This window comes from Phaeodactylibacter xiamenensis (assembly GCF_000759025.1).
Lineage (GTDB): Bacteria > Bacteroidota > Bacteroidia > Chitinophagales > Saprospiraceae > Phaeodactylibacter > Phaeodactylibacter xiamenensis.
Genome location: NZ_JPOS01000081.1, coordinates 57,672 through 115,342 on the forward strand (window position 1 = coordinate 57,672; position 57,671 = coordinate 115,342).

A 57,671-nucleotide genomic window follows, 5' to 3' on the forward strand; every position below is an offset into this window, starting at 1 on the left:
TTAGCCATGGCTTAAACGTTATTTCTCCGTTAATCATACCTTCGATGGTCAGTGCTGCCAGGTAGGTGAGCGGGAAATAACACATAGAGGAATAGTGCACGATCTTGGACTTCACGATAGTGAAGAGTATCAGGACGGTCCAGAATAGAAACTTCATCCAGCGGCGGAAGTCAACCTGAAAAACGTGCACTTCACCAGGGAGTTTGAAAAAAGCCCGAAGTGCAAAGATGGACGCCGGAAAGCAGCCTAACAGCAAAACTATAAAATGATAACCCGGGAAACCACGGTGCCCGGCATCCGGCGTACTAAATAAACGGTACTGGTACACATTGAATTCGATCATGAATTCCGGGCCGTTCTTCAGGGTCTCCAGCCCGAACCAAATCAGGCTGACAAGCATAGCGGAAAGGGTGAAGAACAGAAATTGAGGCACATTCACATAAAAGCGGAAACGCTGATAAACCCAGTAGACCCCCATAGTCAGTACTGCTATCAGGTAGGCCACCGGGCCCTTAGTGAGCATGCCCATCCCGATCCAGAACCCCGCAAGGAAAAGATACCACCATGCATTCTTGCTCAGGAGCACCCCTTCAAAGCGGCTGCGTTTCCAGTAGGCCAGAATGAAGTAGTAAACGCCGAGGAAAATGAACAAATTGAACCAGGGGTCGATAATACCGGATTTGAAATATAAAAAAGGCAGGACGGACCCGAAGTAAGCGCCTGCCCAGATCAGGCCAAAGCGGGTACCCTTGAGCTTCTGGCCGATGCGGAACAACAGCGGTAGCGTGATCATCCCACAAACCGCATTTGGGAACCGTGCGGCAAATTCCCCAACCCCGAAAACAGCCATAGCTGCCGCCTGCAGCCAAAGGAAAAACGGCGGCTTCTGAAAAAACGGCTCAAAATTGACGTAAACCCGCGTGTATTCACGGGTGATCAGCATCTCCCGGCTGATTTCTGCAAAGTTCACCTCGTCCCAGTCAAAAAGATGTACTCCGCCCAGAAAGGGCAGGAAAAACAAGGCCCCAAGCAGGGCAAAACCTAGTGCATAATTCCGGTTGGACGATGGCTCCACAGATTGAATTTTTCGGTTGAGGTAGTTGGGCTGTTGGGGTATGCGCAAATATAAGCTATAGCCTTGGCTTGGTGCGTACGGGATACCCAAAATCAGGATTTGCCGGGTAGACTGTCCGGGTGGTGGCCGGCTGCCCGGCGCCTGTTTTGGGTAATTTCAGCCGGTAATAAAACTTAGCTGACAAAAAACATCCCGATTTTCGGAATCGCAGATGGCCTGAAGTTCTTAACTTGTGCGACAAAATGGATTAAAACTCTCCAAAGTGCGACGACTGCTGCCCTTCCTTTTGCTATTGTACTATGCCTGGCTACCGGGGCAGGAACAGCCTCCTGTCGACGCATTTGAGCCGGATGTATACGATGCCGGCAACCAAAACTGGATGCTGAGCCAAAGTGAACGGCAGTTCATCTATGTCGCTAATAATGAAGGGCTGCTGGAGTACAACGGCATGCAGTGGACCCTCTTCCCATCGCCCAACGAAACGATTATCCGGGCGGTGAAGGTGATAGAGGGTAAAGTTTATACCGGCTGTTATCAGGAGTTTGGTGTTTGGGCACCTAATGCACACGGAGGGATGGAGTATCAGTCTCTTTCTCAGTCCGTAGCCGGTCAGATGGTCGCGGATGAACATTTCTGGAATATTCTGTCCCATGAAGGGCAATTGATTTTTCAGTCGCTTGACCAGCTCTTTATCTATGATCTGGAAACTGAAGCCATTGAGGTCTTCCGGCCAGCTGACGGCGTGGACAAGCTCTTTGAAGTTCGGCAGGATCTGATTTTCTCCGATGCCCGGGCGATGCTTTATCGTTTGGAAGGAGGAAAAGCTCTGCCGCTCCTGAAGTCTGCCCTGCCTTCCAGGATTATCTATGCCTGGGATACCCGGGAAGGCATCGGTGTGGTCACGGACCGGCATGGCAGGTGGCTGGTCCGTCCGGATGGTACTACTGAAAAACTACAGGACCCTCTCCGTATGCAGAATACCCGGGTGTACAGCGCACTTCGTCTGGAAAACGGGCAGCTTGCACTAGGCACTATTTCTAATGGCATTTTTATCCTGAACGCCTCCGGACAGGTGGCTTACCAAATTATTCAGACTGACGGCCTGACCAATAACACGGTGCTTTCGCTTTACGAAGATGCCTCCAACAACCTTTGGGCCGGCACCGATAATGGCATCAGTTGCGTGAACCTGAGCTCTCCCTTCCGAAAATACACTGACCAAAATGGGGTGTTAGGTACAGTATATACTGCGGTGGAGTACAATGGCCGGCTTTACTTTGGTACCAATCAGGGGTTGTTTACCCAGGTGCCAGGGCGTACCGAATTTGCGCTGGTGGAGGGTACTACCGGGCAGGTATGGTCATTGTTCCAATACGAAGGTACTTTGTTTTGCGGGCACGATCAGGGCACTTTCATCATCAATGGGCTTACATCGAAACAGGTGTTTGGGCAAAGCGGCACCTGGCAGTTTGTCCGTGTGCCAGGCAGGCCCGACCTCATTTTGCAGGGCAATTACTACGGGCTGTCTCTGCTTGAACAATCAGGGGGAGAGTGGTCATTTCGAAATAAAGTGGAAGGGTTTAATCTGTCCAGCCGGTTTATCGCGCTACCCAAAGAACAGGAGGCTTACATCAGCCACGAGTACAAAGGGGTCTTTGGCCTTATGCTGGATAAAGACTACCGTCAGGTGGTTGCCCGAATGGATTACCCGGAGCCTGTAAAAGGCAAGAATGCGGGCCTGGCGACTTTTGACGAAAAAGTATTTTACTATTCCCGGGAAGGGCTCTTTGCGCTGAAGGGGTTTGAAGCGGGGTTCGAACGCTACGAAGCTCTTAGTGAGGAACTCGCCGGCGAGGCTTTTGAATCCGGGAAGATGTCGGTTGATCCGGAAGGGCGCCTGTGGCTCTTCACAGACAATGCGCTCATCTACTACACCAAAGGGACCTTGTCTGAAGATTGGGAATTGCATTCTGTGCCGGTACAGGCCGACCTGATCAATGCCATGTCCGGCTATGAAAATATCACCTGGCTCAAACCCGACCATTACCTTATCGGTACTGCAGATGGCTATCTGGTCTTCAATTTTGAAGATTTGCCAGTGTTGGATCATCAGGTGTATATTACCCATGTGCTTAGCCATAAGGTCGACCGCATGGAACAGGCATTGCCGGTAAGTGGCAGCCCCACAGTGCCTTTTTCCTACAATAACCTCTCTTTTGAGTTTGCGGTGCCAACCTACAGCCGTTACTTTATACCAGAATTCCAGTATCGATTGCTGGGGCTGTATGATTCCTGGAGTGAATGGTCGCATGACGCCACCTTATCGTTCCGCAACTTGCCTTTTGGCCACTATACACTCGAAATTCAGTCGCGTATAGGGCAGCAGCATAGCAGCAATGTTCTAACCTATGACTTCGTGATCAGCCGTCCCTGGTATTGGTCGGTAGGGGCGATGATCATTTACACGGTGCTCGGACTGCTACTGATTTACTTTACCCACAGGGCCTACACGAGGTACTATCAGAGGCAGAAAGAGGAATTACAAGCCGAAAGCCAACTACGTTTGGAGGCTCAGCAAAAACAAGCGGAACTGGAGCTGTTTCAGGTGCGCAATGAACAACTGCAAAAAGATATTGACAGCAAAAACAGGGAATTGGCTATTTCGACCATGAGCCTGGTCAAAAAGAATGAGCTGCTGCACCAAATCAAGAGCGCTCTGAAACAGGAAGGCTCCCCGGATGAAAACATCCGGCGGGTAGTCCGCACCATTGATAAAAACACCGATGAGGCTGAAACCTGGAATTTTTTCAAAGAAGCTTTCGAAAACGCGGACCAGGATTTCTTTAAGAAAGTACAGGACAAACACCCTAAGCTCACCCACAATGACCTTAAATTATGCGCTTACCTCCGGCTTAATTTATCTTCCAAGGAGATTGCCCCTCTACTCAATATCTCCGTGCGCAGTGTGGAAGTAAAGCGGTACAGGTTGCGTAAGAAGATGGCGCTGGAGCACGATGAAGGCTTGGTGGAATACATTCTTAGTATTTGAAACCGCTCCCGGAAAAGCCTTAATTTACCACAACACCACCTATACATAGGCCGCATCCGGGCAGTTTGGCAGGAGTGGTTTCGTTTTGTCAAACCGCCTTCAAATGTAGGGGATACAGTAGGATTCCAACTTTATAGAGCCTTTATTGCATTTAGGGGAAAAATAATTTGGTGTTGTATGCTTTTTGTTGTGGTCTCTTTTTTTTCAACCACCTATACATGACCTAGTTTTGATGAGAATCAATAAGTCCTGTCCTGACTTTAATTCAGGGAGGAAAAAACTAGTGTTATGAAACAAAATTGCCTAACCATTTTTCTGCTGTTGCTTGGTGGATTCCTGTACGCTCAGGAAGTCACCGTTAAGGGCACAGTACAGGATGCCGAATCAGGAGAGCCTTTGATCGGCGTGAACGTTTTAATGCTTGGTGGTGGTGACTCTGGTGGTGCTAAAGGCACTATCACCGATTTCAATGGGGATTTTGAACTGCAAAATGTACCGGTCGGTACGGTCTTGCAGTTCTCTTACACGGGCTTTGAGTCGCTCACCAAAACAGTAGAGGGGGACACGCCGATGATCATAGAGATGGGCACCAATGCCGAGGTGCTGGAAGAAGTCGTAGTCATTGGCTACGGTACCCAAAAGAAAAGAGATGTAACCGGGGCGGTTGCTATTGTCGATTCCAAAACCATTGACGAGCTGAAGCCTATTAAAATTGAGCAAGCCCTGCAAGGTACCACCCCTGGTGTGAATGTAACTCAGCAGTCCGGTTCGCCCGGTGCAGGCCTCGATATCCGTATCCGGGGGGTATCCACCAACGGGCAGAACGCGCCACTGGTCATTATTGACGGATATCAGGGTGATTTGAATACCCTGAACCCAAGTGATATTGAGTCCATTACAGTACTCAAAGATGCGCAGGCGGCGGTATACGGTACAATTGGTGCGAATGGCGTTATTTTGGTGACTACCAAGACCGGCCGTAAAAACAAGCCCCCTCAGCTGAGCTACAATACCTATTACGGTCTGCAGGAAACATCCCGTACACTGCCGCTGCTCAACGCTACTGAGTACGCTCTGCTGCTCAACGAATCCTATGCGGCTGGCGGGCAGGCTTTGCCTTATCCCAATGCAAGCGGGCTGAATGCCGGCACCAACTGGCAGGACGAAGTTTTCGATCAGGCACCTATGATGAGCCACGACGTTACCGTTTCCGGTGGCTCAGACCGCGTGACCTACTCCCTTAGCGGTTCTCACCTGGAACAGCAGGGTATTGTTGGTGGGAATAAATCCAGCTTCCGGCGGAGTACGGCACGCCTGTCTCTCGGTATTGATCTGGCTGATAACATCAAGCTGACCACCAACGCCATCTACTCTTACGTAGACCGCGATGCCCTCAACGAGAATGGCCTTGGCGCTGTCTTATTTAATGCCCTGAATACACCGCCCACACAGGCTGTGTTTGATGATGCGGGCGATTTCACCCTCGTGCCCAACACCCCTGGCCTGGGTATTGAGGTCATCAACCCGCTGGCGCAAATCGCCAATACTTTTAATGATTACGATCTGAACAAGCTGAATGGACAGACGACTCTGGACTGGACGGTGCTGGAAGGCCTGACGCTTACCGGCCGGGTAGGTTTCAATACGAGTAACAGTGAGGGGCGGACTTTCAATAAGCTCATCAGTTATGGCGGTAAAGTGTTTGATGTTACACGGAGCAGTGTGAATCAAAACGCCATCAATGATAACAACTACTCGATTGATCTTTACGCTACTTACGAGCGGTCTTTCGGTAGTGCCCACAACCTGACCCTGACCGGTGGTTCCACCATCTTCAGGGAAATAGGCAACGGGCTGTTTGCCACGGGATTCGATGTGCCGAATAACGCCTGGAATTTTGCCGATATCGCATTGGCCCTGGGCACAAGCCCGGATGGTGGACGTGACGTGGGCTCTTACGCCTACGATGAGCGCCGCTTATCCTACTTCGGCCGTGCACAGTACGATTTTGATGGGAAATACCTGCTGAGTGCGATGCTCCGCCGGGATGCATCCACCAAATTTGGCCCGGAGAACCGGGTGGGGATTTTCCCATCCTTTACCGCAGGCTGGGTGTTGTCTGATGAAGACTTTTTCAATCCGGTTGGCAAAGTCGACCTGGCTAAACTTCGCGTAAGCTACGGTATTCTGGGTAATGATCAGATCGTCAATAATGGCTACATCGGCACCCTGAGTGGCGAGGCAACTTACGTTTTCGACGGCGCGCTGGTTAACGGCACCGCGATTGGTGCTTTGCCCAACCCGGAACTACAGTGGGAGGAAGCTGAGAAATTCAACGCCGGCATCGATCTGGCTCTTTTCGATTATAAAATTAATATCACGGCTGATTACTTCATCAATACCCGGGATAATCTGCTGATTTCCAATATTCCTGTTTCCGGTATTACTGGCACCTCCGCTCCCGGAGCGGCCTCTCCAACGGTTAATGCCGGTTCGGTGCGCAACCAGGGGCTGGAATTTTCCATTGGTTACCAGCAGCGGTACGACAATGAGCTGAAGGTGAACTTTAACTACAATTTTACCACCCTCCGCAACGAAGTGCTGGAAGTTAACAACGGGACCGGCTTTATCGAAGGTGGCGCCTTCGGCGTTGGGCAGTTGGCCCCATCCCGTATGGAAGTAGGGCAGCCGATTGGCTACTTCTTTGGCTATCAGACGGACGGGATTTTTCAAAACGCAGCAGAAGTGGAAGCCCATCCTTCCCAAATTGCGTTGGGCGCAGAGGCGCAGCCGGGTGACCTTCGCTTTGTGGATATCAACGGAGACGGCGTGATCGATGCCGATGACCGCACTAATCTCGGTGACCCGATCCCGGATTTTACCATGGGCCTCAACTTGGGCTTTGAATACAAGCGGCTGGACTTCCGGGCATATATTTTCTCTTCCATTGGCAACGATATGGTCCGCAATTACGAGCGGGCGCTGTCTGATGTGAACCGCCTGGACTACTATCTGGACCGCTGGACAGGGGAGGGCACGAGCACAGAGGTGCCGCGGGTAACAACTGCTGCGACCTCCAATCTGGTCTTCTCTGATTTTTATGTGGAAGACGCTTCATTTGTGCGCTTGCAGAATGTACAGTTGGGCTACACCCTGCCGCTTTCCTTCCTGCGCAATGACTTGTCTACGCTGCGCCTTTACGTCAGTGCGAACAACCTGCTGACGCTCACGCAGTACCGCGGCTTTGACCCCGCAGCCTCATCCGGTGCACCGATTGGCGGCGGTATCGACTACGGATTTTACCCCATTCCCCGCATCTTCATGTTCGGGGCAAACCTTAACCTGTAAAATCGACCAACATGAAATCTTTCCTTCAAAAAATAGGGATTGTCCTGCTGGTACTGACACTCAGTACAGCCTGTGAAAAGGAATTCATAGACCGGGCACCCGTTTACTCTATCGACTCGGAAAACTATTTCAACTCCGGGGACGACTATAATAATGCATTGATTGCGGCCTACGATATCCTGCAGTCCACTTATGTGAATGTATTGCTGGGCGAGATCGCTTCCGATAACACCCTTTGTGGTGGCGAAAGTGCTACCGACGTGGTGGGCTTTCAGCAGATCGACGATATGATCCATACTCCAGTCAATAGCAACCTCCGGGATGTATGGAACTGGATGTTTGCCGGGGTTAGCCGCGCCAGCTATATTCTGGAATTCCAGGATAAGACAGATTTTCCCGGCAAAGCGCAGATTTTGGCGGAAGCCCGCTTCCTGCGTGCCTACTACCATTTTGAATTGGTCAAATGGTTTGGTCCGATTCCGCTGAAAGGGAATGAGCGCTTTGCGATCGGGGATGAGACCCGAATCCCACGCGCTCCAGTATCAGAAGTCTATGCTGCCATTGAGGAAGACCTGCAGTTTGCAGTAGAAAACCTGGCAGAGGCAGCTCCTCAGACCGGGCGGGTAACCAAAAGCGCTGCTCAGGCGCTGCTGGGTAAGGCCTACCTCTATCAGGACAAGTTTGCTGAAGCCGCAACCGTACTTCAGGAGGTGATCAACTCTGGCTTGTACGAGCTGGAACCGGACTACAGCGTCATTTTCGAGCCGCAGGGCGAGAATGGCGTAGGCTCTGTTTTTGAAGTGCAGTACTCTGATGCTGAAGGTGCCGGTTTTGGCTGCCTGCAGTGCAGTGAAGGCAACGTAGCTGTAGGCTTCAATGGCATTCGTAACTATGTGGGTCCTGAGTTTGACAGCGGCTTTAGTTTCAACGTGCCGGTACAGGAAGCCTATGATGCTTACGAGCCGGGCGACAGCCGCCGCGACAACGCCATTCTAAATATTAATGCCTGGGCGGAAGAGACCGGAGCGACTTTCGGAACAGGGTATGAGCACACGGGCTTTTTCAACCGCAAATACCTGCCGCGCAAGGGCGATTCCAATATCGGTGATCAGAACCTGACCAACCCCAACAACTACCGGGCGATCCGCTACGCAGATGTTTTGCTGATGGCGGCTGAAGCCCTGAACCGGGGCAATATCGACGATGAGCTGGCACGCGAATACCTGAACCGGGTGCGCCGCCGCGCATTTGGTGATATGGACCACGAGATCAGTGCCAGTGGTGGTGCGCTTACCGATTTCATCCTGGCAGAGCGCCGGCTGGAACTGGTAGGAGAGGGGCACCGCTTCTTTGACCTGGTCCGTACGGGCCGGGCTGCTGAAGCGATCGATGGTTTCCAGGAGGGCAAGCACGAGCTGTTCCCTGTCCCCTTTGAGGAAATCCAATTTTCGAATGGAAACTGGGAGCAAAACCCAGGCTACTAAAATTGACAACCATGCGTATTTTAAAATATCAGCTATTTCTGTTCCTCCTCATCGGCTTGTTCAGCTGCACGGAGGAAGATACGGTGCCTGAGCTGGAGGGCATACCGGCACCATCAAATATTTCCGCCCTATTCACCATCGCTTCTGACAATTCCGGCGATGTGACGATCTTGCCGGATGGGCAGGGCGTTACCCAATACACTGTTTTCTTTGGAGACGGCAGTGACGAAAGTGCCGAGCTGCAGCCCGGCGAAAGCGCTGAGCACACCTACACCGAAGGCACCTACACCGTAGCCATTGACGCCATGGGCATAAATGGCAAAGTAACCAGCTACACCCAGGACCTGACCGTAGCCTTTGAGGCGCCTCAGAACCTGGAGGTGACCATCGTGCCTGTGCCTGGGGATCCATTTTCCATAGATGTAGCGGCTACCGCTGAGCTAGAGACCTTTTTTGAAGTTTTCTTCGGAGAAACCCCTGAGGAAGAACCAGTTGCCTTTATGGAAGGAGAAACGATACGGCATACCTACAGCGCCACTGGCGAGTATGTGGTCAGGGTTGTGGCCCGCAGTGGCGGAACAGGCAGTGCAGAAGCTACAGATACGGTGACCATTGCCAATCCACTACTGTTGCCGATTGACTTTGAGGACCCGACTCAGGAGTATGTTTTCTCCAATTTTGGCGGCGCAACCTCCACCGTAATAGATAATCCGGATATGTCGGCTGCGAACCCAAGCAGCCGGGTGGGGCAGTTGAATAAAATGGATGGCTCAGAAGTCTGGGCGGGTTCCTTCCTGGAGCTGGGCGAGCCTATTGATTTTGCTTCCGCACAAAAAATTGCGATCAAGACCTGGGCACCTGAGGCCGGTATAGATATTCTGCTCAAGGTGGAGAATGCCGCTAACCCCGACTTATTCCATGAGGTGACCATGCAAAACACCGTTGCCAATGAGTGGGAAGAACTGGTCTTTGATTTCAGCGAGGCTGACTTCGCCAATGACTACAACCGCGTAGTGGTTTTCTTCAAGTTTGGTACCCCCGGCGCGGGCGAAAATTACTACTTCGACGATATTGAAGTGACCGACGGCAGCGCCGAGCTGACTTTTCCGGTAGACTTTGAAAATCCAAATATCAACTACAGCTTCGAAGGGTTTGGCAGTGCTGGCGCTTCGGTGGTGGCTAACCCCGACATGACTGCCCCAAATGAGAGTGCCAATGTGGTGGAATTCATCAAAGCCGAAGGTTCACAGACCTGGGGCGGTGTATTCTTCGACATGAGCAACCCGATCGACTTTTCTACCCAAAAGAAAGTCCGTATGAAGGTTTGGGCACCCGCTGCTGATGTACAGGTCCTACTCAAGTTTGAGAACCTGGGCAACGGCGATATTTTCATTGAGCGTCCGGTACAAAATACAGTCGCGAACCAATGGGAAGAGCTGGAATTTGACTTCACCGATGCTGATTTCTCCAATGAATATCAGCGCGTGGTGCTCTTCTTTGACTTTGGTAATGCCGGTACCGGTGAAGCCTACTATTTTGATGACATTCAACTTGTTGAGTAAAAAAATCAGACGATGAAATTTTTTCCCATATCAATAATATTGCTCAGTGCGCTGGTCTTCTTTGGGTGTGAAAAAGAGGACTACGAGTTTGGTGAGATCACGGCTCCTTCCGGGCTGGAAGTAGCGGTGAACATTGCCGGAGCAGATGATGCCAACCCCTATGGTGACGGCAGCGGGCTGGTGACCTTTACGGCTACAGCGAGTGATGCCATCACCTACAAATACGTATTCAGCGATGGTACCGAGCAGGTATCGCCAACCGGTAAATTTGCCAAGCGTTTTACTCAGGTTGGTGTGAATACCTATACCGTCACGACCATTGCATCCGGTAAAGCCGGCGTGTCCACTTCCTTTACACAGGAGGTAACAGTGCTCAGCAATTTCAACGATAATGAAGCCATGGAGCTCCTCACCGGTGGAAGCTCCAAAACCTGGTACTGGGCCGCAGATGAGCCGGGGCACCTGGGCGTAGGCCAGAATGATGACAACGCCGAACTGAACTACTTTGCCAATTACTATCAGGCTGCACCCTTTGAGAAAGACGGTGCGGATGAAAGCACCTGCCTCTATCAGGATGAAATGACCTTCTCTATGGATGGCAATCAGATGCTGTACCAGCTAAACAACAAGGGGCAAACCTACTTCAATTTTAATTTCGAAGGTGTGGCGGGTGGCTCGAATGGCTTTGACTACTGCTACGACTTTGAAGTAAATGATGAGCCTCAGGTGGTGTCCCTTAGCCCTTCGGAGTCCGTTGTGGCTATGAATGGTATCCCCGGGCTGACCCGCGGAACCGTCATGAACTTCACCGATGGTGGTTTTATGAGCTACTACGTGGGTTCCTCCACCTATGAGATCCTGTCCGTCACTGAGAACCGCCTGGTAGTCCGGGTCGTACAGGGCAACGATCCTGGCCTGGCCTGGTACCATATATTTACCTCCACCAAGCCAGGAGCTGACGAGCCTGCGTTCGACAACCTGGTCTGGTCAGATGAGTTTGATACCAATGGTGCACCGGACGATGCCAACTGGAGCTACAATACCGGTACTGGCAGTAATGGCTGGGGCAACGGCGAGGCACAGTTTTACACCGACAGCCCGGATAACGTGATCGTAGAAGACGGCTTGCTGAAGATAACCGCCCGCCGCGAAGAATTTGGCGGATCGCAGTTCACTTCTGCCCGTATTGTTTCAGAAGACAAATTCGAATTCACCTATGGCAGGGTGGACGTACGGGCAAAGCTGCCAACCGGTGGCGGTACCTGGCCGGCGATCTGGCTTTTAGGCGAAGACTATCAGACCAATACCTGGCCAGCCTGTGGCGAAATTGATATCATGGAGCACGTGGGCAACGAACAGGACCGTATTTTCTCTTCCCTGCACTTCCCCGGCAACTTTGCCGGTGATGCGGTAACACAGGCTACCGATCTGCCCGGTGCCTCTGAAGACTTCCACACTTACTCCGTGACCTGGACCGAAGACTTCATCCGCTTCCTGATTGATGATGAGGTGTACCACACCTTCGCCAATAATCCGGATTTGCCTTTCAATAGCGATTTCTTTCTGATCCTTAATGTCGCCATGGGCGGCAATTTTGGCGGAACAATCGACCCGGCTTTCATGGAATCCACCATGGAAATCGACTGGGTGCGGGTATACCAATAAGCTAATCAGCTGCTGCGGGCTGCCTAACCAATGGCCCGCAGCAACTTCTTTTCCTTAACTAAACTTTCCAATTGGACTTAAAAAACGTATGAGACTATGAAAAAATTTACTTTCCTCCTGTTGTGCCTGATCCCGTTTTGGGGCATGGCGCAATCTGAGCCCACAGTGGCTGCCCCTACGCCTACACAGGATGCAGGGGATGTGATTTCTTTGTTTAGCGATGCCTATACAGATGTTCCTGTGAATACGTACGCAGCCCCCTGGAGTGCCGGTATGGTATCAGATGTACAGGTCGATGGCAATGCGGCCAAGCTCTACACAAATCTGGACTTCGCGGGTATCGAAATGCTTGACGATAACGCATTAGACCTGGTTGCAACTGGCATGACACACCTACACGTTGATGTATGGACACCGAATGCCACGACTTTCCGCATCAACATGGTCGACTTTGGTGGAGACGGCTTTGGTGGTGGTAATGACACCAACTTCAACCTGCCGTTTGAGAACTTCACGCAGGGCGAGTGGGTCAGTCTGGATATCCCACTGACTGACTTTATGGGTATGAATCAGACGGATGTTTCTCAGTTGGTCCTATCTGCGGTACCGGCTGGCGAGGCTACCATTTACCTGGACAATCTGTTCTTTTACGCGGGCGTGCTGCCCCCGGCTCAGATGGACCTGCCGGTGACATTCGATGAAGACAACGTGTTGTACAGTACGATTGACTTTGGCGGCACCACTTCTATGCTGGTTGAAGATCCTGAAAATGCAGGCAATACCGTAGTGCAGACCGTAAAAATGGCTGGCGCTGAAATCTGGGCAGGTACAACCCTGTCTGAAAACCTCGGCGGTACGCCCAACGATCCCGGTTTCGCAAGTGCGATCCCTTTCTCCTTTGCGGAAAGCGTAATTTCTGTACGCGTTTGGTCGCCCGTAGCTGATGTTCCGGTCCGCCTGAAGGTAGAGAACTCCATGGACGCCGGTATTTTTGTGGAAACCGAAGACACCACTACAGTTGCCGGCGCCTGGCAGACGCTGGAGTTTGAGTTTAAGAATCAGGTAGACGGTACTCCCGCTATCGACTACGCCGCGATGTATGACAAGTTGTCCATCTTCTTCGACTTTGGTACTTCTCCGGCTGCAGATGCAACCTACTACTGGGACGATGTCATCTTTACCGGCACGACTACTGTTGGCGGTACGACTCCTATGACCGCTGCGCCAACCCCAACTGAAGATCCTGCCAATGTAATTTCCCTGTTCAGTGATGCCTACACAGACGTACCAGTAAATACCTTCCTGGCGGTGTGGAGCAATGCCGGTTTGGAAGACATCGAAATCGAAGGCAATCCTACCAAACTGTACACCAACCTGGACTTTGCGGGTATTGAAATGCTGGATGACAATGCCCTTGACCTCGTTGCAGCCGGCATGACCCATCTGCATGTGGATGTTTGGACACCCAATGCGACGACTTTCCGTGTCAATATGGTCGATTTCGGTGGCGACGGCTTCGGTGGTGGCAATGATACCAACTTCAACCTGCCGTTTGAGAACTTCACCCCTGGCCAATGGGTCAGCCTGGATATTCCGCTGACGGACTTTATGGGGATGAATCAGACCGATGTTTCTCAGCTTGTGCTTTCAGCAGTGCCAGCCGGGGCGAGCACCATTTATCTGGATAACCTGTATTTCTACCAGGGCGTTACGCCCCCTGCGCAGATGGATCTGCCGGTGACATTCGATGAAGACAACGTGCTCTACAGCACAATCGATTTTGGTGGCACTTCCTCTATGCTGGTGGAAGACCCTGAGAACGCAGGCAATACCGTTGTACAGACCGTAAAAATGGCTGGCGCAGAAATCTGGGCAGGAACGACCCTGTCTGAGAACCTCGGCGGCACGCCAAATGACCCTGGTTTTGCCAGCGCCATCCCATTCTCCTTCGCAGAAAGTATAATTTCCGTTCGGGTTTGGTCACCGGCAGCTGGTATTCCCGTTCGACTGAAGGTGGAGTCTTCACTGGACGCCGGCATATTTGTAGAAACCGAAGCCAATACCACCGCAGCCGGAGCATGGCAGACGCTGGAGTTTGAATTTAAGAATCAAGTGGATGGCACACCAGCCATTGATTATGCAGCGATGTACGACAAGCTGTCCATCTTCTTCGACTTCGGCACGTCCCCCATGGAGGATGTGACCTACTACTGGGACGATGTCATCTTTACCGGTACGACTACCGGAAGTCAGGAGCCGATGGTAGCTGCACCAACGCCAACCGAAGACGCTACCAACGTGATTTCCCTGTTCAGCGATGCTTATACGGATGTGCCTGTGAATACTTTCCTGGCCGTTTGGAGTAATGCAGGACTGGAAGATATCGAAATCGAAGGCAATCCAACGAAACTGTACACCAACCTGGACTTTGCCGGCATTGAGATGCTGGATGACAACGCCATTGACCTGGTCGCAGCCGAGATGACCCACCTGCACGTGGATGTGTGGACACCAAATGCCACGACTTTCCGGATCAACATGGTCGATTTCGGTGGAGACGGCTTCGGTGGTGGTAATGACACCAACTTCGAGATTCCATTTGAGAACTTCACGCTCGGATCATGGGTAAGCCTGGACATTCCTCTAACAGACTTTGAGGGCATGAACCAGGATGATGTTTCTCAGCTTGTGCTTTCAGCAGTGCCAGCCGGGGCGAGCACCATTTATCTGGACAACCTGTATTTCTACAAGCAGGAAGTACAGACTGGCAACCAAATGGACTTGCCTGTAACCTTTGATGACCCTGAAGTACTGTACAACACTATTGACTTCGGCGGCACATCCTCTACCATTGTAGAAGATCCGGAAGCTGCAGGCAATATGGTGGTGGAGACCGTGAAGATGGCAGGCGCGGAAACCTGGGCCGGCACTACACTTTCCGAAAACCTGGGCGGCACGCCCAACGATCCTGGTTTTGCCTCCGCCATCCCTTTCACGGATGAAGCGACTATCATTTCTGTGCGGGTGTGGTCACCTGCTGCCGATATTCCGGTCCGCCTGAAGGTGGAGAATTCTATGGATGCAGCAGTATCCGTAGAGACAGAGACGCCAACCACAGAGGCTGGTGCATGGCAAACACTGGAGTTTGAATTCAAGAACAACGCGGGGGGGACACCGGCGCTCGATTATGAGGCTGTTTATAACAAGCTGTCCATTTTCTTCGACTTTGGTACTTCTCCGGCAGAAGACGTTACCTATTACTGGGATGATATCATCTTCACCGGAACCACCACCACAGGAGAGGATCCTACGCCAATGGAGCCTGCTCCAACACCTACTGTTGACCCCGCATTTGTGATTTCTATGTTCAGCGACGCCTATGCCGATGTACCGGTAGATACCTGGCTGACAACCTGGAGCGCAGCGAACCTGGAGGATATCGAGATCGAAGGCAACCCAACTAAATTGTATACCGCGCTTGATTTTGCCGGTATAGAAACGGTTGGCCCCAACGCCATCGATTTGGTGTCTACAGAAATGACGCACCTGCACGTGGATTTCTGGTCGCCTAACAGCACCACTTTCCGAATAAAGCTGGTCGACTTCGGTGGAGACGGCTTCGGTGGCGGCAACGATACCGAGTTTGAAATCCCGTTTGAACTGGCGCAGGAAGAATGGGTCAGCCTGGATATTCCACTGGTCGACTTTGAGGGCATGAATCAGGATGATGTCTCACAGTTTATCATTTCTTCTCTGCCGGCAGGAGGGTCCACGGTTTACCTGGACAACGTCTATTACTACGATGCTGATCCTAGCAGTACGAATGCCCCTGAACTCGGTGTGGCTAAGGCCTTCCCGAACCCGGGCCACGATAACTTTACCATTACTGCACCAGCTATTATGGACGAGGTGATCCTTTATAATGCTTCCGGTCAGGTTGTTAGGACCTGGCAGCCACTGAGCACGCAGTTGAATGTGGATGCTTCTAATTTGAACCCCGGCGTTTACGTCGCTATGGTTCAGTCTGGCAGCCGCCTGATGGTGGTACGCCTGATCAAGCAGTAAACCAAAAATCAGGTTTCATACTACGTATTTTTTGAGCTACAATTGGATGGAACCCTGTCTCTTCGGAGGCAGGGTTTCTTGTTGTAGGAAGCTATGCGACTTCTGATCCGGTGGAAGCCTGCAACAGTTCAAACCATTCCTCCCGGCTTAGCATGATATGTGTTGCATCGGCTGCTGCCTTGAGGCGTTCTATACGAGCAGTGCCCACCACGGGCAGTATACCGGAAGGGTGCCGCATCAGCCAGGCCAGCAGCAGCTGATCTACTCTGATATCTTGTTCCCGTCTTTCGATGATCGCCTGTGCAGTGCTAAGAATGCGTTGCGCTTGCTCATCCGGCGAAGCGCTGAAGATGCTACCTCCACCCAGTGGCGACCATGCCATAGGTCGGATCCGGTGCTGCTGGCACTGATCGAGGGTGCCATCGGTGAAGGGGGGCAGGTGGAATAGGGAGGCTTCTACCTGATTGGTGACGAGTGGAAAACGGCTGTTGAGCAAGTCAAACTGCGCGCGCGTGAAATTAGATACCCCAAAATAGCGCACCTTCCCTTCCTTCTTCAGATATTCGAACTCCCCGGCAATCAAATCAGCGTCCATCAAGGGGCTGGGCCGGTGGATGAGCAGGAGGTCAATGTAGTCTGTGTTCAAATTGCGCAGAGACCGGTCTACGGAGGCGCGGATGTGCTCCGGGCTGGTATCGTACGACTTGATGCGGTGGTGGGGCCGCTGTGGCACCTGCATTTTGATGCCGCATTTGGTCACCAGCTGTATTTTGTCCCGAAGGCTTGGCTGAAGCTTCAGCGCCTCACCAAATTCCGCTTCGGTGGTGTAGTTGCCATAGATATCCGCGTGGTCGAAAGTGGTCACTCCATAAGCCACACTTTCTTCAATCAGGCGCAGCATGTCCCGGGTGTTGAGCTGATGCCCCCAAAGCCCCCATTTCATAACGCCAAAAACGATACGGGAAAATCGGGGGCCGTGCTCAGAAAGGGAAGTGGTCATAAGTCTGTGGTTTTACGTTGGGCTAAAGGTAGCAAGCTCTTGGGGATTCCTATCGAACTATGTTTTACTTTAATTTTTGCTTTTACTCAGTTAGAATTTTCTGACTTTTTGATTTTTAAAATGGAATGCAGGGGTTTCTATGTGGCCAAAGGTTTAAGCCATGGGCTGAGGCTCCCGTGTTGCTTTGGGTCGCCTGATTGGCTCAAGCCTTGATGGGCAGGCCATTAGCCTCCTGCATCCGGAGCTGCCGGCTCTTCACCGAGCAGAAGGCTGACGAAATAGTCCGGCAGCATCACATGCACTGGGTGTTCCTGCCCGGGCAGTGCAATAAGGGGTGTTTGGAAAGGCAGCAACGCCTGTAAATAGGTCGAATTCTCAAAAGGGACAAGGGTGTCGGCGGTGCCATGAATGAGGGTCGTGGGCACCATCACAGACTGAAACAGGGGCAGGGCTTCCCGGAGCGCCTGCGGGTGCCCCAGCTTTTCTACATTGGAAACCCAAATCGGGCAGGGGAGCAGGTACCGGAAAAGCTGGAAATTGATACAGTAGGAGATACCGAAGGTCACTTCCAGTTCCGGGTCATAAGCACCGGAAATCCCATAAATATGTTGTATACGCTCCGGTGCCAATGCCCCAAGTGTCACCGCAACCGGCGCTCCGTAACTATGCCCGACAACCACAACAGGTTTGGACTGGGCCCTGAGAATGGGGAGCAGCGCCTGGCCTTGTGCCGTAACAGAGGGCTCGGCTCTCTTGGGGCGAGTGCCGCCGTAACCGGGGCGCTCCGGGATGAGGAGATAGTATTGCTCGTAAATCCGGTCCCGCTTAGCGATGGCCAGCCAGTCGAACAGCCCACCCGGCGCACCGTGGATAAGCAATAAGGGCGTCTTGGTGGTGTCGCCAATTTGCAGGTAGCGTACCTCATCGGGCGTGAATTTGATAATTAAAGGCTGTTCTACCTTACTGTACAGCCAGCGGGCACCCTTTTCGTAACTTAGAAACCGGTCAGCCCCTGCTATCAATAGTAACAGGAGCACCGTCAGCCCGCCGAGGCTGATCAGCACCCATTTCAGGATTCGTTTTACTTTTTTCATCGTAGCTTTAACAACCGCTCCTGCCAGAAGTAGTTTGTTGTCTCCACTCTCAGTAAATAAGTGCCGGCAGGGTAGGGCGTCAATGGGATACGCAGTTCTGATCCGGTCAGTACCCAACGCGCGGCTTCCTGCCCCTGCAGCGTATACAGCACTACCTGCCCTTCAGTCAGCCCGGGCACGACGAGCCAGGCTACCTCATTCGCCGGATTGGGGAAAAGCCTTACCTGTTCACTCCCGGGCTCTAGGGTACTCACAATCACGACTTCAATGGTATCACAGTAGGTATTGCTGCCGCAGAGGTCGGTAGCGGTCAGGCAGACCGGATAGAACCCAGACTGCTCATAGGTATGAATGGGATTGGGTATACCGGAGGTATTCCCATCTCCAAAATCCCAGCTCCAGTCTGTGACGGTGTTGTCGGCCAGTTGGAAAAAGCTCACGGTGCCATCTTCTCCAATCCAGTTGTAGTTGACCCAGGGCGGGGAGCAAGTCACCGTTATGGAATCACAAAACTGGGTGCTGCCGCAAATGCTGCTGGCGGTGAGGCAGACCTGGTAGGAGCCGGGTTGGGCATACGTATGCATAGGAGCCTGTTGGGTGCTGCTTTGACCGTCACCGAATGTCCATAGCCAGGCGACTGCATCGGTGGTAGAGCTGTCCAGGAAAGTGGCCAGAAGTTCGTCAGCGGTGAAGCCGAAGTCAGCCTGAGGTGGCGTGCAGCTTACGGTGATGAGCTCACAGCGCTGGGTAGACCCGCAAACACTGGAAGCCTGCAGGCAGACCAGGTAGTTGCCTGGGCTATTAAAGGTATGGGTGGGGTTTTGTGCAGTACTGCTGTTGCCATCCCCAAAGGTCCAAAACCAGGTGCTCGGAATATTGGTGGAAACATCGGTAAAGTCTACGGCAAGCTCTGAATTCATGTAAGTGAAATTGGACTGGGGAGCATTGCAGGTGATGCCGATGGTTTGGCAAGTCTGTGAAGTCCCGCAAATACTGCTGACGGACAGGCAAACGGTGTAGATGCCCGGTTCGGGGAAAGTATGTGCGGGGTTCTCCAGGTCGCTGGTGGTGCCATCTCCGAAATTCCAGGACCAGGAGGTGGGATTATTGGTGCTGGCATCCGCGAAGATGAGGTTAAGCTGATTGGGGGTGTATTCGAAATCAGCCTCAGGCGCGGCGCAGCTCACGGAGATGGTCTGGCAGGATTCTGTAGTGCCGCATACACTGCCAACCGTTAAGCAAACGGTGTAGGTCCCGGGGGCACCGTAGGCATGCGTGGGGTCGGACAGGGTGGAAGTTGTGCCGTCTCCAAAATCCCAGGCCCAGCTGGCCGGATCAGCCGTTGAGGCATCGGTGAAAGCCACCTCCAGTTCGTTGGGCTGGAAGGAAAACTGTGCCTGAGGCGCTGCACAGCTTACCTGCACGGTTTCACAGTCAGTGGCACTGCCACAAAGGCTGCTGGCTTCCAGGCAAACAGTGTAGGTTCCGGGCTGACTATAGGTGTGCACCGGGTTCGGCCCGGTTGCGGAATTTCCATCCCCAAAGGTCCAGAACCAGCTCGTGGGGTTGTTGGTGCTGGCATCAGTGAAAGATACCGAAAGTTCATCTTCCTGTACTGCAAATATAGGTTGGGGCGCATTGCAGGACACGGTGACCTGAGAGCAGGCCGTATTGGAGCCGCAAATGCTTTCGGCAGTCAGGCAGACTTCATAAGTGCCGGGAGCAGCGTAGCTGTGCGCCGGGTTTTGCTGGGCAGACCCATTCCCATCTCCAAAGGTCCATGACCAGTTGGTGGGCGCATTCGTGGTATTATCCTGAAAGTTCACCAGCAGCTCATCTGCGGTATTGGTAAAAGCAGGGTCCGGTGCTGCACAGCTGACAGCGATCTGCTGGCAGGACTGATTACTGCCGCAGGTATTGCTGCTGATGAGGCAGATGGTATAGGTGCCCGGCGCATTGAAGGTGTACGTCGGATTGGGTATGGTGCTACTGCCGCCATCTCCAAAATCCCAGTCCCATTCGGTAGGGGTGTTGGGGCTCAGGTCGGTGAGGGCAATGGTGAGTTCATCAACTTGAACTTCAAAACTGGCTTGTGGCTCCGGGCAGTCGATAATTACAGGAGCACAAAACTCATCAGAACCGCAGATACTGCTGGTCGTCAGGCAAACCTCGTAAGTACCGGTAGACCCGTAGGTATGGGAAGGGTTCTGCTGGGTGGAGGTGTTGCCGTCGCCAAAGTCCCAGCCCCACTGCGCGGGGTTATTGGAAGAGGCATCAAAAAAGGAAACGCTAAGCAGATTAGATACCTGCTCAAAAGCAGCATTAGGTGCCGGGCAACCAACGGATTCGGTTTGGCAAACGATATCGCTCACGCCGCATTCGTTGGTTGCAGTGAGGCAGATTTCGTAGGTGCCGGGAGAGGAGTAGGTGTGCATGGCGTTGGCTTGCGTAGCGCTGTTCCCATCCCCAAAATCCCAGGACCAGACAGTGGCGGTACCGGGCAGGTTGGCCGTGAAGGTGTAAGAAAGCCCATTCGCAGAACCAGCAAAAGTGGCGCTGGGCGGAAGGCAGGCAATGTCAATGGTCGTGCAGGTGCTTAAAAGCCCGCAGGGGCCATTGGATTGCAGGCAAACTTCGAATACTCCCGTACTCGGAAAGGTGAAGCTGAAACTGCTCCCCCCGCCAACGCCTTGACCGTTGACCTGCCAAAACCAACTGTTGGCCTGGACGAATGAGGTATCGGTAAAAGTAGCTTCAAGGCCATCCAGGTCAACGCTGAAGCCAAGGGGCGCATTGCTACAGTCCAGCTCAATAGTCTCGCAGATCACATCGCTGCCGCACACACTTGATGCAATCAGGCAGACTTCATAGCTGCCGGAACCAGGGAAAAGGTATTCAGGAGAAGGGCCGGTAAGGGTATCCTGCCCGTCAATGACCCAGGCCCACTGTTGAACACCGCCATTGGAATTGTCCTGAAAGCTGACCAGCAGATTGTCTGACTCATAGGTGAAGCCGGCCTGTGGAGGCAGGCAGCTGACTGAAACCGTATCACAGATTGCTGAGTTGCCACATATATTCTCTATGCTGAGACAGATTTCATAAATCCCCGGGGCATCGTAATTATGGAATAAAGCTGGCCCGTTGGCGGTGGTGCCATCCCCGAAATCCCAGGACCAGGAGTCTGGGAAGTTAGCGCTTTGATCCTCCACGAAAACTGCCAGGTCTGTGATTTCGATTGTGAAGGCGGCAGCCGGAGGCGGGCAGGTAACAGCTACATTCCTGCACGATGTATCCGTTCCGCAAGCGCCGTCCACGGAAAGGCAAACCTGGTAGGTGCCCGGCGCATCATAGGTATGCTGAGGGTTTTGGCTGTCTGAGGCATTGCCATCTCCGAAATCCCAGGACCAGCTATTCGTGCCGGCACTGGAGCCATCGGTGAAGGCGACGCTTAGATCGTCATCAGCGAAGTCAAAATCAGCTTCCACATCGCCGCAGTTGACCTGTACCAGCTCGCAGGTGGATGCGTTGCCGCAATTGTTGAGCACTACCAGGCAGACAAAGTAGTTGCCTGGCTCGCTGTAGGAGTGGGTAGGGTTTTGCTGTCCGGAGGAATTGCCATCGCCGAAGTCCCATATCCATTCATTGGGCATGCCGAAGGAGAAATCCTGGAAGCTGACTTCCAGCCCGTTGTTGTTGTGGGCAAAGAATACTTCCGGAGGGGTGCAGGAGGTCTGTAGCTGCTTGCAAACGGTAGTACTTCCGCAATCCCCGACAGTGGTCAGGCAGGCCGTGAAGGTGCCGGTAATGGGAAAGGTGTGGACCACCGTCGCGCCGGTATCCTGTGCCCCATCGCTGAAGTCCCAAAAATACTGATTGGTCCCCGTGTCGCCCTGCCCCTGAAAGCTGGCGGTCAGTCCTGTAACCTGAAAGGAAAAATCGGCCTGAGCCTGGCAAAACTCACCTTCGGTAATCTGATAAAGCGTATCCGCATCCGGGTCTTCCAAATGATCAATATTGCCGTTTGGCCAGCGTACGATGATACTATCGAGGGTTGTACTTGCTCCCAAACCGAAGTGCGCCCGCAGCCCGCAGTGGATGCCGTAGCCTTCGCCGCTCCGGATTTCGCGGACCTGTCGCCCCCATGGCCCGTAGATTTCGACTCTTGCTCCTACGCCATTGGGATTGGCGTCCGTGCCCTTGAGGGCGACCTCCACGTAGTGATTGTTGTTCCCGGCATTGATCAGCAGTTTGTCTGGCTGAGTACCGGTTTGATTGAAGCCCAGGCCGTAGCCCGCGTATATATCCACAAAGCCATCTGCATTGAAATCCCCAACCACCGCACTGTGGATTCTGCCCGGGGTAGGGATCGCATTATTGACTCTTACGAAAGTAGAATTGCCCTGATTGCGTAGTATGGCGTGGCTGGCTCCGATAGACGTGTAGAGCAGGTCCAGGCGCCCGTCATTGTCAAAGTCAGTAAAAATCGCCTGCACGCCCAGGCCCGTTCCGGCTAAAGCTTCCGGTATATTGCTATTGCTGGTGATGTTGGTAAAAGTGCCGTTGCCGTTATTGCGGTAGAGGGCGTTGGGGATATCATGGTTGATCACGAAAGCATCATAGTCGCCATCGTTATCAATGTCGCCAAATGCAGTGGAAATACTCTGCCCCATCGGGAGCAGTCCTGCAAAGGCAGCCACTTCGGTGAAGTCATCATCATCGTCATTGCGGAAGAGCAAATTGAGGCGCCGGCCGTCAGTGGCATCAGTTACGCCGAGGCGGTACTTGGAGATGTAGAGGTCGGATGCGCCATCGTTGTTGTAATCCGTCCAAACGGTACCGTAATTTCCCGAGTTGTCCGAGGGGACACTTGAAATAGGGTTGATCAGGTTATAATCCAGGGAGAATACATTATTCCCGAGGTTGCGGAAAGGAGCGCTAAGCCCATCCTGATGGGCTGCGAAAAGGTCGAGGTCGCCGTCATTATCCATGTCAGCCATATTGGTGCCCTGTAAGAAATAATTACCAGGGTCGATGACTAATGCCGTGTAATCGGTGCCATCATCATTGGCCAAAAATAACCGCAGGGCATTGTAAGAACCGCCGGTCAGAATATCATTGTAACCATTGCCATCTACATCACCTACTGCGATGCCATTGGAGGGGTTGTTCAGGGACTGAACGTAAAAGCCGCTAAAAAACGGCGTGTTAGCCTGCTGGTATTCAATATAGAGTTCCTGACGGTTGTCAAGGATCACAAGGTCCTGCAAGCCGTCTCCATTCATATCAGCGGCAGCCATAGGCGTCCCGGAAAGCAAACCGACATTATCGAGGTAAATGGTAGAGTCAAGGAAGCTAATCTGCCCGAATACAGGCAGTACAATTCCAAGGCAGGCGAGGAGTAAATAGTTTCTCATAGGATTATGTTACAGTATGGCAAACTTCCGGTTTGCCTGGTATGGGATTATCCGTTTTCAGTATATACTGCAATCCAGCCCTTAAAGTTACACAACTTTGAGAAAATCAAGTTGAATTTGCACAGACCGATTGCCGAGTGGGGAGGAGCAAAGCCGGTTTGTTAAGGCTTTGATAAACTGAAAACAATTACCTTGAAAGCTTGTACCTAGCCATTTAGGAGTATTTACTCTTTGAGCCTAATTCTATGATCCTGTGTAATTACTACGTTCCCATAGTGCAAAAAAGCACAATAGAGGCCCCGAAGAAACCTCTATTGCACTTATAGTTCTCCAAGGCGAGATTAATGCATTTTGACTTGCTCTTTTTTCCGCTCGCTGCGTTGAAAAGCCTCGCCGTCCGTACGGATGCCTGCGTTTTTCGCCTTGCGAGCGAAAAAAATACCTGCGTCAACTTTGCACAAATCCTGCCTTGGAGAACTATAATTAATCTAACAGGGAGGCGGATACGATCCGTCTCTACCTCAGTATTTTACTGGATCGCCAACTTCTCAACAGAAATTTGGTTGCCTCTGCGAGACTCTACGATGTAGAGACCGCTAGCCAGGTCAGATACATCCAGCACCTGGTTCATAGATGGGTTCATCTGTACCTTTACTACTTTTCCTGTGATATCACGGATTGTGATCATGTCCAGTGACTCATCAGAAGAAATATGAACCTGGTTGGTAGCTGGGTTAGGGAAAATACGGAATTGGTCAGCAACGAGCTCGTCTGTACTGGATATCCCTCTTACGAATTCGTAATGCCAGTAACCACCACCGAAGTCGATGTCGACGATCAGGTTATCACCATCAAGTATAAATTGGTAGGTGATAGATTCAGGAGCGTTAGCAGGATCATTAAGCTCCCCATTGTTGTGCACTTTCGGCAGGCCCAGGTGCGCACCTACGCCATTAAGGGTAAGGGTACCGTCGCCATTATCCGTCCATGTAGCATCATTAGAACCATCGTGGGGAGCTACTGGCGTGTCACAACCTTGTTCGCCCGTGGTCTGCCATCCTTCCAGCCAAGTTGAGCCCTGCATAATGTTCTCAAAGGAGCCATCTGCGTTAAAGACAAACTGATCGTCAAACAGGCAAGGACGGTCAGAAGGACCGTTATCTCCGATTGACCACCATGAAAAATCATTTTCCGCTGGTCCAACAGCCAAGGAAGTAGCAGTAGGGGCTAACAGCCAGGTGCCTTCCAACTGACCAAAGGCCAGCGTCATAGAGAACAAACAAACAAATAATGTGTAGAATTTTTTCATAACAAATTGGATTAAAAAAACATTTAACTAAATACTTCATAATAGACCAGGGACAACCATCACCGTAAACGACCATTGTAACTCTTGGTTAACAGTAGTAAATAGAGTTTGGTATTTCAAAGTTGGTAGTTACCTAGAACTAAATTTAGGATTGTAAATATAATTTGTGTAGATTGAATACCTCTAATTTTTACTCAATTTTTATTGCTTCTTACGATTAATAGATGAATAAAAAAAGAAATGACGCCAATATTACTTTAATGCTCACAAATTTCCTGATCGTAGATGGTATTTACCATTAACACCTGTAGCACTTCGCCGTGGTTTTTCAATGCAAATCAAACCTAATAATTACTCCGGCTCTAATCACACAGCGGTCAGAGATGTGGGAAAAATAATAGTGTCTGCCAATAGCTGATCTAATCAAATCATCTGCCAGCGTGTAGGCTGCCAGCTTGCCCAGTCAAACCGGGGCACAAATCGCGGCGCAAGTTCACGCAGCCGTTTTACCCTGTCCTTTATCTTGGGGTGGGAGCTGAGAATTGTAGGGACTTTAATGCCACGGGGTGACTGAAAACGGGCCAGCCAGCCGCCTTTATTGTAGTAGTCGAGTGTCTCCAGTGCATCTGCTAATGCATTCGGGTCTCCGGTCAGCCGGGCGGCCTCCAAGTCGGCGTCGTACTCGCGGCTGCGGGAAAAAGCCTGTACCATGAGTGTCACGAGCGTGGGTGCCAGGAGCAGCAGGGCTATAGCCATCCACGAAACGGTCGCTTCTCCCATGAAGAAAAGGGGGAGATTGATGAAAAGCAATATTTGTCCAAACAGGGAGAAAAACCGGGTATACCGGCTAAACAGTTTGACCATCGACTTCAATTGCAGGTCATTATTTCGGATGTGGCTGATTTCATGAGCTAAAATACCAGAGAGCCCCCTGAGGTCCATTGTGGAGAGCAAACCGTGGGTAATGGCGATGGCAGGGTCTTTTTTGCTACCGGTAGCAAAGGCATTCAGGCTGTTGTTGGGCACATAGTATAGCTTCGGAGTAGCCGGGAGACCCGCTCGCTGAGCGAGTTGCTGAAGCAGCCTCGAAAGCTGAGGCGCCTGTTGGGGATGCAATGGCCGACCTCCATGAAAACGCATTATCATCTGGCTCGATACCCTTGTGCTCATCCCCAAAGTGATGAGCCCGAAGGCACCTGCCCAAAGCAGACCGGTAAATCCCAAAAGGGTATAACCCAGCCCAAGCATCAATGCCAGCATACTGATGAATAAGGCGCCTGCCCGGAGGGTATTCTGAAATTTCTGATTTTTATACTGTGCTTCGCTCATTAGTCATGGTCATGGTTCGCTCTTTAAACAGCAAAACCGATACCATGTGGTAAATGCTGCCAGAATGACGTAGCTTGACTTTTATTGGTGTCATTCTGGCAGTAAGATCACCTAGATGTATTGATTGATAATGTTTTCAAAGTACTCCTGACGGCCACTGTGCTGTACCAGCCGGATATTGTGGCGGGCGATGCGGTCCAGGTCCTCCAGGCTCAGCTTGCCGGCTTCAAAATCCTTGCCCTCGCTATGGTCGAATGAGCTGTAACGGTCCTTGCGCAACTGCCGGTAGTGGGATTCCTGCAGGATGCGGTCAGCGGATAGGAGTGCCCGGGCAAATACGTCCATCCCGCCAATATGGGCATGGAATAAGTCCGCCAGGTCGGTACTGTTGCGCCGGGTCTTGGCATCAAAGTTAATGCCGCCGCCCTGCAGCCCACCGGCCTCCAGAATGACCAACAGTGCTTCCGTTACCTCGTAAATATTGACCGGGAACTGATCGGTATCCCAGCCATTCTGATAGTCTCCCCGGTTGGCATCAATACTGCCCAGTAGCCCGGCATCGGCAGCGACCTGCAGTTCGTGCTGGAAAGTGTGCAGGGCCAGGGTGGCGTGATTGACTTCGACGTTGATTTTAAAGTCGTCCATCAGGTCGTTGGCCCGCAGGAAGCCGGTTACGGTTGCCGCATCAAAATCATACTGATGTTTGGTGGGCTCCATAGGCTTGGGCTCAATGAAGAAGTTGCCTTTGAAGCCTTGCTTGCGGGCGTAGTCTTTGGCCGTGTGCAGGAAGGTCGCCAGGTGGTCCAGCTCGCGCTTCATATCGGTATTGAGCAGAGAGAAATAGCCTTCCCGGCCGCCCCAGAAGACGTAGTTCTCACCGCCCAGCTTGATCGTGGCATCGAGGGCGAGCTTCACCTGTGCCCCGGCGTGGGCTACCACAGCAAAGTCAGGGTTCGTTGCCGCGCCGTTCATATAGCGGGGGTGGGAAAACAGGTTGGCAGTACCCCACAACAGGCCAACTCCTGATGCTTCCATTTTTTCCTTCGCGTAATCCGTGATGGCGTCCAGGCGTTGCTCAAACTCAGCCAGGCTGTCCCCTTCGTCGATGAGGTCTACATCGTGGAAGCAAAAGAATGGAATGTTCATTTTGGTGATGAATTCGAAGGCCGCATCCATTTTGTCCTTTGCCCGTAGCAACGGGTCTGCCGCTTCATCCCAGGGAAACTGCATGGTGCCCGGTCCGAAGGGGTCTGCCCCGGTATTGCAGAAGCTGTGCCAGTAGGCGACTGCAAAACGGAAATGCTCTTTCATGCTCTTGCCGGCCACCACGCGGTCGGCATCGTAGTATTTGAAAGCCAGTGGGTTTTTGGATTCGGGCCCTTCGTAGGCAATTTGGTGAATGCCTTTGAAATACTCTTTTTGTCCTTTGATCACTTTCATGGTGTAATGGTTTTTTGTAAAGCCTTTTCCCAGGCCTTATAGGCGGCCCGGTAGGCATCAATATCGGTAGACTGAGGCTCGTATTGCCCCACTTTTTTTAGATTTTGATGGATGGCGCTGAGGTCATCCCAATGCCCGGCACCCACTGCTGCTGCCTGTGCAGCCCCAATGGCTCCGGTGGTTTCCATTATCTCGATGGTGCAACCACTGAGGCTGGCAACCGTATGACCAAAAATGGCTGATTGAAAGAGGTTGTCATTCCCTACGCGGATGACTTCCATTTTCAGTCCCATATCCCGAAGGATTCCCATACCGTAGATGAAGGAAAAAGCGATGCCTTCCAGTCCGGCACGCAGCAGATGGGCTTTACCATGCCGGTTAAAATCCAGTCCGAGCACCTGAGCGCCCACCTGTTGGTCATTAAGGATACGCTCTGCGCCATTGCCGAAGGGAAGGGCGGTCAGCCCATCCGCGCCGATGGGGGCTTTGGCGGCTTCTGCCTCCAGGGTTTCGTAAGGGGTGCCCGGTGCCAGCATTTTACGGAGCCAGCTGTACTGTATACCGGTGCCGTTGATGCACATCAGTACACCTATATGTGGGGCATCGGGTTGGTAGTTGACGTGGGCAAAACCATTGACCCGGCTCTGAGGGTCGTAAAGCGGCTGATCGGTAACGGCGTAAACGACGCCCGAAGTGCCGCCCGTTGCAGCCACTTCACCCGGGTGCAGCACACCCAGGGAAAGGGCATTATTAGGCTGGTCACCTGCCCGGTAGGAGATGAGCGTGCCAGGGGATATCCCCAATTCATCTGCCGCTGTCGCGCTGATTTTGCTTTGGATGCCTATGCCCGGGGCAATATCAGGTAGCAGCGCCGGATCGATATCGTAAACCCTGAGCACATCAGAAGAGACCTGCCGGTCGGCAAAGTCCCAGAAAATCCCTTCGGAAAGGCCGGTAATGGTGGTTTGAATCTGCCCGCTCATCCGCATGGCAATGTAGTCCCCGGGGAGCATAATTTTGTGGATACGGGCATAGGTATCAGGCTCTTCCTGTTGCACCCACCGGAGTTTGGAAGCTGTAAAATTGCCCGGACTGTTGAGCAGGTGCTTAAGGGCGTGTTCCTGACCAATGGCTGCCAAGCCATTCTGTCCGGTCGTTACCGCCCGGCTGTCACACCAGATAATGGAAGGGCGTACCATTTGCTGCTGCTCGTCTACAAGGACAAGGCCGTGCATTTGGTAGGCTATACCGATGCTGCCAATTGCTGATCCGGGCACGCCGGTTTGTTCCAGCAACTGCCGGGTAACGGCTTTGATACAGCCCCACCAGAATTCAGGGTCCTGTTCCGCCCAGCCGGGCTGCGGTGCCTGAATCGGCATTTCCTGTTCCGGATAGCTGCTTCTGCCAACCGCTGCCCCATCTTCCAGGCGGATTAATGCGGCTTTGACGGAAGAGCTGCCCAGGTCAAAGCCTATACTGTACTGTGGTACGCTCATGGTTTTTGTTTTTGTTGCTCAAGCCACGCTTTCTGCCGGTCATAGTGGATATTATCTGCCGGGGCTCTCACCTTTAATAGCGGTGGAAGGGTTCCCAGGGAGGCTTGGAAATCTTCCATCGCCTGTAGCAGTTCCGCTGCTTTTTCCTGGTGCTTCGGCAGGAGGTTGTCCTTTTCGCTCCTATCGGCTTTGAGATTGAAAAGTAGCGTATCGTGCGCTGGCACACCAGCGCGCCAGGACTTGAATTCATTACCGGGGTAGGGCATTTTTATTTTCCAGTCCCCCTTTCGGAAGGCACGGAGTTCGCCATCGTAGTAATAAGCCAGGGTGCGTTCACCAAGCGGTTTTTGCTTCAGAAGGTGTGCAGATATATCCTGCCCGTCTATCGGGCGGTCGTCAGGAAGCGTACCGCCTGCCAGTGTGACCAGGGTGGGGAAGAGGTCAATTGTGCTGACCAGCTCCTCGCTTTCCATAGGTTCAATCTGCCCTTTCCATTGGATGATGCCCGGTACGCGCATGCCGCCTTCAAAAGTGAATTGTTTGCCTTCCCGAAGCGGTCCGGCAGAGCCTCCATCCGGGCCAAATGCCAGCCACGGGCCATTATCGCTGGTGAAAATGACGATGGTGTTATCATCCAGCTTTTTGGCTTCCAGTTTTTTGAGAATTTGCCCTACGCTCCAGTCGATTTCCTCAATCACATCGCCGTACAGGCCCCGGGGGCTTTTCCCTTCGAAGTCTTCGGAGGCATACAGGGGGACATGCGGCATAGAGTGGGCCACGTACAGGAAAAAGGGCGATCCTGCCTTCCGGTCAATGAAGTCCAGTGCCTTTTCAGTGTAGGTACGTGTGGTGTAACGCTGATCTACATCTTCTTCTACTACTTCATTGCCATCGAGGTAGACTACAGCCTCCATGTCATTGCTATAGGGAATGCCAAAGTATTCATCAAAACCCTGCTGTAAAGGTAGGTAGCGGTGGTGATGCCCGAGGTGCCATTTGCCTACGCAGCTGGTAGCGTAGCCTTGTTCTTTTAAAGCTTCAGCAAGTGTGATTTCCTCCGGCGCCATGCCCGTCCAGCTTTCCGGGAAGAACACCGACTGTATGCCCATGCGGATGGGGTAGCGCCCGGTGAGCAGGCCCGCCCGGGAAGGACTGCAGACTGGAGAGATGGAGTAAAACTCCGTGCATCGGGCCCCTTCCGCGGCCATTTGGTCCAGGTTTGGTGTCCGGATAGTCGTATTGCCGTAGCAGCCCAGGTCGCCGTAGCCCAGGTCATCGGTGAAAATTAAGACCACATTGGGTTTTTCCGGTAGGGTTTCTCCATTGAAAAGGGTGAAAGATAACAATCCCAGAACCGGTACCAGCAAGCAAAGCATTATGAAGCGTAAATTTGGCATAGGCATCAATTTGAAATCCTCAATTTAAATAAATGCAGGCAGTGACCGGGTATAGCTACCTGGTTTTTTCGGCGACGAGCAAAACAGCGTCAGCAGGTATCCAGCCGGGCTTGCCATTGGTCTGTACCCTGACTTTTACAGTGTCACCCGCGCTAAAGTTACGGTAGGGCAGCTCCAGCCATTCCCGGTCGCGTTCGCTCAGGCTGAAGGCCTCCCTTGCTTTTTCTTCCCCATAAGTGGTTTGGATGTGGATGCTGTCCGCCCAGGGGGCAGGCTTCATCGGCTGCGGGATGTAGTAGGCGACTTTGTAGCGCCCGCTCCGTTCAACCGGTAGTAAAAATTCAGCGGAGGCTCCTGTTACCTCATTATTCGTAATCAGGGCATACTTTTTGTAACGGCCACCCAGGTTATGCTGCTCCCAATTGCCGTTAATTATGGCCCGCCCTTCGTCCTCATTATCTGATAGGATATCTGGCAGAGTGCCGTCCAGGTAAGGGTCTTCTTCAAGCTTTTTTTGCAGTTTTGGAATGTCGATTTCCTGTACGCTGCTACGCTGATCGATAGCCATCGAGGCGGCCACAGCTGCTGTTTGGGCCAGTACCATAAAGACCGGCTCCATCCGGATAGAACCGTAGGCAATATGGGAGGCAGACAGGCAAACCGGGACCAACAGATTGGTACACTCCTCCTGCTTAGGGGTTAGAGCATGGTAGGCAATCGGGTAGGGAGGAAAGCCTCCCACCTGCACATCCCCTTCATTGCGTACCATGGCTTTGCCATTTTCATGGACCACTACGCGCTGACAATTGTGAGAATCCATGGTATAGGCAGCCATACCAATTGCACCGGGTGCAATACTGTCCCCCAGGCAGTGGTGCTCGGTCATTACGTATTCGCCAATCATCCTTCGGGCTTCCCGGATGTAAAGCTTGTAGGGGAAGTAGTTGTTGTCAGTGAATTCATCTTTGGCCCAGCCCCAACTGCTCATTTCGGCCCTGATGTCGGGTGTTACTCCCGGATCGTGGCTTAGAAAGTAGAGCAGCCCCCGAATGTACGATTCATGGTCGGCTTCAATTTCAGCCCTGCGTTCGTAGCTACCTTCGGGGTAATCGTAATTCATACCGATCATATCGGTAGAAAGCGGCCCCTTGTTATTGACATCCGTTTTGCCGTTTGGCATGTGCACAATACGGAGGTAGAACCAGCCCAGCTTTTGTTGCCAACCGATACCATCTCTGGCTTGAATGACTCTTTTCAGGAGCTCATATTTAGTGGAATCGTAATCAGCAGGCCGTTCGAAAGGTACCTGATTGGTCGTGTCCTGTGTCAGGCACAGCCGGTAATTATAAGCCTGTATTTTGTCGTCTCCCGAGCCCTGTTCGGCCAGGGGCTCCGGGCTGATGCCCCAGCATAGCCCGCTGCTGGAATCGCCTTCAATGCGGTAGGGGTCGATATGGTAGGGCTCCTCGTCATTGGGTGGGAACTGATGTTTGTCCAGCAGTTGGACACCGCTAAGGGTTTCATTATAAGTGCTGTTGGGCTCCCGTCCGGCGATATAGGAAACACCAGCCATGGCCAGTAGATCCCCCACGTAAGTGGCATCGATAAACTGACGTGCCTTTACACTACGCGTTGGAAAATCCGGTTGACTCGCATCTTCCACGGTAATTTCCTGGATTTCGGTACCTTTTTTTCTCAGTTTAGTCAGCCGGTGTTCGTACCAGACTTCCACATTGGCCTCCCGGATATAATCCTGGAAGACTTTTTCTGCCTTGTGTGGCTCAAACGTCCAGGCCTCCATCCGGTCGTATTCGTCTCCTAACCGGCGGTAGAAATCCCGGCTCAGCCCGGTCACGGCATACTTGTTGCCGATATCTGTGGCGCCCAACCCGCCGGAGCTAAGCCCTCCCAGGTGGAGGTCTGGGGAAATTAACAGTACCGTTTTACCCATTTTAGCTGCAGCATAGGCCGCAATTACCCCTGCTGAAGAACCGCCGTACACGCAGATATCATAATCGTAGGCATTGGTCTTTGCGGGCTCTTCGCAGCCAACAAAAAGGGCAAGGGAAAGTAAAAGGAGAAAAGCGATTGTTTTTGGCATAGCATTTATCATTATTTACGAACGGAAGGCATTTGAGCATCCACCTCTGTCCGCCAGTTTTTAAGTTTGTTATAAAGCTGATCTTTGATTTCCGGGAGTGAGTCTGCCAAATTGTAGGATTCGCCCGGATCGTGCCCCAGATCATACAATTCAAGTGCTCCTGCCTGTCCGAGTAGTGCTCGTTGGTGCCACTCGATTAGCTTATAGCGGCCGCTTCGTACAGCACTGGCCGGACGCATGCCAGAGCCCCGGTGGTAATGGGGGTAGTGCCAGAAGAGTGGCCGGGATTCCAGGCGATCAGTCGCTCCTTTTAGCAAGGGAAGCAGGTTTTTTCCGTCCAGTTCCAGATGGTCAACCGGGGCTTGGGCTATAGCGGCCAGAGTAGGGTAGAGGTCGACAGAAGTCATGAATTCTTCAGTCATGCTACCCTCAGCAATCTTACCAGGCCAGCGCAAAATGAGCGGTACGCGGATGCCCCCTTCGTACAGCCAGCCCTTGCCCGCTCTGAAAGGGGCCTGATCGGCATACGTGGACTTGCCGCCGTTGTCAGAATAGAAAATCACCAGCGTCTCTTCTTCCAGCCCCAGGTCATCAAGGGTACGGAGGACTTTCCCTACACCATCATCCAGGCGCTCGGTTATGGCAGCAATCACGGGGTCTACGCCATGCCTTTCCTGCGTACTATCTCTGGCAAAGCGCTGTACCCGCTCTGCACTTTCCATGACCGGGTCATGAATGGCATTATGACTGAGGTAGAGGAAAAAGGTGCTGTCTCGGTTGCGTCGTAAAAATTCCATTGCCCGGGTGGTAATGGTGTCTACATTATGCGGATCGTCTTCGGCATTGGTCTCTGCCCCCGGCTTGTAGGTGATCAGTTGCTCATCGAAGCCCTGTTGCAGGGGATTATGGCTTGTACTTCCCGGAGGGCGCTTTTCTTTGCTTAAGTGCCATTTACCAAAGTGAGCGGTGCGGTAGCCCGATTGGCGGAGGGTTTCAGCAAGGGTCTGCACCTCCAACGGGAGGAACTTCTGCCAGTCCGGTTGTTCCAGCAGGCTGTCCGGGAAAGCCTCTCCCTTCAGGAAGTCCGTCAGGTGTAGCCGTGCCGGATGCTGCCCGCTCATAATGGCTGCCCGGGTAGGGGAACAGACCGCCGCTGCCGCATACGCTTGTGTGAAACGGATGCCCTCAGCGGCCAGCTGATCGATATTTGGGGTACGGTAAGCGGCTCCACCGTAACAGCCCAGTTGGCTCCATCCCAGATCATCAGCGAGGATAAAGACTATATTGGGCGGCTTCGGCAGTTCTTCAGGGGAATGGCACCCCATAAAGCCTAAAAAAGCAACACACCCTATCCAAATCCATCTCATTTGCATTAATATCCCAGTTTTTCCAGTTCACGGCGGTGCACTACGCCCACCTGACTGGCCCATTTTCGATAATCGGCTTTCAGTTCTTCCACCTTTTCCGGGTACCGGCTGCTCAGGTCATTTTGCTCGGTGCGGTCTTCCGGGATGTGGTACAATGCCCATTGATCCTCCGGGTAAGCAGAGACCAGTTTCCAGGGGCCTTTCCTTACGGCGCGGTTGCCGCGGTGTTCCCAGAAGAGGGTTTCATGCCCTTCCCGGCTTTCTCCCCGCAGCAGGTTCACAAAGCTTTTGCCTTGTAGCGGTGTCAGGGCGTTGCCCCTCAGGCTGTCCGGATAAGGTACCTGTGCCAGTTCCAGGCAGGTGGGCACGATGTCCATGATGTGAACGACCTGTGTGTCAATCCCCGGCTTTGGAATGAGCTTCGGATAATGCGCAATGAGTGGTGAGGAAATGCCGCCTTCGTGCACCCAGTGCTTGTACATCCGGAAGGGGGTATTGCTGACGTTAGCCCAGGCGCGGCCAAGGGATTCGTAGGAACCAGGGCCTCCAACCGGCCCTTTGAGCTTGCTATAGCTGCCCCAGAGCCCGGTTTCCTCGTGGCTGCCTCCGTTATCAGACAAGAAGAGGATGAGCGTATTGTCTAACGCACCCTTTTCTTCCAGTTTGGCGATGATTCGGCCTACGCCCTCATCCAGGATTTCGAGCTGAGCAGCATAGATCGCCATTTTGAGATCGAGGCTGTCCTTTTGTGCCTCCGATAGGTCCGACCAGTTCAGGACTTGATCATCCGGTGGGCTTAATTCGAGGTCTTGAGGCAAAATGCCCTTTTCCTGCATTACCGTCAACCGGTTTTGCCGGAGGGTGCTCAGGCCAAGCTTGAACTGGCCGATGTATTTTTCATAAACGGAGCGGGGCGCCTGAAGCGGGAAGTGTGGGGCAATATGTGCCAGGTAAAGAAAGAACGGAGCCTCCTCAGCTACAGCCTGATCCACGAAGCGCACGGCAAAATCATTGAAGGCGTGGGTGGTATAGTAGGAGCTGTCCGGCTCAAGGATGCTGTCATTGAGCACGACGTGCCGCTTTTTGTGGAAAGGGTAGTAGTAAACCCCGCCGCCTTCCGGGATGCCGTAAAACTGTTCAAACCCCCGTTGGGTTGGCCAGTATTCCGGTGCGCTGCCCAGATGCCACTTGCCAGACATAAACGTTTGATAACCGGCAGGTTGTAGCAGTTCAGCTAAAGTAGCGCATTGGTCATTCAACCGGCCCCGGTAGGCCGGTAGCTGAAAATCATCGGTCATTTCGCCCACCCCTGCCTGATGCTGGTAAAGCCCGGTAAGTAGGGCCGCACGGCTGGGGCAGCAGCGGGAGGTGTTGTAAAACTGTGAAAAGACAATCCCGTTCTCCGCCAGCCGGTCCAGGTTGGGCGTCCGGATGCGTGACCCAAACCACCCCAGATCGGAGTACCCCATATCATCGGCCATGATGAGCAGGATGTTCGGGCGGTCGTTTGCCTCGGCTTCCTTTGAATTTTGTGCGCAACCCGTAAGCAACCAAAGGCTTAACAGGATGAGGGTGAATCGTTGAACTTGCATGAACTTACTTTTTCAAGTTTAGGTTCAGGCTGACCGGAGCAGGTATGCCAAGCGCTTTTGAACGGGCTGTAGGCACGGCCCCACTAGCATAGAGCTGTACCGGGCCCTCAGGCAAATAGGCTTTACCCGATTCATCGTAAAGCTGCAGGTCACTGGCTTTTACCTCAAATTGTACGGTCTTGGTTTGTCCGGGCGCTAGGTAGACTCTTTCTACGCCTTTGAGGTCAAACAGCGGAGCGGCGTCACCCGCTTCCGGCCAGCTGGCATAGAGCTGCACCACTTCTTCGGCACCGGTTTGCCCGGTGTTACTTACGGTAGCAGAAACGGTGGTGCGGTCTCCACTGCTCAGGTTTTTGGAGTTAGCAGAGATGGACTCGTATTCAAAGGTCGTGTAGCTCAGCCCGTATCCGAATGGGTAGAGCGGTTCTTCCTTCATATAGCGGTAGGTCCGCCCTGTCATGCCGTAGTCTTCGTAGGGTGGCAGCTGGTCCAGGGATTTGGGGAAGGTAATGGGGAGCCTGCCGGAAGGCGATGCTGATCCGAAAAGGAGGTCGGCGACAGCGTTGCCCCCTTCCTCACCCGGATACCAGACCCAAAGGATAGCATCCACGAGATCTTCGACTTCCGCCAGAGCGACAGGGCTGCCGCCCGTCACCACCAGGATGATCGGGGTATCCCCACGGCTGCGGAGGGTTTTCAAAAACTTAATTTGATTAGCAGGTAGGCCCAGTTCAGTTCGGTCACCTTTGTGGGCGGAAGCGATAGACTCGCCTTCTTCGCCCTCAATCAGCCCGGAAATGCCCATGACGGCTACCACGGCATCAAGGCTCATGGCGCTGCCGGTCACCCAGTCTACGGGGTTGGCGTTATCCTGATAGGGGCGGACACCATATTTGTAGAATACCTTGGTGCCTATACCGATTTTGTTGGTGATGCCTTCCAGTACGGTGACTGCATTACCGGTCACGCCGTAGTAATTAGCCAGCAGGATGTCTGTGCTTGCTGCATGCGGCCCAACCACAGCAATGCTCTCCAGGTTGCGGGATAACGGCAGAATACCGTCGTTTTTCAACAGGACTATGGACTGACGCGCGGCCTCACGGGAAAGGGCGCGGTGCTCGGGGCTGTTGACGACTTCCGGGGAAATCGCATCAAAAGGGTTGCTGCCCGGCGGATCGAACAGGCCGAGCCTGAACCGGGTGCGCCAGAGGGTCTTAAGGGTTTGATCCACCAGCGCTTCGGTAACGAGGCCCCGCTCGACAGCTTGTTGCAGCCCTTTGGCATAAGTGCCGCCGCAATTCACATCAACGCCGGCTTCGAGCGCCAGAGCGGCAGATTCCACGACGTCTTCGGTGATGTTATGCCCGCTGTGGAAGTCGGTCAGGGCACCGCAGTCCGATACCATGTGCCCTTTGAACCCCCATTCCTCCCGCAGGATTTGCTGTATCAGTTCCGGGCTGCCACAGCAGGGCTCGCCATACACGCGGTTGTAGGCACACATGACGGCCTCCACTTTGGCTTCTTCCACCAGGCTTTGAAAAGCCGGCAGGTAAGTTTCCCGGAAATCGCGGCGGGAGGGCACCGCATCAAAAGAGTGGCGCAGTGCCTCCGGCCCGGAATGCACAGCGTAGTGCTTGGCACAGGCCGCCGTTTTCAGGTATTGAGGGTTGTTGCCCTGCAAGCCTCGTACAAAGGCACTGCCGAGCAGCCCTGAAAGGCAGGGGTCTTCCCCGTAGGTTTCCTGCCCCCGGCCCCAGCGCGGATCGCGGAAGATATTGATGTTGGGCGACCAGAATGTCAGTCCGGCGTATTGAGCGTTTATGCCGCGCTGAATAGCGGCGTTGTACTTGGCCCTGGCTTCACCGGATATGGCATTGGCCACCTGGTAAATGAGATCTTCATTGAAGGTGGCGGCCATGCCTATCGCCTGAGGGAAGACCGTGGCTTTGCCATTACGTGCTACACCGTGGAGGGCTTCATTCCACCAATTGTAGGCGGGGATACCCGGGCGCGGGATCGCCGGTGCAGCGTGTTGAAGCTGCAGCACTTTTTCTTCCAGGGTGAGCCTGCCGACCACATCATTCAGGCGTTCTTCCAGATCAAGGTTCGGATTGAGGAAAGGATACTTCTGCGCAAGGATGGGCATTTGGAGCAGTAATGTCAGTGCAACAGTAAATAACAGGTATTTTTTCATGGTGCTAAAGCGGGTTTGGTAGGGTAATCGTATTCGCTGAACCAGCAGCGCCTTTAAGGTAAAGAATGATTTGATCATCCCGGACTTCGATGTCTTCAACACTGCTGACATTTGGAGCAGGCAGCATAAAGCCGGCGAAGGATTTTTCCAGGGTTTCCCCGGCATCGATGTATTCAAAAGAAGTTTGACCTCTAAAGCGGGTGTCCTTCATGATTAGCTGCTCGTAGGGCGCCCCTATACCAGTGGTGCCGAATTCCAGGCCCTTGGCAGCAGGTTGGCCATCAGCGGAGTGGTTCCAGATATTGATCCAGGGGTATTCCGAAAGACGCCAGATGTAGCCCAGGATCAGTCCCTGTTCGGGCTGCAGGGCAGCGACCCAGCCGTAGGTTGCGGTATCCGGGAAAAGGTGGGTCGTGACGTAATTTTCTTCCTCATCCGTCCGGCGCATATCGATGGTCCGTCCGGTAGTGTCAGCAACGCCCTGCGGCCATTCATAGGCCAGGCGGTGGGGGTCAGGCAGGGCAAATTTTTGATTGAACCCGTGGTGGGCATTGGTGTGGACTGTTAGGGCAGGAGACAGGAAAGGCGGACCGAGGGTGATATGTTGAACCACATTAGTCGGCCGGCTTAGCGAAAAGGTATTGGTAAAACTTTCGCTGACCCTGAATACAGGCGCATTGGGCAGAAGGGAGACGGAACGTGCGACGACCATGCCATCCAGCGGGGCGCCAGCGTTCATTTTAACTTCCGTTTTGGTTTGCTGACTGATAGTCCAAAGGCTATTGGCAGGCTCTCCGTTATGTGGTACACCAGCGGCCATTTCCCCTTTGGAAGGTTGCCCCCAGCGGCCCAGGCAGAGGAAGTGCCCCTGGAACGGAGCCCCGGATTTATTATTCTCAGGCATTTGTTCGGCGGTGACGCCCCAGGTCAGTGGGTTGACCGGGTTTTCGTTATGAAGAATTTGGGTGAACGCCCCACCGTAGGCATCAATGGTGACCTGAAGCTGATTGTTGCTCAGGGTGATTGGTGTGCTTTCCGCAACCGGATTTTCCCTTGTTTCCTCAGCACTTGGAGTGCCGCAGCCCAGAGTAAGCACTGCCAGGCTGATGCCCAAAAGCCATTTTCTCATCTTTTTGGTCGTATTGGTCTCTGTCTTGATGTGTGCAGCCAACGCTTTTTGTAACCCCGAAAACGGGTCTTCCATCGTGGGTATTTACATTGAGCATTGAAAGTGAGGTTACAACCTTATGACACTTTACTCCCCCAACTGAGATTACCATTATACTGCGCCTATGAATCTGCTTAGACTTCTATTGTTTCTCGGTCTTTTTTCCTGCATACAACCGGTTGGGCTTTTCGGGCAGCTTGTCCTGCCTGCTTTTTTCTCAGATGGTATGGTGTTGCAACGGGATACCGATATCCGAATATGGGGCAAGGCGGCACCCGGTAGTAAAGTGACCGTTGAGTGGCAGGGGAAGGCCTCAGAGGTAAAGGCAGACAGGGCAGGGCAGTGGACATTCGAGGGTGCGCCTCTGAGTGCAGGCGGTCCGCATACCCTTCGGATAAGCAACAGAAAAGAGACCATCACCATTGAGGATATTTTGATTGGAGATGTGTGGATATGTTCCGGGCAGTCCAATATGGAGTGGCCAGTCAGCCGTTCCAACAACGCTGAGGCAGAAATAGAAGGATCAAATTATCCCGAGGTTCGCCTCTTTGATCTTCCCCGGCAAAGATCCTTCACCCCGCTGGAATTTTTCAAGGAAAAAGCGACCTGGAAAAAAGCGGTAGGGGAAAATATCGCCACCTTCTCGGCAGTCGCATTCTACTTTGGGCGGGAGTTGCATTACGAAGAAGGCGTTCCCATTGGGCTGATCAGCACCAACTGGGGAGGCACAAATGTGGAAACCTGGACCAGCGGGCCGGGCCTGAAAGGTTTTCCGGATATTTACCGTAAAGTGAAATACATGGAAAACCAGCCGAAGACCATTGAAGAACTCGAGGAAGAACAAAATGAAGCGCTCAGGCAGTGGGAGGAGGCGTATTTTGAAAAATACGATCAGGGAGAAGACAATCGCTGGCCATCCGCGGGCCTGGATGATGAGGAATGGGATGAGATTGATCTTCCAAAGGATTTGCAATCCGTTGGGTTAGGGGATTTTGACGGGGTGATTTGGTTCCGAAAGACCTTCACCATGCCGGAAGCATTAAAAGGAAAAGACCTGTTTTTGCGGCTGGGCTATATTGATGACTTCGACGAAGTGTGGATTAACGGGCAGTCTATAGGGCGTACCAGTGATGTAAATTTCTGGAGGTCTTACCCTGTTTCCGCCAGTTTGTTTAATGAATTAGGGACAAATACGATCGCTGTAAAAATTCTGCATAGAAGTGGTCGTGGAGGGCTGGTCGAGGAACGTAAAGACAAGTTTGGTCTTTCCCAAAGCCGGTACGAGATTTTAGATAGCGATTTGAGTCTTACGGTTGACTGGAAATACAAGGCTGCGGAAGAATTAGGCACAGTTATTCCTGATCCTCCGGCTGAAGTAGCTCCCATAAAGCCGAATGATTACCCTTCTATGCTTTACAATGCCATGATCCATCCCTTCACCAGGCTGCCTATCAAAGGGGCGATTTGGTATCAGGGCGAATCGAATGCCAGCCGGGCTTATGAATACCGGAAGTTATTTCCAAACATGATTGCTGACTGGCGCAGGGAGTGGGGGCAGGAATTCCCGTTTTTCTGGGTGCAGCTTGCGAATTTCCGGGCATCAAAAGACAAACCCGGAGACAGTGAGTGGGCGGAACTAAGAGAGGCTCAGGCTTTAGCGCTTAAGCTCCCCAAAACAGGAATCGCCACGGCAATCGATATAGGCGAAGCGGATGATATCCATCCACGAAATAAACAAGAGGTCGGGCACCGGCTGGCCCTGTCGGCTTTAAAGGTGGCCTATGGCAGGGAGGTGGTACACAGCGGGCCCGTTTTTGACGCTGCTGTCTTCGGGGGGCGGGAAGTTACCCTCTCCTTCTCCGGCATCGGTTCCGGATTAACAGTAATGGATAAGGATGGTATTCTCCATGGGTTCTCCATTGCAGGAGCTGATAAGGAATTTCACTGGGCACAAGCCCGGATTGCCGGCGACAAGGTCATTGTGCACTGCCCGGATGTTGAAGAACCCGTAGCCGTAAGATACGCGTGGGCCGATAATCCGCACCATGCAAATTTGTATAACCAGGAAGGCCTTCCTGCTCTTCCATTTCGGACGGATGACTGGCCGGGCATTACCATAGACAAAACATTTAAACCACAAATAAGACCATGAGTACCCATTTTAAATCTTACTATGCGACCAACCCCAGAGATTTTAAGGCATACGATACCCAAAGGCTCAGGGAAGACTTTTTGCTTACCCCAATCATGGAGGATGGTACTATACAACTTAATTACCTGCACTACGACCGGTTTATTGCCGGCGGGGCGGTCCCAACGGACAAGCCGCTAAAGCTTGAGGTCATCGACCCCCTGAAGGCCGACTATTTCCTGGAGCGCCGGGAATTGGGCATCATCAATATTGGCGGTACCGGCACGGTCTCGGTGGATGGCACGGATTATGAACTGGGGTACCGGGAAGCGCTTTATGTGGGGCGTGGCAACAAGGAAGTGGTTTTCAAAAGCAGTGACGCTGCAAAACCTGCGCACTTTTACCTCAATTCGACCCCGGCACATCATGCCTATCCCACAAAAAAGATCACAGAAGCCGATGCTGAGGTAGTCGAGCTGGGCGCTCTTGAGACTGCCAACCACCGGGTCATCCGCAAGCTGATCGTCAATAGCGTGGTGGAAGTATGCCAATTGCAAATGGGTATGACGCAGCTGAAAACCGGCAGCGTTTGGAATACCATGCCGGCCCACACACACGACCGCCGCATGGAAGTGTATCTGTACTTCGAACTTCCCGAAGATCAGGCTGCCTGCCACTTCCTCGGTGAACCCACAGAAACCCGCCATCTTTGGCTGAAGAACGAAGAAGCGGCTATCTCCCCGCCCTGGTCTATCCATGCCGGTTCAGGCACTACCAACTACACTTTTATCTGGGGTATGGCTGGTGAAAACCTCGACTACGGCGACATGGACAAATGCGCAATTACAGATTTGAAATAAAGATACATGAACCAATTATTTGATTTGACAGGAAAGGTTGCTCTGATTACCGGTGGCACCCATGGGCTCGGCATGGCGATGGCTATGGGGCTGGGTAAAGCGGGGGCTACATTGGTGATCAACGGGCATTCTTCTCAGGAAAAGATTGACAAAGCCCTGGAAGCTTACCGGGCGGAGGGCATCACTGCGCACGGGTATCTGTTTGATGTGACACAGGAGGCAGCAGTAATTGACAACGTTGCCCGCATCGAATCTGAGGTAGGGCCTATTGATATTCTCGTCAATAATGCGGGGATCATCAAGCGCATTCCGCTCGTTGAGATGAGCGTGGAGGAATGGGATCAGGTCATTCGTACCGATCTAACGGGCGTGTTTATCATGTCCAAGCACGTCGTGAAAGGCATGATGGAGCGCGGTTCGGGCAAGATCATCAACATCTGCTCCATGATGAGCGAGCTGGGTCGCAACACCGTAGGGGCCTACGCGGCAGCCAAAGGCGGCCTGAAAATGCTCACGCAAAATATGGCGACCGAATGGGCAAAGCACAACATTCAGGTTAATGGCATCGGGCCGGGCTACTTTGCGACCAGCCAAACGGCACCCATCCGGGTAGACGGGCATCCGTTCAATGATTTTATTATACAGCGTACGCCTGCGGGCCGCTGGGGTGATCCGGAAGACCTGGCCGGTACTGCCGTTTTTCTCGCAGCCCCGGCCAGTGATTTTATCAACGGACAGGTGATTTACGTAGATGGCGGCATTTTGGCGACCATCGGGCGGCCCGCTAACGAGGCTTAGCCAGTAGTGGGTTTAAAGGACAGTTTTAAAGACCAATCGGGTATCCGGCGCAGCTTCATCCACTGCAAAAGGGTGCCCGATTTTCGTTTGGGCGGGTTGAGATTCCAACTGAGCCAGGTAGCTGCCGCAGAAGCCCCGGAAAGTGACCTGCCCTTTTTCGTCGGTAGTTGCTGTGGTCCGGGTTGTCCAGTCCTCGTGTATGCGTTGGCGGACTTTTTCATAAAGCGGCTTCAGGGTATGCCCGGAACCCGAACCAGGCTGAAAACTGACAGCCATGCCCATAAACCCCCAAAAGTAAAAGGACTCCACTGCGGGGTGCCCGAATGCTACCGTCAGATAGTCCATGACATACTGGTCACGTAGGGATTCCGCTTCTTCTTCCGTTAGGTTTTCCTGCGTTTTTGTTTCGCCCAGCGACCGCCATTCCTCAGAAGACAGGATTTTTTCTTCCTGTCCGCCGGGCATCAGGCTTTTAGTGTGGGCCCAAAACTCTGTTATGCTAAGGGGCAGCCCGGCAGCCGCCATTTGATCGTACAGCTCGGTCTGCTCCGATGGGTTCAGCCAGCCGGTATGGCTTTGGAGGCCTAGGGTGTTGGGCGGGTAGCCGGCATTCTGCAGCCGTTCCACGAGTTCGAGATAGCGTTTGCGTTGGCGCTGAGTAGTAACGCCCTCTCCATTCTGATCCACTAGACCGGGTTTGTTGACCACTCCTATGCCATAGTCATTGATAACGAACTTCGCTCCGGGCGATTCTTCCCGGCCCCAGCGGATCACTTTGGAAATGTAATCTACCAGGTTGTCCATACTTTCGGTATAGGGCCAGGTCCGGTTGGGCAGGTTCTTCGGGGCAGGTTCCCAAAGGGCTTCATTGACGGCATCCCATAGTTTTACCTTACCATCGTAGCGGGCGGTCAGGTTGCGCACCCGCACCTCCACGAACTTCATAAAAGTTTCGTAGTCATACTTCTTTGCCCAATCCGGCACGGCTTTCGGAATAGACCAAAACAAGGGATGCCCTTTGGCGGTCAGCCCATTGGCATTGGCCCAATTGACCGATTCTTCAAAACTTTCCAGTTTCAGGTCGCCCTGAAAGTCCATCGTTTTGGTGCCATAGGTTCGGGGGCGCTCCGTCCAGTAGACGGTGGTGTTCAGGCTGTTGAAGACGTCTTTAAAGCGTTTTCGGTAGTATTCCAGCCGGGTTTCCTGACTCTGTCCGGCCCGGAACATATTGCTCATGCCCCAGTTGTTGTCGCCAAACAGAAACTGATGCTGCAGCTGCACGATGTCGACCTCCCGGTTGGGAAGGGGCTGGCCCCAGCGGTCGAGGAAGGTAAGGGTGACCGGGCGTTTGCGAATTTGGTCGATGTTGGTTCGCGCCCGTACCAGCGCACTTTTGGAAGGGTGTTGGAAAAAGGCTGGCCCGTATTCCTCACGATGGTTGGATGCCATAGCAGGCAGAGGGGCTCCCAGTGTGGCAGCCCCAAGCCCGATACGGGATAATCGTCTGACAAAAGATCGGCGGTTCAGTGGCATAAGGATTATTTTCTTTGCAAGACTCTGACCTCATAGGGCGCCAGTTCCTGTTCTGCGCTGTAGGGTTTGCCGGTCAGAATGTCGGTGTACTTTCCTTTGGGCAGTTCTATAGTTTTGGGCTCAGCAGTGATATTATCGAGAATAAAACCTTCCTGCTTAATACCTTTTCTGTGCACAACGAGCGGGCCAGCATCTCCTTCGACCAGGGGCTCAATACTTTGTTCTTTAGCATAGTGGCGCAGTAATGGCCCCAAGTGTCCACGGCCGGGGTCGGTGCCCAACAGCACCACCTTACCCTTGCCCACTGTGTTTTCCATGATGGCCGCTTTCTCAGCGTGCATACCATTGATATAGGCAGCAATGACCCGGCCATCTTTTGAAGACAAGGCTTCAGACCAAAGCCCGGCCTGCCCTTCCGGTAAGTCCAGAGGACCGTTGTATGTCATTTTCAGGGGAATCTCTGCGGGGCGAAGCTTGGTACCCACCGGTATGCGGCTATCGACTGCAATGCCAGACCATTCTGCAATGTCAACCATGGCATGGTCGGTGAAGGAAGTCCAGTATTCCGTCCGGTAGCCGGTCATGGGCCCGAGGATAAGCGTACCGCCATTTTCCACCCAGGTTTTGAGGTGGGCGCGATGGTCATCGGAAATCATAGGCAGCAGCGGAAGGTAGAGTAATTTATACCCTTTAAGGTCGGCGCCGGGCATAAGTACGTCCCGGTGTAAGTGTTGATCCTGCAGGGCGAGGTAAAAACGGTAGGTCCAGTCAGTATAATAGCGGATGTCATTGGCGTACTGCTCTATACGCAGGCCCATATCCGCTTCGTGGTCATAGAAAATACCGATTTTTGCCGGGGTGACGGGGGCATGGAGCAGGAAATCGCTGCTTTTTTGCAGGTCAGCCCCCAGTTGCTTCAAATCATCATAATTGGCAACCGGCTTGCCCCAGGCATTGAGGATGGAGCCATGCGGCATTTCCTGCCCGGCCCGGTGCTGCCGCCAAAGCCAGAAGATGGCGCCCTGTCCACCGAGGGCATAGTTCATCCACAGGGCAGTATGCATACTGCCATCGGGCTGGTGGAGGAACCAGGTATTTCCTTTGGCGCCACCACCGGAGTTGTTGGGGGCGGTTTCAAAGAGCCAGTGCATCCCTTTTTAAAATCCCCGCATACGGTCGTAGTTGCTCAGTACCCGGTCGTATGCCTCGAAACTATGGTAATTGTTGACTGCCATGAAATCAAGGTCTTCAAACAGGTCTTCGTAGTTGGTGGCCTGCCCGGGCATGGAGTCATGCGTGATAGGCCGGTCAGAGTACTGACGGATCGCTGCCAGTTGTATCGCCTGAAAGTTGACTACGGACTCGCTTTGGAAGCGCTTCCATGTCATATTCCCCTTCCCTGGGCTCCATTTTGGACCAGGAGAATTCGGCCATTCGGACTACGTTCATGAAAAGCTCCTTCATGTGTTGTATGTCCTCGGAGACACGTTCCCGGGGCCATGTTTCCGGGTAGTAGGAAGCGCCGTAGTAAATTTTATCTGCAGGAATGGCCTGATCATCAGTTTCCTGACCACACAGCAATAAGGGTAGCCCGGCAAAAAGCAGGCTTAGCAGGAGTGAATTGAATTTGAGCATTGGTAATTGTTCCTTTTCGCAAAGGAGGCATTTAGCTGTGCTCCGTAACCAGTAGACTTAGCCGGATTTTCGGAGCCGGGTAGAGTCCCGGCAGATCAATTCCGTATCAAGCACCACTTTCTGGTGGATGTAGCTGCCGTTCTGGTCGGAATTGATTTCTTCAATCAGTTTTTGCACCGCCAGTTGCCCCATCGCTTTGCTCGGCTGCCGGATAGAGGTGACGGAAGGCTTCATGAATGCCGAGAAAGGCTCCTCAGAAAACCCGATCACGCCCAACTCTTCAGGCACTTTGAGGCCCAGTTCTTCAGCGCGGGCAATGGTACTGATGGCGGTCAGGTTGTTGGCGGTAAAGATGGCATTAGGCGGGTTTTCCAGCGCGAGCAGTTCGTTAGCGATCCGGGTGCCCTCCTCAAAAGAAAGGTTAGAGCTGTATTTGACCCACTCGTCCTTTAAGGGAAGCCCTGCTTCTTTTACGGCCTGCTGAAAACCTCTTAAGCGGTCGGCATACATGAGCTGTTTGGTCGGGCCCGACAAATAGGCAATTTTGGTATATCCCTGGTCGATGAGGTGCTGTGTCCCCTCGAATGAGCCCCGGTAGTCATCAACAACAATTTTGGTGATGCCTTTCAAAGCATTCGTCACCCGGTCTACCAAAACCACTTTAATGCCCTGTTCCATGGCTTTTTCAAAATGCTCAAAGGACTCGGTTTCCAGTGACAGGGTCGCTACGATGCCGGCTACCCGGCTGGCAATGAGCGTATCCATATAGGTTTTCTCCCGTTCGTAGGAGTTATTGGTTTGGCACACGATGACGGAATAGCCCATTTCGAATGCAGTCTCTTCTATATTGTGCACCAGGGACGAGAGGAACTCCCGGTTGAGCTGGGGCACAATCACGCCAATCACCTTGGTCTGATTAGTGGAGAGGCTGGTGGCCAGGGCATTTTTTTGAAAACCAAGCCTCAAGGCTACAGCCCTTACTTTGGCTTTGGTCTTGGGGCTGATCCGGGCATCATCATTAAGGGCACGGGAAACAGTAGATATCGAAACACCGGCGGCCTCAGCCACATCGTAGATGTTTATTCTGCTTTTTTTCTTCATTTTACCGTTTGTTAGAACGTGTGCCCAATTGGTCAAAACCATGAATTCCGGGCGGCCTTTAGTTCAACGATTCTTTGAACGTGCTTCTGTAAGTATGGTTCCGCAAAATTAATTGATTTTATTTAATGAATCTACAAGCGCTTGCATGGCAGCATTTGGCAAGCAGCGCAATTATCTTTTGCACAGGCGGTTGGTGGATTCCCGGGGGATGAGTTCGGTGTCCAGGATTATTTTCTGGTGGATGTAGCTTTCACCGGGGTCGGCATTGATTTCTTCGACTAGTTTTTGCACCGCCAGTTTTCCCATTTCCGTACTGGGTTGCCGTATAGAAGTTACGGAGGGCTGCATAAAGGCAGAAAAAGGCTCCTCTGAGAAACCGATCACCCCGAGATCTTCGGGCACCCTGATGCCGATCTGACGCGCATAGGCGATCGTGCTAATCGCAGCCAGGTTGTTGGCCGTGAATATTGCATTGGGCTTGTCCTTACGGCTAAGGATTTTTTTGGCGATCCGGGTCCCTTCTTCATAAGAGAGGTCATCAGAGTATTCTATCCATTCGGGGTTCAGCGGGAGGCCAGCGACTTTCAGTGCTTGTTCAAAACCCCTCAGGCGATCGGCGTAGAGCAATTGCTTGGTTGGGCCTGAGACGTAGGCTATTTTGTCATACCCCTGCCCGATAATGTGCTGTGTGCCTTCGAAGGCCGTTTGGTAGTCATCGATGACAATCTTGGTCGTCGATTTAATTTTTGGTGAAACCCGGTCTACCAGCACCACTTTGATGCCTTGCTCCTTGGCTTTTTCAAAGTGCTCATAGGAGTCGGTTTCGAGGGAGAGCGTGGCGATAATGCCGGCGACCCGGCTTGCGATGAGGGTATCCATATAGGTTTTCTCCCGTTCATGGGAGTTATTGGTCTGGCAAATGATCACCGAGTACCCCATGGCAAAAGCCGTATCCTCAAGGGTGTGTACGAGAGAGGAAAGAAAGCCGCGGTTCAGTTCCGAAACCAGAACGCCAATCACTTTGGACTGATTGGTCGACAAACTGGTTGCAATCGCATTTTTCTGAAAGCCAAGCCTCCTGGCTGCAGCTTTTACCTTGACTTTTGTTTTGGCACTGATACGGGCATCGTCGTTCAGGGCGCGGGACACAGTAGAGATAGAAAAACCGGCCTCTTCTGCGACATCATAAATATTTACCCTGGTTTTCTTTTTCATCGGGCTGCTGATTTGAGCGTGAAGCTGCTTCGCCGAAATCAGGGATGCCCAATCATAATTCCGGCGAGGCCTCGGTTAAAAAATACCTTTCTTTTTTAACGGTAAACTATGGATTTGCAAAAATAGAGCAATTTTGTTGATAATTTATCAAGCGCTTGCGCCAGTGCGCACTGCAAAAGTAGAAACGATGATTTATATCTTATTTTATTGGATTTATCGACCGAAAAACCAAAGTTATAATTGTTCAAAGATTTTTCAACAAATAAAAAGTTGTACAAGCGCTTGCATAAGTAAAAGCAGATTGCTAGATTTACGTCATCATTCGGCTAATACCCGATCGTGTGAAACCAAATTCGATAGTTCAAGACCAATACCGAATTATGGAAAACCAGAACCCGTCCAACGTCCATCAAAAAAACTGGCAAGCCTATTTGAATGGCAATGATCAGGCCTTCGAGAATTTATATATGGCTTTTGCCGATCGTTTGTACATCTATGGTTCCAATCTCACCATAGACAAAGCATTGGTGGAAGATGCCATTCAGGAAATCTTCTGCAAATTGTACCAGAGAGACAAAGACCTGATCGAGGTCAAAAATATCCGGAGTTATTTGTTTGTAGCGCTGCGCAATCATATCCGGAAAAGCCTGAGCACGGACCGCAACCACGAGGAACACCAAAAGCGGTATCAGGCTATGCAGCCGCTGAGCGAAGAGGTGCCGACGCCCTCGATGGGTTGCGAGGGGCAACCGCTACAGGCGCATGTACGCCGGGCTATTGATGATCTGCCTCCGCGTCAAAAAGAGGTGCTTTGCCTCCGCTTCTTCGAAGGCTTCGATTACTACGAGATTTCCGATATCATGAAAATCTCCTATCAGGTAGCCCGCAACTATGCTTCCCGTGGAATGAAGCGCCTGAGGGCGGACTTGTTCACAGACCCAAAAGTGCAGTATAAAAGTGTAGTCATGGCGGTTTAAAAAAGGGTTTTTCCTTAATAATTCCCCTTTTTGCCGGGAAAAAGCAACTTTATTTTGATTACAGTTGCTTTGCTTTCAAGAACCTTTGGTCGAGTTATCACAAATTATCCGGTTCTATCAGAACGAAAGGTAACATGACCAAAAAGCATTCCACACCGCTGACTGCTGAACAGTTGCTGAATGACGACCAGTTCGTCAGGACTGTTTTGGAAAGCCGTTCCTCAGTCGCAACCTATCATCAAACCCATCTCCGGCAATTTGGAGATGTTGCAGATGTTGTTGAGGATGCCAGGAGCGCAATACTGAGCATGCAGCGACATTTCCAGGCAAAGTCACCTTCACAAAAAACATTAGCCACAATATTGGAAAAGATTCGGTCAAGCTGACCGCAATCATATTACGTGTTGAAACTTAATTCATTAACCTAACTGTCTAGCTTATGAAAAGCTTTACACTCCCATTGCTATGCCTGATGCTAGTCTTCAGTGCAGGAGCAGTACACGCTAGAGGGGACGCTGCTCCCGGGGCCAACCCCGGGGCGGAATCCCTCTCCAAATTTATTCCTGAAGATGACGTGAAAGTACAAGGTGTGGTCACCGACGATGCCGGTGAGCCCCTTATCGGCGTAAACGTCCTTGAAAAAGGCAATCCGACCAATGGTACCATCACAGATGTGGATGGCGCCTTCCAGCTTACCGTTGCCGACGATAATGCCACCTTAGTATTCACCTACATTGGTTACCAGAAAAAAGAAATGCCCCTGAATGGGTAAACCAATGTCAGTGTAACCCTCAAGACAAGCGCTTCCGTATTGGATGAGGTGGTTGTGGTGGGTTATGGTACGCAGGTCAAGCGGGACATGCTTGGTGCGGTATCCTCTATTGAAGGCAAAGAGCTTACCGCTTTCAGTGCGACTTCCATGGACCAATCCTTACAAGGACTTGCAGCCGGTGTTCAGGTAACCGGTAGCTCTGGTGTGCCAGGTGCGCCTACCCGTGTACTGATTCGGGGTACCAACTCCCTGTTTTCAGGTACGGAACCCTTGTGGATTATCGATGGTATGATCCTAAGTGGTCAGGGTGGTGGCGAAATCGGTGGCTTCGGTCGGAACGCTGGTGGTGCAGTAGGACTGAACCCCCTTGCTACAATTAACCCTAACGATATTGAGTCTGTTGAAGTCCTTAAGGATGCAGCTGCGACAGCGGTTTACGGTTCTCGTGGTGCAAACGGCGTAATCATCGTTACGACCAAATCGGGTAAGGGTGGAAAAGGGACACTAGACCTGAATGTGAACTACGGTATTTCTGACGTGGTACGCGGACCCAATGAAATAGGTTTCGTGGATGGTCCTACCTGGCTGGCGCTAGCTGATGAATCCCGTTTGAATGCAGGTCTTGCCGAATTCGATCCAAACGAAGTTCTGGTTTCAGGCCGTGATCCTAATGCCGTTCTAACGCGTGATCAGCTCGCCGATGTCAACTACTTTGACGAAGTGCTTCGGCAGGGTTCTTCAACAGATATAAACCTTTCTTCTTCACGGGCTACCGAAAATCTGAATTACTATATTTCTGGTAACTACCGTAGAGATGAAAGTATATTGGTAGGAGATTTGATGGAGCGGATGTCATTGCGTTCCAACTTTGATTTCAAGCCCCTAGAAAACCTCAGCATAGGCACCCGTCTACAGCTCAGCTATGTAAATCGGGAACGGGCAGCAAACGGTGGTGCTCCGGGTGGAAATGCCAACGTCGGCAATGGAGGTTATAACTTTGCTAATACTGGAATTATTCCAATTCTTCCTTTATTCCATCCGACAGTAACGGGTCGTAACGGTAACCCGATCTTGTTTGATCCGCTTTCCGGACGTAATGTACTGGCTAACCTTGACCGGGCAAACTACATCAATGATCAAGATACTTATCGTGCTATTGCCGGTGTGAACCTGCAATACAATATCCCATTTGTTCAGGGGTTGTCTATCCGGTCAGAACTGGCAGCAGATTTTCTACATGCTAGTAACATCGAATGGGCCAATACAGTCATCCGCGAGGATAGTAAGTATGGATTTGACAATGCTCAGACGTTCCAGCGAATCAACTATAAGTTATGATCGTCAATTCGGTCGCCTACACGCTATCAACCTTACGGCTGGTACGGAATCTACTTCAGAAGGGTAGCGCCGCCGTAATATCGAGGCGCAGCAGCTTTTCGGAACGCAGCAGGAGTTGAATCAGCCAGGCGATGTACAGCGTGTTACTGCAGGCTTCGGCGGAGAACAGTACTTCCGTGGCTACTTTGGCCGGCTGAACTATAAGTTCATGGATCGCTATATGATTGGGGCAAGCTATCGCTACGACGGCTCCTCCATCTTTACGGAAGACTTCCGCTGGGGTAACTTCCTGGCCCTTTCTGCAGGCTGGGTGGTCTCTGACGAGCCCTTCCTGGTTAATAATGAAGTCATCAACTTCCTGAAGTTCCGCGGTAGCTTTGGTCAGACGGGCAACTCTGCCATTAATCCGCAAGCTACCGCTACAACTTATGCACAATGGGGCCGTTACGGTGATACTGGTGCGGGTGACCTGCTCAGCACAATCGCTAATACAGCCGTAACTTGGGAAACCACAGATGCTTATGATGTAGGCGCTGACTTTGAGCTCTTCGAAGGGCGGATAAGCGGTACGGTAAGTTACTACGTGCAGGACGTACGTGATATGCTCTTCCAGGTTCCAATCCCTCAATCATCCGGTATTTTCAATAGTAATCCTACTATATGGGACAACGTAGGTGATATGCAAAACCGAGGCTGGGAAGTGGAGCTGAACACCGTAAATATTGACCGCGGTAATTTCCAGTGGAGAATGGGCATCAACTTCGCTACGAATGAAAATCAGGTGACCCGCCTGGCCGGGGAAGATGCAGAGATAGTTAATGTTAACAACAACGGTCTAGTTACCCGCGAGGGCGATCAGGTCGGATTTTTCCGTTTAGCCCGTTATGCTGGTATACATCCCGAAGGAGGCTATGAGCTGATTGAGGAAATGGACCTGGAGTTATTTGCAGAAACAGGTGAGCGTGTAGCAACTGGCAACTTAATCCCTGCCACCCGTGCCAATCTTTCTACTCACTTATTTGATAATACCGATAGAGGTAGTTTGCCGACCTTCTTTGGTGGTTTTAACAACAGCTTCACCTACAAGAATTTCAGTTTGAGCGCTTTGATCAGCTTCTCCGGTGGCAACTACATTTATGATGTAGCCCGGGAGAACTCCGTCTATGTGAATAGTGCTAAGCCTTACCGCGAAGAAATTGTAGGTAACTACTGGCAGAATCCCGGTGATGATGCTGAGTTCCCGGCACTAAGCTGGAATCAGCGCTACGATGTGATTAACGAAGATGGAACGATTGAAGAAAACGTACGTTTTGATCCACAACGTTCCGGTCATGCGCATGATAAGTACTTACAGAAAGGGGACTTTATCCGTATGCGAGCGCTGTCCTTTTTCTACAACCTGCCACGTGGTGTAGCAGATTCTTTGCGTATGCAGAACATTCGCCTTGGATTTACAGTTAACAACCTGTTCACTATTACCGGATACGAAGGCTATGACCCCGAGGTAGTTAATCTGGGTGATGGCCTTGGTGGCTCCAGTAACTGGAAGCACCCGCGCCGCTTCGCCTGGTACAATGCAAACCGTGAGCGTACAACTGGATTGGAGGACAACGGTGGTAGATTTATAGTTTGCAGTGATGCCTTCCTGGAAGCCGCAGGCTGGCAAAACCCTGATGGTACAGAAAGTGCAGATGCCGCCAATGATTTACGGTATCAGCAGTTGTTCATAAGGGTTCCAGCGGGTGAAGATCCTCGTGGTCAGTTCTCAACTACCCGTGACTATGTCTGGAATGATAAGTATTACAGAGCGGGCGACCGTGAGACTAACCTGCCTGTACTCCGCCTCGCAGATATCGTGTTGCTCCGTGCGTTCCTGCGTGCGGATTCAGGCGACAACGGTGGTGCACGCGCTGACCTGAATATGGTTCGCAACCGCGCTGGTACGGAATGTGTACTGCAATTTCGCACTAACGTATTCCACCCACGGCTATTCTGGGTAGACTTGACTGTCTCGGCGTACGAGCCTTATTCTTGAAGGATTTTCATAAGAACTTCCTCCTTATTATTTAGAGCCACCAAATAAAAACCATTGCCTATGTTCTCCACCGCCAACCTCCGCGCCTTAGAAGGCTTTCTCAATAACACCAGACATTTTTCAATAAAGATTGATTTTTTCAGCCTCCGCACGCCCCCTGCCCCCCTAAAGGCGGGAACCTCAGCACGCAAAAACCAATCCCTTTCACTCATGAAATCCTGTTTGTCTGGTGGTTTGGGCTTCCTCATTACCCTGCTCCTGCTTTCCGGATGTGAAAACGCTGAGCCTTCAGAGGCCGGAGAGCAAGCTGCTACCGACGACACTACCGAATTCGTCTCCCTGACCTCAGACCAAACCGGCATCGACTTCGCTAACAACCTGCCGGAAGATGCCTACCGCAACATCATGCGCTATCAGTACTTCTACAACGGGGGTGGCGTTGCCATCGGCGATGTGAACGGGGACGGGCTGCCGGATGTGTGCTTTTCTTCCAATACCGGAGCGCCCCGCCTTTACCTCAATCAGGGAGAGCTGAAATTCCGCGAAGCCAAAAACGCCGGGCTCGACCTGCCTGCCAAAGCCACCTGGAATACCGGCCTTAGCATGGTGGATGTCAACGGAGACGACCACCTAGATATTTACCTCTGCCGATCGGGCAACCTACAGCTGGCCAATCGCATGAACCTACTCTACATCAACAAGGGGGACGGTACCTTCAAGGAGCGGGCTGCCCTGTTTGGGCTGAACGACCCGGGCTACTCCGTGCAGGCCAACTTCTTTGATTACGATAAGGATGGTGATCTCGATATGTACCTCGCCAACCACGGCATCAACTTTTACGGGCGCGACCCACAGGGCAAGGTTTCCAATGCCCCTGATCAGTACTCGGGCGATAAGCTTTACCGCAACGACGGCGACCGCTTTACCAACGTCACCAAAGAAGCCGGTATTTTGGAGCAGGCATACAGTTATGGGCTGGGTGTTGGCATCGGTGACCTGAATCAGGATGGCTGGGACGATATTTACGTGTCCAATGACTTCTTTGAGCACGATTACCTGTACTGGAATCAGGGCGATGGCACTTTCCGGGAAAGTATAAAGACTGCTGCCCGTCAGACTTCCTACTTCGGCATGGGCAATACGAATACCGATTTGAATAACGACCAACTGCTAGATATCATGGTGGTGGATATGACTGCTGAGGACCACTACCGCCGCCACGCCAACCTCGCCGGGCTGAGCTACGAAAAGTTCTGGGACTTCGTGGACAAGGGCTATCACTACCAGTACATGTTCAACAGCCTGAATATCAACAATGGCAATGCCACTTTCAGCAATCAGGCGCAGCTGGCGGGCATCGCTCAGACCGACTGGAGCTGGGCACCGCTGGCAGCCGATTTCAATAACGATGGTCTGACCGACCTCTACATCACCAACGGGCTGCGCAAGGATGTCCTCAATCTGGATTTCATCAACAATATCGACAAGCGCTTCGCCAAATACATCGGTGCCAACGGGCAACTCCCGGAAGACCGCTTCGTGGAAATGCTGCAGACCATGCCTTCCGAAAAAGTGGGCAACTTCTTCTACCGAAACGAGGGCGATTTGCAATTTACAGATGTCCGGGAGCAGTGGGGCGCAAACACCCCTTCCTTCTCTACCGGGGCCGCTTATGTCGACCTCGATCAGGACGGCGATCTTGATCTTGTCGTCAACAACATCGACGCCCCCGCTTTTGTCTTCGAAAACCAAAAGACCGAAGGCCCCTTCCTGCGCATTGAACTGCAGGGGCAGGGCAGGAATAAATTTGGCTGGGGCGCCAAAGTCCGGGTTACTTCCGGTGAGGCCACGCAATTGCAGCAGCAGTATCCCATCTGCGGGTATCAGTCTTCCGTGGAGCCGGTATTGCACTTTGGGTTGCCCGCTGATGCCCCGGTAAGGGTAGAGGTGGAATGGGCCGATGGGAAAGTCATCATTTTAGAAAATGTACAACCCAATCAAACCCTGCAAATCGATCAAAAATCAGCAGGAACCGCATCTCCAGCTCCCGCACCACCGGCTACAGCTTTTGAACCCGGACCCGACCTCAACCAAAAACACACCGAAAACGATTTCAACGACTTCAAACGGGAATTTCTCCTGCCCCACAAAATGTCCGCCCTTGGGCCCAACCTCGCCGTTACTGATGTCAATGGCGATGGGCTGCACGACTATTTCCTGGGCGGTGCCAAGGGGCTGCCCGCTTCTCTCCATCTGCAAAAACCAGATGGTACTTTCCAGCAGGTACGCAACCCCTGGCTCGACGAGCGCCTGCACGAGGACGGTGGCGCTGCCTTTTTTGACGCAGACGGGGATCAGGATATGGACCTCTACGTTGCCTCCGGTGGCAATGAATACGAGATCGGCTCCAAATACTATCAGGACCGGTTATACCTGAATGACGGAGAGGGCGCATTCACGCGCGCTGCTGATGCACTACCTGATCTTCGCAGCAGCAATGGCCCGGTCGCCGCTGCGGACTACGATGGCGATGGCGATGTCGATTTATTTGTAGGTGGACGGCAAACGCCCGGTGCCTATCCAACCGGCACTCAGAGCTACCTCCTGCAAAACGATGGTCAGGGGCGCTTTACAGATGTTACCCCACAACTCGCTCCGGAAGGATTGACCGGCATGGTGACCGATGCCCTGTGGACCGACTTCAACGGCGATGAGCAACCTGATCTCATCGTAGTCGGAGCCTGGATGACGCCCCGTTTTTTCAGCCAATCCGATGGTGCTTTCAAAGAGGTGATCGCTTCCACCGGGCTGGAGAATATCAGCGGCTGGTACTTTAGTTTGGATGGTGCCGACTTTGATGGGGATGGCGATACCGACTATGTCTTGGGCAACCTCGGGCTCAACCACCGCTTCAAAGCCACGCCTGAAGCCCCCTTTGCCATCTACGCTGCTGATTTTGATGAGAATGGCACCTTGGACATGGTTCCAACCTACTATTACGAAGGTAAAGAATACCCCCTCTACGGGCGGAGCGTGATGCAGGATCAGCTGGTCAGCGTGAAAAAAGCCTATCCATCCTATACCGACTACGCCCGTGCCACGGTGCAGGACATCTTCACGGCCCCGGCATTGGCGAAAGCCCAAAAAGCAGAAGCCCAAACCTTTGCCAGCCTTTACCTCGAAAACAAAGGCAACGGGCAGTTTGAAGCCCGCCCTTTGCCCCGCCCCGCACAGGTGAGCCCGATAATGGATATGGCTATAGACGATTACAATGGGGATGGTTCGATGGACATAATCATAGCAGGCAACCTGTACGGCTTTGAGTACCGGACCGCTCGCGCCGATGCCGGCAACGGTTTGCTGATGCTGGGGGACGGGCAGGGGCATTTTGAGTCACAGTCTATATCCGAAAGCGGCATTTTCCTGCCCGGCGATGTCAAAGCACTGGCTCCTTTGCAGTATCAGGGCAAAACAGGCTTGCTGATTGGTCAAAGCGATGGGCCTGTAGCGTTGCTGCTGCTCAAAAAAGCTTTGCAGTAACCACCTAACCTTTCAAAACGAAGCAATGGAAAGAAGATCATTCCTGGAAAAAATAGCCGCCTCCGGATTGGGAGCGATGGCGCTTCCCGCCTGGATGCATGGGCAATCGAACAGCACTTTGCCCTTTTCAACCGCTGATCCGGAAGTACAACCCACCGCCGCACAGCAGGCTTGGATGGACATGGGCTTCGGGCTATTCATCCACTTCGGCATCAATACCTACTACGACACGGAGTGGAGCGACGGCACCCTGGACCAGGTGAAGTTCAATCCCACCAAGCTGGATACCGATCAGTGGTGTGCCACGGCTAAGGCAGCGGGCATGAAATACGTCGTGCTCATCACCAAGCACCACGATGGCTTCTGTCTTTGGCCCACGAAGCAAACAAAGTATTCCGTCAGCGCAACGCCCTGGAAAGGCGACCTGGTGGCAGAAGTTGTCAATTCCGCCGAAAAACACGGGCTGAAGGTCGGCTTTTACTACTCCCTTTGGGACCGGCACGAAAAGAGCCACGATACAGACGAGTGGGCCTACATCGACTTCATGAAGCGGCAGTTGGAAGAACTACTGACCGGCTACGGGCCCA

The 57,671-nt window shown here is 52.4% G+C and carries 36 protein-coding genes and 1 pseudogene (2 of these 37 cut by a window edge); 16 read left to right on the forward strand and 21 right to left on the reverse strand.

What is annotated here, in order from left to right; all coding sequences use genetic code 11:
• A protein-coding gene (locus IX84_RS21595; RefSeq protein ID WP_238578316.1) for an ArnT family glycosyltransferase crosses the window boundary here: on the reverse strand, positions 1-1,123 show its 5' portion. The gene continues 596 nt to the left of window position 1, outside the view; the window shows 1,123 of its 1,719 coding nt (coding positions 1-1,123); the start codon lies at positions 1,121-1,123; its stop codon lies off the left edge, out of view.
• Positions 1,124-1,337: 214 nt separating this feature from the next.
• Between IX84_RS21595 and IX84_RS21600 the strand changes: the two genes are divergently transcribed.
• The 6 genes from IX84_RS21600 (at position 1,338) to IX84_RS21630 (ending at position 16,248) form a co-directional block, all read left to right on the forward strand.
• On the forward strand, positions 1,338-4,124 hold the full coding sequence (locus IX84_RS21600) for a two-component regulator propeller domain-containing protein (RefSeq protein WP_044225709.1): 2,787 nt from the start codon (positions 1,338-1,340) through the stop codon (positions 4,122-4,124).
• 288 nt (positions 4,125-4,412) lie between these two features.
• Positions 4,413-7,472, forward strand: coding sequence for a SusC/RagA family TonB-linked outer membrane protein (locus IX84_RS21605; protein WP_044225714.1), 3,060 nt, complete (start codon positions 4,413-4,415; stop codon positions 7,470-7,472).
• Positions 7,473-7,483: 11 nt separating this feature from the next.
• The gene (locus IX84_RS21610) at positions 7,484-8,956 is read left to right on the forward strand and encodes a RagB/SusD family nutrient uptake outer membrane protein (RefSeq protein ID WP_044225717.1); all 1,473 of its coding nucleotides are present in this window, start codon (positions 7,484-7,486) and stop codon (positions 8,954-8,956) included.
• Between the two features lie 11 nt (positions 8,957-8,967).
• On the forward strand, positions 8,968-10,518 hold the full coding sequence (locus tag IX84_RS31345; protein ID WP_052516282.1) for a hypothetical protein: 1,551 nt from the start codon (positions 8,968-8,970) through the stop codon (positions 10,516-10,518).
• A 12-nt stretch (positions 10,519-10,530) separates the two neighbouring features.
• On the forward strand, positions 10,531-12,183 hold the full coding sequence (locus tag IX84_RS21625; RefSeq protein WP_044225720.1) for a family 16 glycosylhydrolase: 1,653 nt from the start codon (positions 10,531-10,533) through the stop codon (positions 12,181-12,183).
• Positions 12,184-12,279: 96 nt separating this feature from the next.
• Complete coding sequence (locus tag IX84_RS21630) at positions 12,280-16,248, forward strand: T9SS type A sorting domain-containing protein (RefSeq protein ID WP_044225721.1); 3,969 nt, start codon at positions 12,280-12,282, stop codon at positions 16,246-16,248.
• A 91-nt stretch (positions 16,249-16,339) separates the two neighbouring features.
• On the opposite strand, the gene IX84_RS21635 is transcribed toward IX84_RS21630, so the two are convergent.
• The 13 genes from IX84_RS21635 to IX84_RS21695 all read right to left on the reverse strand — a co-directional run bounded on the left by IX84_RS21635 (position 16,340) and on the right by IX84_RS21695 (position 39,110).
• Positions 16,340-17,248 (reverse strand): aldo/keto reductase, encoded by a 909-nt coding sequence (locus IX84_RS21635; RefSeq protein WP_044225724.1) that lies wholly within the window; start codon positions 17,246-17,248, stop codon positions 16,340-16,342.
• Between the two features lie 224 nt (positions 17,249-17,472).
• Entirely contained in the window at positions 17,473-18,342 is an 870-nt protein-coding gene (locus IX84_RS21640; RefSeq protein ID WP_044225728.1) for an alpha/beta fold hydrolase, read from the reverse strand.
• Positions 18,339-23,756: a PKD domain-containing protein gene (locus IX84_RS34180; protein WP_044225731.1), complete on the reverse strand. Its 5,418-nt coding sequence runs from the start codon at positions 23,754-23,756 to the stop codon at positions 18,339-18,341. The genes IX84_RS21640 and IX84_RS34180 overlap by 4 nt, the downstream gene beginning before the upstream one ends.
• A 529-nt stretch (positions 23,757-24,285) precedes the next feature.
• Positions 24,286-25,065 (reverse strand): T9SS type A sorting domain-containing protein, encoded by a 780-nt coding sequence (locus tag IX84_RS21650; protein ID WP_081968878.1) that lies wholly within the window; start codon positions 25,063-25,065, stop codon positions 24,286-24,288.
• A 423-nt stretch (positions 25,066-25,488) separates the two neighbouring features.
• Complete coding sequence (locus tag IX84_RS21655) at positions 25,489-26,394, reverse strand: zinc metalloprotease HtpX (protein WP_044225736.1); 906 nt, start codon at positions 26,392-26,394, stop codon at positions 25,489-25,491.
• Positions 26,395-26,505: 111 nt separating this feature from the next.
• Entirely contained in the window at positions 26,506-27,834 is a 1,329-nt protein-coding gene (gene xylA, locus IX84_RS21660; RefSeq protein ID WP_044225739.1) for a xylose isomerase, read from the reverse strand.
• Positions 27,831-29,330 carry a xylulokinase gene (locus tag IX84_RS21665; protein ID WP_044225742.1) on the reverse strand — a complete coding sequence of 500 codons (1,500 nt, stop codon included), beginning with the start codon at positions 29,328-29,330 and terminating at the stop codon, positions 27,831-27,833. The genes xylA and IX84_RS21665 overlap by 4 nt, the downstream gene beginning before the upstream one ends.
• Positions 29,327-30,727 (reverse strand): sulfatase family protein, encoded by a 1,401-nt coding sequence (locus tag IX84_RS21670; protein ID WP_152605186.1) that lies wholly within the window; start codon positions 30,725-30,727, stop codon positions 29,327-29,329. The genes IX84_RS21665 and IX84_RS21670 overlap by 4 nt, the downstream gene beginning before the upstream one ends.
• Positions 30,728-30,782: 55 nt before the next feature.
• Positions 30,783-32,828, reverse strand: coding sequence for an FAD-dependent oxidoreductase (locus tag IX84_RS21675; RefSeq protein WP_044225899.1), 2,046 nt, complete (start codon positions 32,826-32,828; stop codon positions 30,783-30,785).
• Positions 32,829-32,839: 11 nt separating this feature from the next.
• On the reverse strand, positions 32,840-34,201 hold the full coding sequence (locus tag IX84_RS21680) for a sulfatase (protein ID WP_052516284.1): 1,362 nt from the start codon (positions 34,199-34,201) through the stop codon (positions 32,840-32,842).
• Complete coding sequence (locus IX84_RS21685; RefSeq protein ID WP_044225747.1) at positions 34,201-35,787, reverse strand: arylsulfatase; 1,587 nt, start codon at positions 35,785-35,787, stop codon at positions 34,201-34,203. The genes IX84_RS21680 and IX84_RS21685 overlap by 1 nt, the downstream gene beginning before the upstream one ends.
• Positions 35,788-35,791: 4 nt before the next feature.
• Entirely contained in the window at positions 35,792-37,981 is a 2,190-nt protein-coding gene (locus IX84_RS21690; protein WP_044225750.1) for a glycoside hydrolase family 3 C-terminal domain-containing protein, read from the reverse strand.
• A gap of 4 nt (positions 37,982-37,985) precedes the next feature.
• Positions 37,986-39,110 carry a hypothetical protein gene (locus tag IX84_RS21695; protein ID WP_152605187.1) on the reverse strand — a complete coding sequence of 375 codons (1,125 nt, stop codon included), beginning with the start codon at positions 39,108-39,110 and terminating at the stop codon, positions 37,986-37,988.
• A gap of 163 nt (positions 39,111-39,273) precedes the next feature.
• Here IX84_RS21695 and IX84_RS21700 point away from each other — a divergent pair, with 163 nt between their 5' ends.
• The 3 genes from IX84_RS21700 to IX84_RS21710 are packed head-to-tail and all read left to right on the forward strand — an operon-like array spanning position 39,274 to position 42,938.
• Positions 39,274-41,301 (forward strand): sialate O-acetylesterase, encoded by a 2,028-nt coding sequence (locus tag IX84_RS21700; RefSeq protein ID WP_044225753.1) that lies wholly within the window; start codon positions 39,274-39,276, stop codon positions 41,299-41,301.
• Positions 41,298-42,140, forward strand: a complete 843-nt coding sequence (kduI, locus tag IX84_RS21705) for a 5-dehydro-4-deoxy-D-glucuronate isomerase (protein ID WP_044225755.1) — start codon at positions 41,298-41,300, stop codon at positions 42,138-42,140. Before IX84_RS21700 ends, kduI begins: the two co-directional genes overlap by 4 nt.
• A 6-nt stretch (positions 42,141-42,146) precedes the next feature.
• Positions 42,147-42,938, forward strand: coding sequence for a gluconate 5-dehydrogenase (locus IX84_RS21710; RefSeq protein WP_044225757.1), 792 nt, complete (start codon positions 42,147-42,149; stop codon positions 42,936-42,938).
• Positions 42,939-42,950: 12 nt separating this feature from the next.
• On the opposite strand, the gene IX84_RS21715 is transcribed toward IX84_RS21710, so the two are convergent.
• The 6 genes and pseudogenes from IX84_RS21715 to IX84_RS21735 form a co-directional block, all read right to left on the reverse strand.
• Positions 42,951-44,471: an endo-1,4-beta-xylanase gene (locus IX84_RS21715; protein WP_044225771.1), complete on the reverse strand. Its 1,521-nt coding sequence runs from the start codon at positions 44,469-44,471 to the stop codon at positions 42,951-42,953.
• A 5-nt stretch (positions 44,472-44,476) separates the two neighbouring features.
• Complete coding sequence (locus IX84_RS21720; protein ID WP_262501665.1) at positions 44,477-45,448, reverse strand: beta-galactosidase trimerization domain-containing protein; 972 nt, start codon at positions 45,446-45,448, stop codon at positions 44,477-44,479.
• Positions 45,422-45,859: pseudogene (locus IX84_RS34185) on the reverse strand (beta-galactosidase); the annotation flags it as partial. The gene IX84_RS21720 and the pseudogene IX84_RS34185, both read right to left, overlap by 27 nt.
• The gene (locus IX84_RS31915) at positions 45,780-46,106 is read right to left on the reverse strand and encodes a beta-galactosidase (protein ID WP_063978295.1); all 327 of its coding nucleotides are present in this window, start codon (positions 46,104-46,106) and stop codon (positions 45,780-45,782) included. The gene IX84_RS31915 and the pseudogene IX84_RS34185, both read right to left, overlap by 80 nt.
• Positions 46,107-46,163: 57 nt before the next feature.
• Positions 46,164-47,207 (reverse strand): LacI family DNA-binding transcriptional regulator, encoded by a 1,044-nt coding sequence (locus IX84_RS21730; protein ID WP_044225782.1) that lies wholly within the window; start codon positions 47,205-47,207, stop codon positions 46,164-46,166.
• Positions 47,208-47,378: 171 nt separating this feature from the next.
• The gene (locus tag IX84_RS21735) at positions 47,379-48,422 is read right to left on the reverse strand and encodes a LacI family DNA-binding transcriptional regulator (protein WP_044225784.1); all 1,044 of its coding nucleotides are present in this window, start codon (positions 48,420-48,422) and stop codon (positions 47,379-47,381) included.
• A gap of 380 nt (positions 48,423-48,802) precedes the next feature.
• On the opposite strand from IX84_RS21735, the gene IX84_RS21740 reads away from it, so the two are divergent.
• The 5 genes from IX84_RS21740 to IX84_RS33870 all read left to right on the forward strand — a co-directional run bounded on the left by IX84_RS21740 (position 48,803) and on the right by IX84_RS33870 (position 53,544).
• Positions 48,803-49,399, forward strand: coding sequence for an RNA polymerase sigma factor (locus IX84_RS21740; protein ID WP_044225786.1), 597 nt, complete (start codon positions 48,803-48,805; stop codon positions 49,397-49,399).
• A 134-nt stretch (positions 49,400-49,533) separates the two neighbouring features.
• Complete coding sequence (locus IX84_RS21745) at positions 49,534-49,785, forward strand: hypothetical protein (RefSeq protein ID WP_044225790.1); 252 nt, start codon at positions 49,534-49,536, stop codon at positions 49,783-49,785.
• Positions 49,786-49,838: 53 nt separating this feature from the next.
• Positions 49,839-50,171, forward strand: coding sequence for a carboxypeptidase-like regulatory domain-containing protein (locus IX84_RS21750; RefSeq protein ID WP_081968880.1), 333 nt, complete (start codon positions 49,839-49,841; stop codon positions 50,169-50,171).
• Positions 50,172-50,219: 48 nt separating this feature from the next.
• Positions 50,220-51,509 carry a TonB-dependent receptor plug domain-containing protein gene (locus tag IX84_RS21755; protein WP_238578319.1) on the forward strand — a complete coding sequence of 430 codons (1,290 nt, stop codon included), beginning with the start codon at positions 50,220-50,222 and terminating at the stop codon, positions 51,507-51,509.
• A gap of 115 nt (positions 51,510-51,624) precedes the next feature.
• Positions 51,625-53,544: a TonB-dependent receptor domain-containing protein gene (locus IX84_RS33870; RefSeq protein WP_044225799.1), complete on the forward strand. Its 1,920-nt coding sequence runs from the start codon at positions 51,625-51,627 to the stop codon at positions 53,542-53,544.
• Here IX84_RS33870 and IX84_RS33585 read toward each other — a convergent pair.
• Positions 53,535-53,756: a hypothetical protein gene (locus IX84_RS33585; RefSeq protein ID WP_044225802.1), complete on the reverse strand. Its 222-nt coding sequence runs from the start codon at positions 53,754-53,756 to the stop codon at positions 53,535-53,537. The genes IX84_RS33870 and IX84_RS33585 overlap by 10 nt on opposite strands.
• Here IX84_RS33585 and IX84_RS21770 point away from each other — a divergent pair.
• Complete coding sequence (locus IX84_RS21770) at positions 53,755-57,084, forward strand: VCBS repeat-containing protein (protein ID WP_052516286.1); 3,330 nt, start codon at positions 53,755-53,757, stop codon at positions 57,082-57,084. The genes IX84_RS33585 and IX84_RS21770 overlap by 2 nt on opposite strands.
• A gap of 25 nt (positions 57,085-57,109) precedes the next feature.
• Positions 57,110-57,671: the 5' end (the start) of an alpha-L-fucosidase gene (locus IX84_RS31350; RefSeq protein WP_052516287.1), read on the forward strand. Its footprint extends 569 nt past the window's final position; 562 of the gene's 1,131 nt are visible here — the first part of the coding sequence; it begins with the start codon at positions 57,110-57,112; its stop codon lies off the right edge, out of view.

Excerpts from the sequence above, each read along its gene's own strand:
- IX84_RS21605 (WP_044225714.1), top strand. The coding sequence starts at position 4,413 with ATGAAACAAAATTGCCTAACCATTTTTCTGCTGTTGCTTGGTGGATTC.
- IX84_RS21610 (WP_044225717.1), top strand. The coding sequence starts at position 7,484 with ATGAAATCTTTCCTTCAAAAAATAGGGATTGTCCTGCTGGTACTGACA.
- IX84_RS31345 (WP_052516282.1), top strand. The coding sequence starts at position 8,968 with ATGCGTATTTTAAAATATCAGCTATTTCTGTTCCTCCTCATCGGCTTG.
- IX84_RS21625 (WP_044225720.1), top strand. The coding sequence starts at position 10,531 with ATGAAATTTTTTCCCATATCAATAATATTGCTCAGTGCGCTGGTCTTC.
- IX84_RS21630 (WP_044225721.1), top strand. The coding sequence starts at position 12,280 with ATGAAAAAATTTACTTTCCTCCTGTTGTGCCTGATCCCGTTTTGGGGC.
- IX84_RS21635 (WP_044225724.1), bottom strand. The coding sequence starts at position 17,248 with ATGACCACTTCCCTTTCTGAGCACGGCCCCCGATTTTCCCGTATCGTT.
- IX84_RS21640 (WP_044225728.1), bottom strand. The coding sequence starts at position 18,342 with ATGAAAAAAGTAAAACGAATCCTGAAATGGGTGCTGATCAGCCTCGGC.
- IX84_RS34180 (WP_044225731.1), bottom strand. The coding sequence starts at position 23,756 with ATGAGAAACTATTTACTCCTCGCCTGCCTTGGAATTGTACTGCCTGTA.
- IX84_RS21650 (WP_081968878.1), bottom strand. The coding sequence starts at position 25,065 with ATGAAAAAATTCTACACATTATTTGTTTGTTTGTTCTCTATGACGCTG.
- IX84_RS21655 (WP_044225736.1), bottom strand. The coding sequence starts at position 26,394 with ATGAGCGAAGCACAGTATAAAAATCAGAAATTTCAGAATACCCTCCGG.
- xylA (WP_044225739.1), bottom strand. The coding sequence starts at position 27,834 with ATGAAAGTGATCAAAGGACAAAAAGAGTATTTCAAAGGCATTCACCAA.
- IX84_RS21665 (WP_044225742.1), bottom strand. The coding sequence starts at position 29,330 with ATGAGCGTACCACAGTACAGTATAGGCTTTGACCTGGGCAGCTCTTCC.
- IX84_RS21670 (WP_152605186.1), bottom strand. The coding sequence starts at position 30,727 with ATGCCAAATTTACGCTTCATAATGCTTTGCTTGCTGGTACCGGTTCTG.
- IX84_RS21675 (WP_044225899.1), bottom strand. The coding sequence starts at position 32,828 with ATGCCAAAAACAATCGCTTTTCTCCTTTTACTTTCCCTTGCCCTTTTT.
- IX84_RS21680 (WP_052516284.1), bottom strand. The coding sequence starts at position 34,201 with ATGCAAATGAGATGGATTTGGATAGGGTGTGTTGCTTTTTTAGGCTTT.
- IX84_RS21685 (WP_044225747.1), bottom strand. The coding sequence starts at position 35,787 with ATGCAAGTTCAACGATTCACCCTCATCCTGTTAAGCCTTTGGTTGCTT.
- IX84_RS21690 (WP_044225750.1), bottom strand. The coding sequence starts at position 37,981 with ATGAAAAAATACCTGTTATTTACTGTTGCACTGACATTACTGCTCCAA.
- IX84_RS21695 (WP_152605187.1), bottom strand. The coding sequence starts at position 39,110 with ATGAGAAAATGGCTTTTGGGCATCAGCCTGGCAGTGCTTACTCTGGGC.
- IX84_RS21700 (WP_044225753.1), top strand. The coding sequence starts at position 39,274 with ATGAATCTGCTTAGACTTCTATTGTTTCTCGGTCTTTTTTCCTGCATA.
- kduI (WP_044225755.1), top strand. The coding sequence starts at position 41,298 with ATGAGTACCCATTTTAAATCTTACTATGCGACCAACCCCAGAGATTTT.
- IX84_RS21710 (WP_044225757.1), top strand. The coding sequence starts at position 42,147 with ATGAACCAATTATTTGATTTGACAGGAAAGGTTGCTCTGATTACCGGT.
- IX84_RS21715 (WP_044225771.1), bottom strand. The coding sequence starts at position 44,471 with ATGCCACTGAACCGCCGATCTTTTGTCAGACGATTATCCCGTATCGGG.
- IX84_RS21720 (WP_262501665.1), bottom strand. The coding sequence starts at position 45,448 with ATGCCGCATGGCTCCATCCTCAATGCCTGGGGCAAGCCGGTTGCCAAT.
- IX84_RS31915 (WP_063978295.1), bottom strand. The coding sequence starts at position 46,106 with ATGCTCAAATTCAATTCACTCCTGCTAAGCCTGCTTTTTGCCGGGCTA.
- IX84_RS21730 (WP_044225782.1), bottom strand. The coding sequence starts at position 47,207 with ATGAAGAAAAAAAGCAGAATAAACATCTACGATGTGGCTGAGGCCGCC.
- IX84_RS21735 (WP_044225784.1), bottom strand. The coding sequence starts at position 48,422 with ATGAAAAAGAAAACCAGGGTAAATATTTATGATGTCGCAGAAGAGGCC.
- IX84_RS21740 (WP_044225786.1), top strand. The coding sequence starts at position 48,803 with ATGGAAAACCAGAACCCGTCCAACGTCCATCAAAAAAACTGGCAAGCC.
- IX84_RS21745 (WP_044225790.1), top strand. The coding sequence starts at position 49,534 with ATGACCAAAAAGCATTCCACACCGCTGACTGCTGAACAGTTGCTGAAT.
- IX84_RS21750 (WP_081968880.1), top strand. The coding sequence starts at position 49,839 with ATGAAAAGCTTTACACTCCCATTGCTATGCCTGATGCTAGTCTTCAGT.
- IX84_RS21770 (WP_052516286.1), top strand. The coding sequence starts at position 53,755 with ATGAAATCCTGTTTGTCTGGTGGTTTGGGCTTCCTCATTACCCTGCTC.
- IX84_RS33585 (WP_044225802.1), bottom strand. The coding sequence starts at position 53,756 with ATGAGTGAAAGGGATTGGTTTTTGCGTGCTGAGGTTCCCGCCTTTAGG.